Raw genomic sequence first — 47,853 nt, forward strand, 5'->3', positions numbered from 1 at the left:
GACATCCCGGTCCTGTCGGGCAACGGCGTCGGCAACCACTGACGTTCCGCCTGAGCACGACGACGTTCACACGTCAGGGGCCGCCCTCCGGGGCGGCCCCTTTCGTCTTCCCCGTTCCCCCTGCTACCAGGTCGGCCAGACCGGGGTCGCCATCAGACGCTCCCACTCCCGGTCGGGCATCCCCGGCACCGCCCGCCCCGCCTGCACCCACTGGGTGACCAGTGCGGAATAGAGGGGGATGGGATTGCAGTCCGCCGGGGGCGGGTCGCTCACATATCGGCTCTTCGGAATGAAGGCCATCCGTTCCCATTTTCCGGGATCCGGCGCCATTTTCGCTCCTTCCGCTGCGATTCCCGCATCATTACACAGGCGCAGCAGGAGAGTGATTCGTCCTGTTCATGTCGCGTCGCGTACCTGTGTGCGAGCGGGTCGAAATACGGTGCGGGCATGAAATTCCCGCGTCCACGGTCAGCCCGGCGTGCGCTGCTCGCCTCGGCCGCTCTCGCCGCCCTCGCCGCCCTCGCCCCCGGCGCCCTCGCCGTCGCCCCCACCGGTCTCCCCGCCCCCGAGAAGGGGCTGAACCTCCTGGTCGTCGGCGTCGACAGCCGCAAGGGGCTCACCGCGGAGGAGAAGGAGCGCTTCCACCTCGGCGGGAAGGAGTGCGACTGCACCGACGTGATGATGCTCGTGCACGTCTCGGCGGCGAACGACCGGGTCGACGTCGTGAGCATGCCGCGCGACTCCCTCGCCTCCTTCCCGGAGGGGCACCGCGACCGGCGCACCGGCAAGGTGCACGCCGCCCACCCGGCGAAGATCAACAACGCCTGGGCGGAGGGCGGTTCCGCATTCGCCGTGGAGACCGTCGAGTCCATGACCGGACTGCCCGTCCACCGCTACCTGGAGATCGACTTCCGGCGCTTCATGGACACCGTCGACCGCGTCGACGGCGGCGTCCCCATCTGTACGGAGCAGCCGCTCAAGGACCCGTCCACCGGCATCGACCTCCAGCCCGGGACCAAGCGGGTCGCGGGCGGCGAGGCGCTCCAGTACGTACGGTCCCGGAAGGCCGACGGTCAGATGGACTTCGGCCGCATCCGCAAGCAGCAGAAGTTCATCGTGAACACCCTGCGCCGGCTCCACGACGGGATCCTCGGCGACCCGGAGCTGCTCAGCGCCTTCGCGGCGACCCTGCGCGGGACGGCCGCGGCCGAGCGCGGGATCTCCACGGCGGAACTCCTGACGCTCGCCGCGCACCTGAAGGACCTGCCCCCGGAGCGCACGGAGTTCGCGACCGTGCCCATCCGGGGCTTCAACCCGGACATCGAGGGCGTCGGATCCACGGTCGGCTGGGACGAGGAAGGGGCCGCGGAGGTCTTCGGACGCCTCGCCCAGGACCGGCCGCTGCCCGCCGCCACCGCCGTCACGCCCAGCGCGATCCCGGCCGCCACGTACAAGCCGGACAAGGGGTCATCGCTCATCTGCCCGTAGTCCGTCCGATGGACTACCCGCAACCTCCGGTCCTCCGACCAGTTGATCAGCACGGCTCGGCACTCAGCGGGCCAGGATCCGAAAGGCCTGAACAATGAAGAAGCTCTTGGCGACGGCTGCTGTGGCCGCGTCCGTCCTCGGCGCGACGGCGGCGGGTGCCGGTCAGGCGCTCGCGATCGCCGACGACGGTGGCACCACCTCGCTGTCCGGCAACGGCGCGCACCAGGAGTTCGGCAACTCCACCACCCACGGCAACATGAGCCCGCAGTTCGCGCTCGTCCAGGGCTCCCTGAACAAGCCCTGCATCGGCCTGCCGGCCAAGGTCAACGCCGGTTCGATCCTCGGCGTCGTCCCGATCACCGTCCAGGACATCAACGTTCTGTCGTCCCCGCAGAACCAGCAGTGCACCGAGAACTCCACCCAGGCCAAGGGTGACGAGCCGCTGTCGCACATCCTCAGCGACATCCCGGTGCTCTCCGGCAACGGCGCCGGCAACAGCTGAGCGACGGCGCCAGGCCACGGCGCGGCCCCGCCGCCCCTCCTCGGAGGGGTCGCGGGGCCGTCCCCGTTCCGGGGTCAGAGCTTCCGGCGCAGCTCGGCCGGGTCGGTGACCGGCGCGTCGCAGGTGAAGTGACGGCACACGTACGCGGCGGGTGACCCGGCCACCAGCGGCCGGTCCTTCAGGAGCGGGAACTCCTCGCCGCCGGGGGCTCCGGTGGCGAGGACCGCTCCGGGAGTGGTCGCCGCCAGGGCCGTACGGCGCAGTTCCTGGAACGCCGGGTCGGCGGGGTCGCCGACGACGGCGATCTCGCGGGGCCCGTCGAGGAGGGCCTCGGCGACGGCCAGGCCCCAGCCGATGAAGCGGGGCGCGCGCGGGCCGAGGGCCTTGACCACGCCGAGGGCGCCCTCGGCGGCGGCGCGGTGGGCCTCGGAGCCGGTGTGCGCCGCGTACGAGAGGAGCGCTCCGGCGGCGGCGGTCCAGCCGGACGGGGCGGCGTTGTCCGTCGGGTCCTGGGGGCGCCGGATGAGGGCCTCGGCGTCGTGGGCCGTGTCGTAGAGCGCGCCTCCCTCGGCGGTGAAGCGGTCGAGGACGAGGTCCAGGAGGAAGCCGGCGAACTCCAGCCAGGTGCCCTCGCCGGTGACGGCGGCGAGGGCGAGGAAGCCCTCGGCGACGTCGGCGTAGTCCTCCAGGACGCCCGCGTTGGTGCCGGCCCGGCCGTCCTTGGAGGTCCGGGTGAGACGGGCGTTCTCGTCCATGTGGACGCGGACGAGGAGGTCGGCGGCCTCGGTCGCGCGCTCGATCAGGTCGGGGCGGTCGAAGAGGGCGCCCGTCTCGGCGAGGGCGGCGATCGCGAGGCCGTTCCAGGCGGCGACGACCTTGTCGTCACGGCCGGGGCGCTCGCGCTCCTCGCGGGCGGCGAGGAGCCGGGCCGCGATCGACGCGATCCGCTCGGCATCGGCCGGGCCCGCCTGCTGCGGGAGCTGGAGGACGGAGCTGCCGTGCTCGAAGGTGCCGTCCTCGGTGACGCCGTAGTGGGCGGCGGCGAGGGCGGCGTCCTCGGGCCCCAGGACGGCCGTCAGCTGCTCCGGCGTCCAGACGTAGTACGCGCCCTCGACGTGCTTGCCGGTGCCGTCGTCGCTGTCGGCGTCGAGCGCGGAGGCGAAGCCGCCCTCGGGGGTGCGGAGCTCACGGACCAGGAAGTCGGCGGTCTCCAGGGCGATCCTGCGGGCCAGGTCGCTGCCGGTGGCCTTCCACAGGTGGGCGTAGACGCGGCACAGCAGGGCGTTGTCGTACAGCATCTTCTCGAAGTGCGGGACGACCCAGGCGCGGTCCACGGCGTAGCGGGCGAAGCCGCCGCCGAGCTGGTCGTAGATGCCGCCGCGGGCCATCGCCTCGCAGGTGTCGGCGGCCATCTGGAGGGCGCCCTCGGAGCCCGTACGGGCGTGGTGGCGGAGCAGGAACTCCAGGGCCATCGACGGCGGGAACTTGGGGGCGCCGCCGAAGCCGCCGCGGGTCGCGTCGTACTCGCGGGTCAGCGCGAGGAGGGCGCCCGCGAGCTCCTCCTCGCCGGGGACGCCGTCGCCGCCGTAGGCCAGGGAGCGGCCCGCCAGGTCCTTCACGATCCGGTCCGCGACCTCGTCGACCTCGCCCCGGCGGTCGGCCCAGGCGGACCTCACGCCCTCCAGGACCTCCGGGAAGGACGGCATGCCGTGGCGGGGCTCGGGCGGGAAGTACGTACCGAAGTAGAAGGGCGCGGCGTCCGGGGTGAGGAAGACCGTCATCGGCCAGCCGCCCTGACCGGTCGCGGCCTGCACGGCCTCCATGTAGACGGCGTCGACGTCGGGGCGCTCCTCGCGGTCGACCTTGACGGGGACGAAGCCGTCGTTGACCAGTGCGGCGATGGTGTCGTCCTCGAAGGACTCGTGCGCCATGACGTGGCACCAGTGGCAGGAGCTGTACCCGACGCTGAGCAGCACGGGGACGTCGCGGCGCCGGGCCTCCTCGAAGGCCTCGGCCGACCACGGCCACCAGTCGACCGGGTTGTCGGCGTGCTGCAGGAGGTACGGGGAGGTCTCATGGGCCAGTCGGTTCGGCATGCCCCCATCCTGCCGCAGCGGTCTCCTCCTTTCTCCGCTCTCTCGCGCCGACGCGCGCGACGCAGGACACTGGGCCGGATTCGTCGGGCACGCGCGGAGGGGGAACGCAGATGCGGGAGAGTCACCGGGCCGAGGCCGAACGGCTGTTGGAACGGGCCGTGACGGAGGAGGTACGGGCCTCCGGCCTCGCCCCGGCCGCCGCGGAGGCGCTGCTCGCGCGGGGGCGGGCGGAGCTGGCCGGGATGGCGGCGGAGGAGTACGCGGCGTACGCGCGGGCGGTGGAGGGCGCGGGGCGTCCTGGACCTGTGCTCGGCGGGTCCGCCCTGGTGACGGGCGTCGCCGCGGCGGCGGCCTTCGGCGCGGACCTGGCGCTCGGTACGGCGGTGGGGACGGCGCTCGGCGCGGGCGCGGCGGTCGCCGCTGCCGGCGCGGCGGCGACGGTACTCCGCGCGACGGCGGGGCGCGGCGGGGCGGGTGGGGTGGAGCAGCTCCGGCTGGCGTGGCTCACGGCCCTGGAGACGCGGGGGATACGGGCGTTCCTGGAGCGGGAGCGCGGGGCGACGGCGGGGACTGCCGTGGAACGCGGGGCGGACGGGGGTCCGTCCGGGCGGTCCGACGAGGGCGCGGCCCTTGCTGGAGGCGGCGGGGCGGACGGGGGTCCGTCCGGGCGGTCCGACGCGGGCGCGGCCCTTGCTGGAGGCGGCGGAGCCCCCGAGGCGGGAAGCGCCCGGGTCGCGGCCGGAGCGGCGGCAGTCGGGGCACCGGGGACCGGAGCCCGGCGGGGCGGGGCCGGGGCCGGGGCTTCGGAAGCGGCGGACCGGGCGGGCGGGGCTTCGGACGGGGCGGTCGGGCGGGGCCGGGCCGAGGGCTGGGAAGCGGGTGCCGGAGCGGCGGAGGCCCGAGTGACCGGCGGCGGCGGGGGCGGAGGCCCCCGGGGCGAGGCCGGTGCGGGTAGGCGGGGCCTGCGCGGAGCGGACCGCAGCGCTGCCGCTCGGGCGCGGGCCGTGCTCGCGCGGTCCTTCGGGCATCTGCCCGATCCCGGTGGGGTGTTCGCCGGGCGGCGGGAAGAGCTGGCGTCCATCACCCGGTGGGTCCAGGCCGGGCGGGCCGCCGCCGTCACCCGGCCGACCGTGGTGCTGCTGCACGGCGCCCCCGGCTCCGGGCGTACCGCGCTCGCCGTGCGGGCCGCGCACGCGCTGCGCGACCAGTTCCGCGGGGCCTGCGTCGTCGACCTACGGGGCGCCGCGAGCGGCGAGCGGCCCGTGTCGACCCGGGAGGCGCTGCTGCACCTCCTCAACCGGCTCGGCGCCCCGCGCGACCGGCTGCTCTTCCGCGAGGGCGCCTCGGCCGAGCAACAGGTGCGGCGGCTCTCGGAGTTGTACCAGCGGCAGTTGAGTGGCGTGCCCGTGGTGCTGATCCTCGACGACGCCGCCGACGCCGGCCAGGTGCGGGCCCTGCTGCCCGAGCGCTCCGACAGTCTCGTACTCGTGACCTGCCGGGAGCCGCTGGACCTCGGCGAGGACGCACCGGCCGGAGTGCACGCGCTGCCCGTGGCCGCGCTCGACGCGGCGGGCACCGAGGAGCTGCTGCGGGCGGCGGCCGGCGCGCCCGACCCCGGTCCGTACGACGCCGAGGCCTTCGAGCGGATACGGGAGCTGTGCGGCGGCCTGCCGCTGGCGCTTCGGGTCGTGGGCTCCCTGCTCGGGCGCCGCTCCATGGACGAGGTCGGCCATGTGCTCGCCCGGCCGGGCTGGGGCGACGACCCCGTCGAACGCGCCCTGTCCGTACGGTACTTCCTCGACTTCGACGAGGACGCCCGGCAGCTGCTCCGGCGGCTCGCGCTGGCCGGGCGGGCCTCCCTCGGCGCCGCCGCGGCCGCCGCGCTGCTCGGCGGGGGCGGCGGGCCGGAGGCGGCCCGGCGGCTGCGGGAGCTCTCCGCGGCCGGGCTGCTCGACCACGTGCGCGGGGAGCGCTACCGGCTGCACGACGTGGTGCGCGGCTTCGCCTCCGTACGGCTCCTGGACGAGGAGGACACGGCCGAGATCGCGGCGGCGCAGGAACGGCTGATCCGGAACCACGCGGAGCTCGCCGACGCGGTGATCCGGATGGTCGACGGCAAGATGTCCACCCGGGCCGACCGGTTCGACGGGCACGGCTTCGGCTCCCTGGAGGCGGCGCTCGGCTGGCTCGACGAGGAGTCCAGCTTCATCACGGCGGCCCTGCGGCACGCGGAGGGCGTCGACCAGGAGACCGTCCTCGGGCTGCTCAGCGCGCTCTGCGACTACTGCCTGCTGCGTGGCGACCTGTACCGGCTCGGTGAGATCAACGAGCTGGCGGAGTCCGTCGGGCAGGGGCTGCTGACCCGTTCGGTGCGCTGGCGGACCGGCATCGCGGCCCGGCAGCTCGGCGAGCTCGACAAGGCGCACCAGACGCTGACCTCGGTCGTCTCCCTCTACCAGGAGGCCCACCAGGACGCCGGCGCCGCGCTCGCGCTCTGCTCGCTCGGGATCACCCTGCACCACCAGGGGCGGCTCACGGAGGCCGCGGCGCGGCTGCGCGAGGCGCTCGCGCTCCAGGAGCCGGAGTCCCTGGCCGCCGACCGCGGCTGGACGCTGCACGCGCTCGCCGCGGTGGAGCGGGACCGGGGCGATCTGGCCGAGGCGACGGCACTGCTCGACCGGTCCCTCGCCCTGCACCGGGAGCACGAGTCGCTGCACGGCGAGGCGTGGGCGCACTTCCAGCGCGGTCAGGTGCTGCTGCTCCGGGGCGACGTGCCGGGCGCGGACGGCGAACTGCGGCGGGCCCTGGAGACGTACGGGCGCGTCCGCGACGGGCGCGGTGAGGCCTGGGCGCTGACCCAGCTGGGCCGGACGCGGCTCGCCGGCGGGGAGGCCGAGGCGGCGGTGGAGGAGCTGCGCGGGGCGCTCGCGCGGCACCGTGAGCAGGAGGACGCGCGCGGCGAGGCCTGGACGCTGTACTACCTGGGGCAGGCCCTGGAGGAGCGGGGCGACCGGGACGAGGCGGTGCGGGAGCTGGGGCGGGCGCGGTCGATGTTCTCGCGGATGCGGGACCTGTACGGGCTGGCCTGCGCCCGGCACCAGCTGGGGCGGGTCACCCGGGACCAGCAGGGGGCGCGGGCCGGGAACCTGCGCAACTCGGGCTTCGCCCGGCAGCTGCTCGTGGACGCGCGGGCGGACTTCCGCCGGATCGGGGTCCCGCACGGGGAGGCGTGGGCCTGCCTGGAGCTGGCGGTCGTCGACGCCGGGAACGGGCGGGTCCCGCAGGCGCTCGCGCTGTGCGAGGAGGCGCGCTCGCTGTTCGAGGGGTACGGGGACCGGCGGGGTTCCGACTGGGCCCGGCTGCTGCGGTGCGGGCTGCTGCCGCACGCGGCGCCGGGCACGCCGGAGCCGGGGGCGGCGTCGGCGCGCGAGGAGCTGGCGGCGCTGGCCGCGGAGCGGCATCCGGCGCGTGACCCTCGGGTCGACGACTGCGCCGAGGCCCACGGGCTGCTCCTGGACCGGGGCATCGCCCCGACGACCCCCTGGCAGGCCTGGGACCTGGGCCTGGTCCCGTCCCGCCCGGCCCGCGAGGTCCTGGGGACGCCCTGAGCCGTTCCGTTGTGGGCGCGCGCCCGCCGCTCCGTTGTGGGCAGGCGTTCCGCAAGGGGCGGTGCCCACCCGCCCGGACGGCGCCCCGCCCGTTGTGGGCATGCGTTCCGCCGGGGCGGAACGGGTGGGCACAACGGACGGCGCCCTTGCCGGCGCCAGAGGCTTACGCGCCTGGACCCGCACCCACGGTGGCGGCGCCGTCGCGGTGCGGGTTCAGGCGCGGAACGCGGAGGCGCCGCGAGAGGGCGCCGTCCCGTGTGCCCACCCGTCCCGCCCTGCGGGACGATTGCCCACACGGGGGGGGGCACCGCGCGACGCGGGCCCCACCCGTCCCGCCCTGCGGGACGATTGCCCACACGGGGGGGGTGCGCCCCGCTACTTGCCCGGCGACGGCGCCGCCGTGTCCGAAGGCTTGGCCTTCGGGTCCGGGGCCTCCTCGAAGGTGATCTTCCCCATGTGGCGGTTCATCGACTTCATCAGCATCCAGACCGCAAGGGCCAGGACCGCGAAGACGACGAAGCCGAGGACGCCGGGGGTCACCTTGTTCTTGTCCAGCTCTTCGGCGGCGAAGGGGACAAGCTGGGTCAGTGCCAGGTGTGCGCTCATGTCAGGCATTGTCGCGGATGCCCGCGAAGAGATCTTCCTCGGGGAGGGAGGTCGGGACCAGCGCCTTGCTGAGCTCGTACTCCTCCGTCGGCCAGACCTCCTTCTGGATCTCCATCGGGACCCGGAACCAGCCGCCGTCGGGGTCGATCTGGGTGCGGTGGGCGATCAGGGCCTTGTCGCGGATCTCGAAGAAGTCCGCGCAGGGGACGTGCGTGGTGAGGTTGCGCGCCTTGCCGCCGAACTCGTCCCAGCGCTTCAGCCAGTCCCCGTACGGCGACTCGAGGCCGCGCGCGAGCAGGGCCTCGTGGAGGGCCTCGGTGCGGGGGCGGTTGAAGCCCTGGTTGTAGTAGAGCTTCAGCGGCTGCCAGACCGGGCCGAACTCGGCCTCCGGGTACTTCTCGGCGTCGGCCGCGCCGTCGAAGGCCACCATCGTGATCTTGTGGGTCATGATGTGGTCGGGGTGCGGGTACCCGCCGTTCTCGTCGTAGGTCGTGACGACCTGCGGACGGAAGGAGCGGATCTTGCGGACCAGGGCCCCGGCCGCCGTGTCCACGTCCTCCAGGGCGAAGCAGCCCTCGGGCAGCGGCGGCAGCGGGTCGCCCTCGGGCAGCCCCGAGTCGACGAAGCCGAGCCATTCCTGCGAGACGCCGAGGATCTCGCGGGCCTCGTCCATCTCCTTGCGGCGCACCTCGTGGATGTTCGCCTCGATGTAGGGGTCGCCCTGAAGCTTGGGGTTCAGGACCGAGCCGCGCTCGCCGCCCGTGCACGTCACGACCAGGACGTCCACCCCCTCGGACACGTACTTGGCCATCGTGGCCGCACCCTTGCTCGACTCGTCGTCGGGGTGGGCGTGAACGGCCATCAGTCGCAGCTGCTCAGTCAAGACTCGATCCTCAGTGATTCGACGCGGAGCGTGGTCTCTATAGTGACGGAATCGGGGGAGTGAAAATTCCGGCACCCCCGGCTTCGAGAGGATCCCCCCATGAGCGCGGTGCGAGAGCAGCTGCCCGAGGGGCGCTACGGGCGCTCCGCGGATGAGCGGGCCGACCGCAAGCTCAGGATCACCGGAGCGGTGCTCGGAGTCCTGTTCCTCGGGCTCCTGGGCTGGTTCGGCTGGTACTACGTCGTCGACAGCAAGATCAGCGCCGAGATGATCAAGTTCGACGTGGTGAGCGCCGAAGAGGTCCAGGTGCACCTGGAGATCCGCAAGGACGAGGGCGTCAAGGGCGTCTGCACGCTGCGCTCCCGCTCCGAGGACGGCGCCGAGGTGGCCCGCAAGGACGTCCGCGTCGACGACGCCGCCGGCCGGGTCGACCGCGTCTTCTCGCTCCGTACGACCGCCCGCGCGACGAGCGCCGAGCTCATCGGGTGTACGGCCCGGTAGCGGTGGGTAGGGACGGGGTGTCGAGTCCCGGCGAGTCACCACGGTGACCTGGGGTGACGCCATCTTTATGGTTTATGTCCTCCCGCTTTTCGCCACTCATTGTTAGGCTCGTGGTTTCGCCCGCCCGGGATTAGCACCGCTTTCCCGTGTAGGGCGATGCTTTGTATTCCCAGTACCTACGAGGAGCACCCGTGACCCAGACCAGCGACAACGTCACCTGGCTCACCCAGGAGGCGTACACCAAGCTCAAGGACGAGCTTGAGTACCTGACTGGTCCCGCGCGTACCGAGATCGCCGCCAAGATCGCCGCGGCGCGCGAAGAGGGCGACCTGCGCGAGAACGGCGGGTACCACGCGGCCAAGGAGGAGCAGGGCAAGCAGGAGCTCCGGGTCCGCCAGCTCACCCAGCTCCTGGAGCACGCCAAGGTCGGCGAGGCGCCGGCGGAGGAGGGCGTCGTCGCGCCCGGCATGGTGGTCACGATCGCCTTCGACGGCGACGAGGACGACACGATGACCTTCCTGCTCGCCTCCCGCGAGTACGCGAGCGAGGACATCGACACCTACTCTCCGCAGTCGCCGCTCGGCGTCGGCGTCAACGGCAAGAAGGTCGGCGAGGACGCCGAGTACGAGCTGCCGAACGGCAAGAAGGCCACGGTGAAGATCCTCAACGCGAAGCCGTACACCGGCTGAGACGCGCGTCCTTGAGCGAAGGGCCGGCCCCACGGGGGCCGGCCCTTCGTGTTGCATGCACATGCAATGATGCGGTTCTGACGTTGCGTCACCGGGGGAGGACCAAGTGCTGGGACCGTTGCGCGAGGGGGCGCCGCGCCGGATCGGGTCGTACGAGGTGCTCGCGCGGCTCGGCGCCGGTGGCATGGGCGAGGTGTTTCTCGCCCGGGACGCCGCGGGTGCCGAGGACGGCGGTTTCGTCGCGCTCAAGACCGTGCGGCGCGATGTCGTCGGGGATCCGGCCTTCCGGGACCGTTTCCGGCGGGAGATCCGCGTGGCCTCGCTCGTCGACAGCCGCTACGCCGCCGCGCCCGTCGGTGGTGACGCCGACGCCGAGGTGCCCTGGCTGGCCACCGCGTACGTCCCCGGGCCCAGCCTCTCGCAGGCCGTGCGTCGCGGCGGCCCGCTGCCCGTCGCCGCCGTCCGGGCGCTCGGCGCGGACGTCGCCAGGGCCCTGTCCGATCTGCACCGGGCCGGGGTCCTGCACCGGGACCTCAAGCCCGGCAACGTCATGCTCTCCGTCGACGGCCCCCGGCTGATCGACTTCGGCATCGCCCGCAGCAGCACCGCCACCACCATGACGGCGACCGGCCTGATGGTCGGCACCCCGTCGTTCATGTCCCCGGAGCACGTGGCCGGCGCCCGCCGGGTCACGGCCGCCTCCGACGTGTTCTGCCTGGGCTCGCTCCTCTGTTACGCGGCGACCGGCGAGGATCCCTTCGGCGACGGGCCCCTGGCCGCCGTCCTGTACCGCGTCTCGCAGGCCGAGGCCGACCTGTCCCGCGTCCCGGAGGAGCTGCGCGGGACCGTCGCCGCCTGCCTGGCCGTGGACCCGGCGGACCGGCCCACGCCGGAGGCGCTCGTCGGGCTGCTCGGCACGGGGGCCGCGAAGGTCTTCCCGTGGCCGGAGGGCGTACGGGACCACATCGGCGCGTACGGCAGGGAGCTCGCCCAGCTCGTCGCCTCCGGCGGGCCGCTCCTGGAGGCCGCGCCCGCTCCGTCCGGGCCCGTGGTGACCCCGACGGTCCCCGGGCTGCACTCCGTACCGACGCTCGCGCCCGTGGCGCCGCCCGCCGTTCCCGCCCCCGCGCCGTCCCGGAAGCGGCGGAGGCGGCTGCTCGCGGCCGTCCTCGCGCTCGCCGTCGCCGCCGGTGGCCTCGGCGCGTACGTCCTGTGGCCCGATCCGGAGCCGCCCCGGGCGCCCGCGAAGGCCGCCGGACCCCGTATCCCCGGCGTGAGCGACCGCGGGCCCGCCGACGCCTCGGGCTTCGTCGCGCAGAACCCGGCCCAGCGCCCGGCCGGCTGGCAGCCCTGGCGGGCGCGGCTGACCGCCCCCGCGTTCGGCTGCTCGGCCGGGGAGAAGGCGCTGGTGTGCCGGACGACGGACGGGCGGTACGAGGCCCTCGACCCGGCGAACGGGAAGCGGCTGTGGACCGCGGACCTGGTGGCGGACCCCCGTGACGACATGAGTTTCATCGGGCCCACCGGCGGATTCTTCATCGCGGGCGACACGGCCGTGCCCGCCGTCCACGACGGCTCCGTCGTCCTGCTCTCCGGTGAGCGCGTCCAGGTCCGGGAGGCCCGCGGCGGCGCGGTGCGCTGGGAGAAGAAGAGCACCGGCCGGGCCAAGATGCGCACGCGGCCGATCGTGGGCGACGGCACGGTCTTCGTCCCGACCGGTGACGAGACCAGCGGCCGGATGACGGCCTTCGCCCTGGCCGACGGCCGCGAGCTGTGGTCCAAGTCCCTCACCAACGCCGACCTGGCGCGCGGGTTCTTCCGCGACTTCGAGCCCGTCGCCTACGCGAACGGCCTCGTGTACGCGCTCAGCGACGCCGGTTTCGTGGCGTTCGACGCGAAGACCGGCCAGCAGCGCGGCCAGGTGCCGTCCGAGGCCAAGGGGTGCGACAGCCTCCACCTCCAGGGCCGGTACGCGTACTGCGCCCCCACCGAGGCGACGAACGCGGCCGAGCTCGTGCTGTACCGCCTGGACGCGGCGACGCTCGCCCCCGTGGGCGGCGGCCCGCTCGCGCTGCCGGCCGACGTCGCCGCGTCGGGTGCCTGGCCGACCGCCCTGTCCCCCCGCGCCGCCGTCGTCCTCGACCGGGGCCCGATGAGCTGGGCCGACTGGGGCAACACGAGCGCGCCCGAGGGCGTGTACGTCCTCGACCCGGTCAAGGGCAAGGCCCTCGGCCACTACCCGATTCCCCCGCTCACCGGCGCCGACGGGAAGCAGCAGCTCGTCTCCGATCCGCTGATCGCCGGGAACTCGGTCCTGTTCGCCGACTTCTCGGCCCTGCACGTGGTGCCGCTCGGCAGCGGCGGCACGCCCGGCAAGGAGCGCCTCGTGCCGGTGCCGGGCGCTCCCGGGCCCCGCGCCAAGGACCCGTACGACCGTGTGAACGGCACCTACCTGGACCGGGAGGTCCGGCCGCCGGTGGTCCTGCCGCTCGGCGGCGTCGCCCATGTCGTGTACGACACCGGGGTCGTCGCGTCCGTCGCCCTGCCCGAGGAGTAGTCCCTTGCTGGAAGCCCTGCCGCCGGGACAGGCCCCGCGCCTCCTCGGCCCCTACCGGCTGCTCGCCCGCCTCGGCGCCGGCGGCATGGGCGAGGTGCACCTCGCCTGCCGCGCGGACGCGCCGACGGCCGATCCGTACCGGATGGTCGCGGTGAAGACCGTACGGGACGACCTGGAGGTCGACGGGGACTTCAGGACCCGCTTCCGGCGCGAGATCTTGGCGGCGCGGACCGTGGACGGGCCGGGGGTCGCGCGGCTCGTGGACGCGGACGCCGACGCGCCCTCGCCGTGGCTGGCGACCGAGTACGTGCCCGGGCCCTCGCTCGCGGAGGCCGTCGTACGGTCCGGGGCGCTGCCGGTCGCGGCCGTCCGGGCCCTCGGGGCCGCCCTGGCGCGGGCGCTCGCGGGCGTGCACGCGGTGAAGGTGCTGCACCGGGATCTCAAGCCGGCGAACGTGCTGCTCGCCGCGGCCGGGCCGAAGCTGATCGACTTCGGGATCGCGCAGGCCTTCGAGGCGACGGCGCTGACCTCGACGGGTCTGGTGGTGGGCTCCCCCGGGTTCATGTCTCCGGAGCACCTGGTGGGGAGCCGGGCGGTGGTCCCCGCCTCGGACGTGTTCTGTCTGGGCGCGGTCCTCGCGTTCGCGGCGAGCGGCCGCGGGCCGTTCCACGACGACGAGATGGCGGCCGTGATCTACCGGATCAGCCGGGCCGAGGCCGAGCTCGACGGGGTCCCGGGGGAGCTGCGGCCGGTCGTGGAGCGGTGTCTGCGGCTCGACCCGGCCGAGCGGCCGTCGGCGGCGGAGCTCGCGGAGCTGCTGGGCGGCGGGGTGCCGGAGGTGTTCCCGTGGCCCGGCCCGGTGCTCTCGCTGCTCGCCGAGTACGGGGAGGCGGCCCGGAGCGCCGGGGAGGCGGCGGCCTCCGGCGCGGGCGTGGCCGAGCTGCCGACGCTCGGCCCGGTCGTGCCGTACTCCCCCACCGCGATGACCGCGCGGCCGGTGCCGCCCTCGGCGCCCGTCGAGCGGCGCCGTCCGTGGGGCGCGGTGGTCGCGGGCGCGGTGGCGGTGGCCCTGGTGGCGACGGTGGGCGTGGTGCTCCTGAACCGGACCGGCGGCGGGGGCGGCAGCGGGTCCACGGGCGGGGTCGCGGGGCCGTCGAGCGGCGCCACCACGCCGCCGGTCGCCTCGCTGAGCCAGGTGGTCCTGCCGTACGGGGGCGAGGGCCGCGACCGTGACTTCGGCGCGGCCGCCACGGACCGCGCCTACCGTCCGGCGGGCTGGTCGCCGTGGAACGCCCGGGTCGATCAGGGCGTCGGCAGCTGCGCGCTCTCGCCGAAGGTCCTCGTCTGTCCCGGGTCGGGCGGTGCGGTCACCGGCCTGGGCGCGGCGGACGGCAAGGAGCTGTGGAAGGTGCCGGGGCGGGGCGGCGAGGGGCTGAGCAGCGGGCCCCAGTATCCGGCGGTCGTCGGCGGCACGGCGTATGTGACGGGTCCGGGCGGGGTCGTGGCGTACGGGGTCGAGGACGGCCGGGAGCGGGGTCGGTTCCCGGGGCCCGGTGCCGACTGGGCCGTGAAGGGCACGGACCTGCGGGACGGCGTCCTCTACTCGACGTTCGTGAACATGCGCGACGAGCGGACGGGCCTGGTGACCGCCGTGCGGCTCGCCGACGGCGAGGAGCTGTGGCGGACGCCGCTCGACGCCCTGCCGGAGGAGCCGGTCGCGGCGGCGGGCCGGGTTCTGGTGCCGCTGGGTCTCGTGCCGGTGGCGCTGGACTCCCGTACCGGCAGGGAGGTGGCGCGCGGGGCGGAGGGCTGTCAGCGGTTCGTGGTGCACGGGAAGAGCGGCAGCGTGCTGTGCACGGGCTCGTCGGGGTCCGTGACGGTCCTGGACGGGGCGACGCTGCGGCGGAAGCGGTCCTTCGGTGTCGGCGTGACCGCGGGTCCCGCGGTGAGCGCGGACGGTCTGGTGGCGGTGGCGAGCGGCGCGGCCATCAGCGTCTACGACCTGGAGAGCGGCGAGCGGCGCTGGTCCCTGCTGCCCGTGGTGACCGAGGGCCTGCTGCGGGAGGTGTACTTCGCGGGGAACCGGGTGGTCGCCTTCGGCCGGAACGAGGCCGTGTCCGTCGCGGCGGCCGGCCCCTCGTCACGCGACGACTACCAGCGGTTCGAGGCGAGGCTCCCCGAGGGCTTCACGGTGCAGGCCGCCGGGGAGTCGCTGGCCGCCGGAGGGGCGGCCTTCGTCTCGTTCCCCGACGGCCTGGTGGTGTCCGCGCACCTGCCGTGAGGTCAGGCCGTCGCCGAGCGGTACTTGCGGACCGACAGCGTCCGGAAGACCACGATGATCAGGATCGACCAGAGCAGCGAGGCCCACACCGGGTGCTGCATCGGCCAGGCGTCGGAGGTGGAGACACCGGGGTTGCCGAAGAGGACCCGGCAGGCCTGGACGGTCGCGCTGAACGGGTTCCACTCGGCGATCGGCTGCAGCCAGGAGGCCAGGTTGCTGGAGTCCACGAACGCGATCGAGATGAACGTGACCGGGAAGAGCCAGATCAGCCCGCCCGAGGTCGCCGCCTCCGGGGTGCGGACCGAGAGGCCGATCAGGGCGCCGATCCAGGAGAAGGCGTACCCGAGGAGGAGCAGGAGGGCGAAGGCGCCGAGCGCCTTGGGGACGCCCTCGTGGATGCGCCAGCCGACGAGGAGGGCGACGATCGCCAGGACGACGAGGGTGAGCGTCGTCTGGACGAGGTCGGCGAGGGTGCGGCCGGTGAGGACCGCGCCGCGGGCCATCGGCAGCGAGCGGAAGCGGTCGATCAGGCCCTTGTGCATGTCGTCGGCGATGCCCGCGCCCGCTCCGGCGGTGGCGAAGGTGACGGTCTGGGCGAAGATGCCGGCCATCAGGAACTCGCGGTAGACGGCCGGCGAGGTGGAGTTCCCGATCTGCATCGAGCCGCCGAAGACGTAGCTGAACAGCACCACGAACATGATCGGCTGGATCAGCCCGAAGACGATCATCTCGGGGATGCGGGACATCCTGATCAGGTTGCGACGCGCGATGACGAGCGAGTCGTTGACGGACTGGACGATCCCCCCGCGCGGACGCGGGGTGGTCAGCCGGTCCTCCGACCCCAGGGCGGTGGTCACTTCACGGCCTCCTTCCGGCCTTTCCCGCTCCCGGCCTTCGACGCGTCCTGCCCCTCCTCCTCGCCCCGGTCGGCCACGTGGCCGGTGAGGGAGAGGAAGACGTCGTCGAGGGTCGGGCGGCGCAGGCCGATGTCGTCGATCTCGACGTCCACGGCGTCCAGGTCGCGGATGACCTCGGCGAGCAGCTTGGCGCCGCCGGTGACGGGGACGGTGAGCTTGCGGGTGTGCTCCTCGACGGAGACCTCGCCGTGGCCGATCCCCGCGAGGCCGTAGCGGGCGAGGACGTCCCGGGCGTCGGCGATCATCTCCGGGCCGTGCACGACGACCTCGACGCGCTCGCCGCCCGTCTGGGCCTTGAGCTGGTCGGAGGTGCCGCGGGCGATGACCCTGCCGTGGTCGACGACGCAGATGTCGTGGGCGAGGTGGTCGGCCTCCTCCAGGTACTGGGTGGTGAGCAGCAGGGTCGTACCGCCGGCGACGAGTTCCTTGATGACGTCCCACAGCTCCTGGCGGTTGCGCGGGTCGAGTCCGGTGGTCGGCTCGTCCATGAACATGACCGGCGGGGAGACGACGAGGGCGGCCGCGAGGTCGAGGCGGCGGCGCATGCCGCCGGAGTACGTCTTGGCGGGCCGGTCGGCGGCGTCGGCGAGGTGGAAGCGGTCGAGCAGCTCGCCGGCCCGCACCTTCGCGGCCTGCGCCTTCATCTGGTACAGCCGGCCGACCATCTGCAGGTTCTCGCGGCCGGTGAGGTACTCGTCCACCGCCGCGAACTGGCCGGAGAGGCCGATCGAGCGGCGGACCTCGTTGGGACGTCTGAGGACGTCGATCCCGGCGACGAGGGCCCGCCCGCTGTCGGGCTTGATCAGGGTCGTCAGGACCCGCACCGCGGTCGTCTTCCCCGCGCCGTTCGGGCCGAGCAGGCCCAGGACCGTGCCCTCCGGCACGTCGAGGTCGACTCCGTCCAGAGCTCGTACGTCGCCGAAGGTCTTCACCAGACCCTCGGCGTAGATCGCGCCTGGCATGTGGATTCTCCCAGGGAGATTTCGGGCTTTTCCTCCCGATCCTAGGATTTCGGACGGGCTCCCGCCCAGTGGATCGGAACGCGACGGGCTTCCGCGGGGTGGGCGGGCCGGCCCGTCCGGGTGTCCCGGGCGGGCTCCGGGACACCTGTTGGCGTGCTGTTGGCGGGCCGTTGGCCGCGGGGGTGAGGCTGGGGTCCACGCACGGAGTACGACGACGACGGGGAGCTTGAGATGGCGGTCGGCGCACACGGAACGGGCAGGATGGGCAGGACCGGCGGGACGGGCCGGACCGGCGGGGCGGGCAGGACCGGCGGGGCGGGGGTGGCCGGCGGGGCCGGAGCGACGGGCCGGCGGGGGTGCGCGGGATGCGCCGGCGGTGACACGACGACGCCCTGGGACGAGCTGGCCGCCGAGATGCGCCGCATCAAGAACGCCACCGACCTCAGCTACGGCCGGCTCGCGCAGCGCACCCACTACAGCCGCTCCTCCTGGGAACGGTTCCTGAACCGGAAGCAGTCGCCGACCCGGGTCGCCGTCGAGGAGTTCGCCACGGCCGCCGGGACGGACCCGCGCCCGCTGCTGCTCCTCCTGGAGCACGCCCTCGCGCACGAGACGGCCGCGCGCGTACGGGGCGGGGAGCCGGCCCTCGCCCCGGCGGTCCCGGCCCTCCGGCGGGAGTCCCGCCGCCCGGGCCTCGGCCGCTCGCTGGGCCTGGTCGCGGCGGGGGCCCTGGTCGGCGGCGGCCTGGTGGGCGTCCTCGGCCGGGCGGCGCGGGGCCGCGGGGGAAGGTGAGACGGAGGGAGGAGGCGGCTCAGCCGAGCACCGTGTACCCGGCGTCCCGCAGCGCCTCCTCCACCTCCCGGCAGTGCTCCGGGCCCTTCGTCTCCAGGTGCAGCTCGACCTCCGCCTCCGTCAGGCCGAGGCGCGGATCGGTCCGTACGTGGCTGACGTCCAGGACGTTCGCGTCGACCACCGTCAGGACCGCGAGCAGCGTCGCGAGCGCCCCCGGCCGGTCCGTGACGCGCAGCCGCAGGCTCAGATAGCGGCCCCCGGCGGCCATGCCGTGCCGCAGGATCCGCTGGAGCAGCAGCGGGTCGACGTTCCCGCCGGACAGGACCGCCACCACCGGGCCCCGGAAGGACGTGGGGTCGGCGAGGAGCGCGGCCACCGGGCTCGCGCCGGCCGGTTCGACCACGAGCTTCGCCCGCTCCAGGCAGAGCAGCAGCGCCGAGGAGAGCGCGTCCTCCGAGACGGTACGGACTTCGTCGACGTACTCCTGGATCAGGGCGAACGGCACGTCGCCCGGGCGTCCGACCTTGATCCCGTCGGCCATCGTCACCGGCGAGTCGATGACCACGGGGTGCCCGGCGGCCAGTGAGGGCGGGTAGGCGGCCGCGCCCTCCGCCTGGACGCCGATCACCTTCACGTCCGGGCGCAGCGACTTCACCGCGAGCCCGATGCCGGCCGCGAGCCCGCCGCCGCCGATGCCGACGAGGACCGTCCGCACCTCGGGGCACTGCTCCAGGATCTCCAGGCCGACCGTGCCCTGTCCGGCGATGATGTCGGGGTGGTCGAAGGGGTGGATGAAGACCGCGCCGGTCTCGTGGGCGTACTCCTCCGCCGCCGCGAGCGTCTCGTCGACGACGTGGCCGTGCATCCGGACGTCCGCGCCGTAGTCGCGGGTCGCCGCGACCTTCGGCAGCGGGGCGCCGACCGGCATGAAGACGGTGGCGTGCACGCCGAGGAGTTTCGAGGCGAGCGCGACCCCCTGCGCGTGGTTGCCGGCGGAGGCCGCGACCACCCCGGCCGCCCGCTCCTCGGGCCGCAGCCCGGCGATCCGTACGTACGCCCCGCGGAGTTTGAACGAACCGGTCCGCTGGAGGTTCTCGCACTTGAGGTGGACCGGGGCTCCCACCAGCGAGGACAGATGACGGCTGCCCTCCATCGCCGTCACCCTGGCGACCCCGGCCAGCATCTTCTGCGCCCCCCGCACGTCGTCGAGCATCAGCTGGTGCAAGGGGTGTGGCATACGGAAGCTCATGACAGCAAGTCTCGCAGCTCACGGCCCCCGTGGCCGCCCGGCGGGCAGCCCGCCGGACGGGTTTGCGCAGCCCCGGTACGGACCCCGGCGGGGCCGCGTACTCTGTCCCCCACCGACCGACCACCCCCGCACGAGAGAGACCCACAGCCATGCCCACATCTCAGGACATGACCGCTGCGCTCGACCCCGGTCTCCTCGATGCCCTCCAGCACCAGGTGGCCGTCTTCGCCCGCCGCGCCGAGCAGACCCGCCTCGGCGGCACCGGCCAGCTCCGCAACTCCATGGACCGCGCGGCCTACCTCCTCCTCAACCGCCTCGACCAGGAAGGCCCGATGGGGGTGAAGGCGCTCGCGGCGGGCATGGGGATCGACTCGTCCACGGTGACCCGTCAGGTCGCCCCGCTCGTCGACACCGGCCTGGTGAAGCGGACCTCGCACCCGGAGGACGGCCGCGCCGTCGTCCTCCAGCTGTCGCCGCGCGGCCTCGCCCGCCTGGAGGAGGTCCGTTCCTCGCGCCGCCAGCTGATGGTCGAGGTCACGGAGGGCTGGACTCCGGCCGAGCGGGAGTCCTTCTGCACCCTGCTCACCCGCTTCAACACCGCCCTGTCCGCACGGCAGTCGGCGCACACGGGCCACGCGCCGGCCGGAACGGACTCCGCGCAGACCTCTTGACCCCGCCCCCGCACTGTCCTCAGATGAGGAGGTGCGAGAGCAGCAGCGCGGACGGAGCGCCGAACACGCCCGCCGCACCAGGGAGTTCGAGGCGTTCGTGGCCGGGGCCGCGGGCCGGCTGCTGCACGCCGCGACCCTGCTGACCGCCGAGACCCGGGCCCGCAACCCGTACGCCCAGGACCTGCTGACCGCCGCCCTGGCCCACACGTACGCGGTGTGGGGCCGGCTGCGCGACGAGGACCCCTACGACCTCGCGCGGCGCGAGCTCGCCGCCCGCTTCGCCCGCACCGCCTGGCGGCACCACGGCGGCCGGGGCGGGGTGCTCGCCGTGCTCTCCCCGCAGGAGCGGCTCGTCGTCGTCCTGCGGCTGTACGAGGGGGTCGCGGAGGAGCAGGTCGCGGCGCTCCTCGGCCTGCCCGAGGCCCGCGTCCGCGCCGTCTGCGCCCGCTCGGTCGCCACGCTGAGGGCCGCGGCCCGGGGCGCCACGGGGGCCGCCGCGTGAGCCCCGCCGAGAAGGCCGGGGTGCGGTGGAGGGGCCGCCGCGTGAGCCCCGCCGAGGAGGCCCGGGTGCGACGGGAGGCCGCCGCGTGAGTCGGTACGAGGACAAGGAGGCGGCGGTCCGGCGGCTGCTCGACACCCCGCACCCGCCGGTCCCCCGCGACCTGGCGCTGCGGGCGGCCGAGCGCGGGGCCCGGCGGCGCGACCACGCCCGGCGGGTACGGCGCGTGCTGTGGGCCCTCGGCGCGCTCGCCGTGCTCGCCTTCGTGGTGTGGGCCTCGGCGGTCCACCCGTGGGAGGTCCCGCCGGCGGAGACGACACCGCCGCTCGAAGGCTGGTGACGGCGGCCGGAGCCCCGGCCGCCGTCACCGGCGGAAACTGCTAACCCAGCGCCTGGCGCAGGTCGGCGAGCAGGTCCTCGACGTTCTCGATGCCCACCGAGATCCGGACCAGGTCGGCCGGGACTTCAAGGGCGGAGCCCGCGACGGAGGCGTGGGTCATGCGGCCCGGGTGCTCGATGAGGGACTCGACGCCGCCCAGCGACTCACCGAGGGTGAAGAGCTGCGCCCGGTTGCAGACCTCGACGGCCGCGTCCTCGCCGCCCTGCACGCGGAAGGAGATCATGCCGCCGAAGGAACGCATCTGCTTGGCCGCGATCTCGTGCCCCGGGTGCTCCGGCAGACCCGGGTAGAGGACCTGGGTGACCTTCGGGTGCTGGGTGAGCATCTCGGCGATCTTCTCGGCGTTCTCGCTGTGCCGGTCCATGCGCACGGCGAGGGTCTTGATGCCGCGCAGCACGATCCACGAGTCGAAGGGACCGGCGACCGCGCCCATCGCGTTCTGGTGGTAGGCGAGTTCCTCGCCGAGCGCCTCGTCCGCGGTCACCAGGGCGCCGCCGACGACGTCGGAGTGGCCGCCCATGTACTTGGTGAGCGAGTGCACGACGACGTCCGCGCCGAGCGCCAGCGGCTGCTGGAGGTACGGCGAGGCGAAGGTGTTGTCGACGACGAGCTTCACGCCGGCCTGGCGGGCGACGCCGGCGACGGCCTCGATGTCGGTGATGCCGAGGAGCGGGTTCGAGGGGGTCTCGACCCAGATCAGCTTGGTGCGCTCGTTCACCGCGGCGCGCACGGAGTCGATGTCCGAGGTGTTCGCCACGGAGAAGTCGACGCCCCAGCGCTGCACGACCTTGGCGAAGAGCCGGAACGTGCCGCCGTAGGCGTCGTTCGGGATGACCACGTGGTCGCCGGGCACCAGGAGCGTGCGCAGCAGGCAGTCCTCGGCGGCGAGGCCCGACGCGAAGGCGAGACCGCGACGGCCGCCCTCCAGGGCCGCGAGGTTCTCCTCCAGGGCGGTACGGGTCGGGTTGGCGCTGCGGCTGTACTCGTAACCGCCGCGCAGCCCACCCACGCCGTCCTGCTTGTAGGTGGACACCTGGTAGATGGGCGGGACGACCGCGCCGGTCAGCGGGTCGGCCGTGTTGCCCGCGTGGATCGCGCGGGTCTCGAAGCTCTGATGGGAGTGCTGGTCGCTCATGGGTCAGGAGCGTAGTCCCGTACGCCCCTCGCCGCTTCGTTCGTCTCACGTCCCGTCTCACCGGGTGTCCTGGACAGTGACTCCTCCCCCTCCTGGAGGCGGGGGCTTCTCGCTATGGCGTTCGGGCTTCGCGACGGACCAGCCCGGCCCGTAGAACGTTGACGGCTCCCACCGTGTCGGCGTGCGAGCTGTGGCCGCAGCCGACGCAGTGGAACGTCTCTTGTGTAGGCCGGTTCTCCTTGGCCGTGTGCCCGCATTCCGGGCACCGCCTGGAGGTGTTGCGGGGGTTCACGGCGATCACTTCCCTACCGGCGCTCTCAGCCTTGCTGGTGAGGATCGTGAGAAACACCCCCCAACCGGCATCGTTGATCGATTTGTTGAGCCCTGCCTTGGCGTTCGCTCCGTTGGGCAGAAAAGCGCCCGGCCGCTCGGGGGCGGGCTTCGGCGCGGGGGCCCTGACCATGTTGCGGATCTTGAGGTCTTCGTGCGCGATGAAGTCGTGCGCGCGAACCAGGTCAAGGGCGGTTTTGTGCGCGTGGTCAAGGCGTCGGCGGCGAACCTTGCCGTGTAGATTCGCAACCCGCTCGACGGCGCGCTGATGATTCCTCGTGCGCGCCTTGGCCTTGCGGTGAGGAAACCTCGAAAGGGCTTCTTGCGCCGCCGCGAGCTTCGCGGCTGCTGCACGACCATGACGCGGATTCTCCACGAATCCGCCATCCGAGTCAGCGAGGAAGCTGGCGAGGCCCAGGTCGATACCGATCATGCTGCCCGTCGCGGGTAGCGGCTCGGGCCGCTCCTGCTCGACCGTGAGCACGACGAACCACTTACGGCCCTCACGCTTGACCGAGACCGTTTTGACCTTGCCGAGCACGGCACGGTGCTGGTTGACCTTGACACACCCGACGCCCTGGAAGCGCACGCGAGTCACTGGGTCGTGCGGCGTGGCGTTCCAACGGCATCCGTCCCCGTCCTTCGGGAACTCCACGGTGTCGAACCAGCTCACCCCTCGAAAGCGGGGGTATCCGGGTGCTTCCCCGGACTTGACCCGCCGGAAGAAGGCCGAGAACGCCTTGTCGAGACGGCGCAGCGTCGCCTGCTGCGAACTGAACGACCACCGCCCCTGCCGTTCCGGGTCGAATGTTCGGATCTCCTTGAGCTGCGCCGACTGTGTCCCGTACCTGACGCTCGTCTTCGACACATGCCGGTAGGCGTCGCGGCGTTCCTGCAGGGCCCCGTTGTACAGCGAGCAGTGATCCCGCAACATCTCGGCAAGCGCGGCCGCCTGGCCCACGGTGGGTCGCATGACGAACTTGTACGCACGCATCACTGGACCCACCCCCGTTTCGATCAAGTGTCGTGGATCACACGACCATTGGTGTATGTCACCACGATGGGAAGCAGAACCCGATATCAGGCGGGGAAACCACGTGACGCATCGCCTTCATGCTCACTTGGTATTTGTCACCAAACATCGGGGGGAGATCTTCGCCCCCGCGATGCTCACTCGCTGCGAGGCGATCATGCGGGACGTGTGCAGGAGCTTTGGTGTGGAGCTGAGAGAGTTCAGCGGCGAGGGCGATCACGTCCGCCTGCTCGTGCACTACCCCCCGAAGGTCACCCTGTCCAAGCTGGTCAACAGTCTCAAGGGAGTCAGCTCCCGGTATCTGCGCGCGGAGTACACGGACAAGGTCGACGCGGGCTCGGCGTTCTGGGCACCGTCCTACTTCGTCGGGTCTTGCGCGGGCCCGCCACTCAGCCTCGTCGAGGACTACATCGACAGCCAGAAGCGACCCGTCTGACCATCACCCCGACGGCAGCCACACATCCGACGCTCCGAACTCCGGGCTGAGGATCACATTCCGGCCCGACCCGAAGGCCCGGAATCCCTGCGAAAATCAAGACATGGAGATTCTCTGGTTCCTGATCGCGCTCGGCCTGCTCTTCGGCGTCCTCGGTCCCTTCATGCTGCGCCGCCGGGGCGGCGGCGGGATCCGGCAGGTCGCGCCGGGTGCCCCGGACGCGGCGGACCCCGAGGCGTACGGCTTCGTGCGGCAGGAGGACCAGGACGTGCGCCTGCCCGGCGCCGACGACGAGCTCCTGCACGTCCTCGACGTCGTCCAGGCCACCCAGGACTGGCGGCCGGCCTCGCGGCTGCTCGCCGCCACCGGCACCGACGGGGAGGTGCGCTGGCAGCGCGTCCAGGCCTTCGCGGGCGCGGCCTCCCTGGAGCTCCAGGAGCGGCCCGGCGCCGGCGGGGCGTGGCTGCGGACCTGGCGGGCGGAGGCGCCGAAGGACGCGGGCGGCGCGGCGGTGCACGGCGAGTTCCTGGTGCAGCAGGCCTGGCGGTCCTCTTCGGCCGGGACGGACGACTTCCGGATCATCCTGGAGGAGGCCCTGAAGGTCACCGAGGAGGCGGCGCTCCTCGCCCCCGGCGACCCCGTCCCGTACATCACGCGGCTGGCCGTGGCCCGTGGACTCGGTTACGGCCACGAGCAGTTCGACCAGGTGTGGGCGAAGGTCATCGACCGGGCCCCGGAGCACATGGGGGCGCATCTGGCGGCCCTGCACTACTGGTGCGAGAAGTGGCACGGCTCGCGCGAGGAGGCCGACCACTTCGCGACGACGGCCGCGGCGCGCGCCCCGCGGGGTTCGCTGCTCGCCGCGCTGCCGCTGTTCGCGGTGTTCGAGCACGTGCCGGACCTGGTGATCGTGCAGGACTTCTGGCGTACGGCGGTGGTGTCCAAGGCCATGGACGGCGCGCTGTACGCGGTGCATTCGGCCCGCCCCGACGACCCGATGCTGGCCCACGTCCGCCACCTCCTCGTCTGGTTCCTCGTCCGTTCCGAGCGCTGGGCGGAGGCCATGCACCAGCTGGTCCGGGTCGACGGGCACGTGGGCGCGGTCCCGTGGACGCTGAGCGGCGACCCGGCAGCCGAGTACACGGTCTTCCGGAACCTGGCGGTCGCGGGGTACGAGGCGAACGGCGGCAGCCCGGCGACCCTGCCCCGCTGAGCTCCTCGGGCCGGCCCCACTGAGCCCCCGGACCGGCCTCCACCTGCGTAAACCCAGGGAATCCGGGTGGACGGTGTCCGCCCGCGTGGGCCATAATCCGGGCGCCCCCCACCTGCTCGTACGATGATCGTCACGCCTTTCCCGTGGGGGGAATCTGCCCGATGGGCGCCACTCTGCGCGCGCTGCGCGCCCTCGTCCTGCTGGCCGGCTTCCATCTGCTCGGCCTCCTCCTGCTCGCCCTCCTCGGCGCGCTGGACTGGGTGGCCTGGCGGTGGGCTCCGGCCGTCTGGGCGCTCAAGATGTACGCCGTCAGCTTCCTGCTCGCCGTCCCCGTCGTCCGCGGCATGCTCATGCTCCGCACCCCCCGCGACGAGGGCGTCGGCGGCGTCCCCGTCACCGAGGCCGAGGAGCCCCGGCTCTGGGCGGCCGTACGGGAACTCGCCGCGCTCGTCGGGACCCGGGCGCCCGACGAGATCCGGCTCACCGCCGACATGAACGCCGCCGTCACCGAGGACGCCCGCCTCCTCGGCCTCCTCGGCGGCACCCGCCGGCTCTACCTCGGCCTCCCCCTCGTGGCCGGGCTCTCCGAGGCCCGGCTGCGCGCCGTACTCGCCCATGAGCTCGGCCACTACGCCCACTCCGACACCCGGCTCTCCGGCATCACCGAACGCAGCCGCCTCCACGTCGCCCGTACCGTCGAACGCTTCGAGGAGAAGGCCGGCCTCAAGGTCGCCAGGGAACGCGCCCGGCAGGAACGCAAGTCCGCCCGACGGGTCGCCAAGGGCAAGACGGCCAGGAAGGTCGACACGACCGGCGTCGGCCTCACGTACCGGGTGATGGCCCGGATCTACACGACGTACGGCCGCTTCTCCATGCGCGCCACCCTGAGCGACTCCCGCCGCCAGGAGCTCGCCGCCGACCTGGCCGCCGCCCGCATCGCCGGCCGCGACGCCACCGCCTCGGCGCTCCGCGCTCTCCCGGCGCTCGACGCGGCCCACGAGCTGTACCTGAACTCGTACGCCACCCTCGGCGTCGAGTTCGGGATGCTGCCGCCGCGCGGGGAGGTCTTCGGCGGGGTGCGCCACCTGCTCGAAGCCCGCGCGGAGGAACTGGCGGGGATGTGCCTCGAACTGCCCACGGAACCCGCCACGCCGTACGACTCGCACCCGCCGACCGCCGAGCGCGTGGCCACGATCGAGTCCCTGCCCGACGACGGCCGGGCCGCGGAGGGGGACCACCCGGCCTTCGCCCTGTTCGCCTCGCCCGAGGACGTCCTGCCCGAGGTCGAGGACGCCACCCTGGCCCCGGAGGCCCTGGAGATGCGCCGCCTCGACTGGCCGGACCTGGTCCACGCGTCGATGACGGCGAGGTACGTACGGGACACGGAGGAGCTGCGGGAGGCGATCGGCGCGCGGGCGGCCGGGACCGGCCGGGCCGAGGCGCTCGACGGAACCGACCGGGCCGAGCGGCTGCGGCGGGAGGTCGAGGCGTTCCTCGACGCCGTCGACGACGGGACGGTCTGGGGCCTCGTCGACCGGCTCCCCAAGACCGAGGAGGCCGCCGCCGCGACCGGCCGGGCGGCGCGCGAGTTCGCCCGCTCCTCGCTGCGGCGCGAACTCGCCCGCCTCCTGACGACCGTGCTCGCCGTGGACGGCCGGGCCCGCTGGCAGTTCTCCTGGTCGGCCCCCACGTCCCTGGTGCTGCCCGACGGCTACGCCGAGGAGCTCCCCGCCGCCCTGGACGCGGCCATCGCGGACCGCCCGGACACCGAGCGGCTGCGCACCCTGCTGCCCGCCGCCTGACCGCCCGACAACCCCGCGCTCCCCCGTACCGAGAAAGTCACCCGGTGACCGTACTGCTCTGGATCGTCCTGACCCCGCTCGCCCTCTGCGTGGCCGCCGTCGCCCTCGTCTTCCTGGTCGCGATCGTGCGCGGCCTGGCCAGGGACGTGGGCGCGGACCCCGTCGCCGAGGAGACCGCGTCCCGCGTCGCCGCGCTCGGGCTGCTGCCCGCCGAGCGGCAGCACACCGACCTCGCGGGCCCGCGGCCGCCGGACCTCACCGTGGCCCTGGCCGCCGCCCGGGCCGGGGACTGGACGCCGGCCGCCGGGCTCCTCGACGCGACCGCGGAGGCCCGCGACTGGGAGGGCCGCGCGGCGCTCTGCGAGCGGCTCGCGGACCTGGCCGCCGAGGAGGACGAGTGGCTGCGGGCCTGGGAGGAGGCGCGGCCGGCCGACCCGGGCGCGGCCCTGGTGCGGGCGCGGGGGACGGTGTTCCTGGCGTGGAACGTACGGGGCGGGCGGCGGGACGAGGACACCACCGCCGAACAGGAGGAGGGGTTCCGCCGGGTCCTGGCCCGCTCCCGGGCGGAGCACACGCGCGCGGTGGCCCTGGCACCCGCCGAGGACCCCACGCCGTACGTGGGCGAGATCTGGACGGCACTCGGCCTCGGCCTGCCCCACGAGGAGCTGCGGCGGCTCTGGGCCGAGGTCGCGGACCGGGCCCCGCACCACTACGAGGCGCACTTCGCGGCGCTGCAGTACTGGTGCGGCAAGTGGTGCGGCTCGGCGGAGCTCGCGCGGGCCTTCGCGGTACGGGCGGCGGCCGGCGCCCCGCCCGGCAGCCTGCTCACGGCGCTCCCGCTGATCGCCCACTTCGAGCACGACACCTCGGACACGACGGACGCCGACCGCACCCCGGAGATGTACGCGGCGGTGGACGCGCTCCTCGCGGACGTGACCGCCGCCGACCCGGCCCACCCGCGCCTCCCGGAGGCCCGGCACCTGCTGGCGTACTACCTGTGGCTCCAGGACCGGCACAGGGAGGCGATGGAGCAGTTCCGGCTGGTGGACGGCTTTGTCGGCGCGCTGCCCTGGCGGTACAAGACGGATCCGGCGGAGGAGTTCTGCCGGGCCCGCGACGACTGCGCGGGGCACGTACCGGACGGGGAATCGGGCCCGTCCCCGCGGCGTTGAGAGGACTGCCGAACGTCGAGGAGAGATGCAGCATGTTCCTGTCCCGCACCCCCGTCCTCCCCACCCCCGAGCAGGCTCTGCCCGGCCGGGCCGAGCCGGAGTTCTCCGTCCCGGAGCGCCACACCGTCCTTGGCAACCCGCTCCTCGGCCCGTACCCGGAGGGCCTTGAGGTCGCCGACTTCGCGCTGGGCTGTTTCTGGGGCGCCGAGCGCAAGTTCTGGCAGACCGAGGGCGTCTGGACGACCCTCGTCGGCTACCAGGGCGGCTTCACGCGGAATCCGGCGTACGAGGAGGTCTGCTCGGGCCTGACCGGGCACACCGAGGTCGTCCGCGTCGTCTTCGACCCGACGAAGGTCTCGTACGAGTCGCTCCTGAAGCTCTTCTGGGAGTCCCACGACCCGACCCAGGGCTTCCGCCAGGGCAATGACGTGGGCACGCAGTACCGCTCGGCGATCTACACCCACTCGCCCGAGCAGGCCGCCACGGCCGAGGCCTCCCGCGAGGCCTACCAGAAGGTCCTGACGGCCTCGGGCTACGGCGAGATCACCACCACGGTCCTCCCGGCCGACGAGACCCGCCCGTTCTTCCCGGCGGAGGGCTACCACCAGCAGTACCTGGACAAGAACCCGGCCGGTTACTGCGGCATCGGCGGCACGGGCGTCTCCTGCCCGATCGGGGTCGCCAAGGCCTGACAGGGCCGCGCGGTCAGGACCGGCCGCCGCCGCAGGTCGCCGTCGAGCACCAGCGGCGGCGGCCCGTCGTGTCCAGGAAGAGCCAGCCGCAGTCGTCGCTCGGGCAGGCGCGGAGGGTGAGGCGGCGGGGGTCGGCGAGGAGGTCGGCGGCCGCGCGGGCGGTGGCCAGGAGGGGAAGGCGCAGGCCCGCGGCGGGCGGGAGGCGCCAGTGGGCGAGTCCGTCCTCGTCCAGGTCGAGGACCGCCGCCCGGGCGGCGGCCTCGGCGCATCCGGCGACGGTGCGGAAGGCGCGGAGGTCGGCGGGGTCGGTGAGACAGGCGTAGAGGGCCGTGCGGAAGGTCTTCGCCTCCGCGAGGGCGTCGGCGGCCTCGGTCGGGCGGGCGGCCGCCTCGGTCAGGAGGCGTTCGACCGTGAGGTCGTCGGTGAGGGCCTGGTGGCCGGCCCAGACGGCCAGGGTGCGGTAGGTGCGGAGCCAATCGGAGCCCGGGACGGCGGGGGCGCGGTGCCAGCCCGCGTAGGTGTTGCAGAACTCCAGGGCCGGGTGGCCGCCGGTGGACCAAGGCAGCCACTCCTCGCGGACCCGGACCGCGTAGAGCGGGGCCGGCGGGCGGTCGAGGCGGGGGTCGGCGTTCAGGATGCGTTCGTGGAGCGTGGTGAGGGCCGGGCCCGGTTCGATGCCGAGTTCGGTGACCAGGTGGTCGCGGGTGGCGCGGTGGAGTTCCAGGGCCTCGGTCTGCCGGCCGGCCCGGTAGAGGGCGGTCATGTGGGCGGCCACCAGGCGTTCCCTGCCGGGGTGTGCGCCGGCGAGCGGGGTGAGGTCGGCGAGGACCCGTTCGTGCAGGCCCATGGTGAGCTGGGCCTCGGCGCGCTGTTCCAGTGCGGTCAGGCGGAGTTCGGCGAGCCGGCCGCCGAGCCGGTCCCGCTGGGTCGCGTCGAGGGTGTCGGCGAGGAGCGGGCCGCGCCAGAGCGCGAGGGCCCCGTCGTGGCAGCGGACCTGTTCGCCCGGGTCCGCGGCGAGGGCGGCCCGGCCGGCGAGGTCGAGGAACTCCCGTACGTCCACGGTGTGTTCGGTGACGTCGACGGCGTAGCCGTCGTGGCGGGTGTCGACGGCCACCCCGTACGGCCTGAGCGCGGCCCGCAGCCGGCCGACGTAGGTGTGGAGGGCGGCGCGGGCGCCCTCGGGCGGGGCGCCGTTCCACAGGAGGTCCGCGAGCCGGTCGGTGGGGACGGGGCGGCCCGCCTCCAGGAGGAGCATCCCGAGCAGGCACCGCTCCTGACGGCGGCTGCCGAGCCGCACGGGGCGCCCTTCGTGACGGGCCTCGAAGGGGCCGAGGAGGGTGAAGTCCATGGCCGGTCACCCTAGGGCGCGGGTGGTCAGGATGTGGTCAGGGGGTGGGGGGAGAGTCGGCTCCGTTCGCGTTCCTCCTCACCTGGGAGTTCCCTTTGAAGCGACGGATTGCCGTGCCCCTGGCCGCCGTTGGCGTGCTCGCCACCCTCACCGCTCCCGCCTCCGCCTCCGATTCCGGCGGCGGCTGGGAGCCCGCCCCCTCTCCCTCCTGGTCCTATCCGGCCGGTGCCCGCTGCGACTTCGCCGTTCAGGGTTCGCCCGTGGTCGACGAGGTCGTGCGCCGTACCCTCGCCACGTACGAGGACGGTACGAAGCTCTTCGAGTACAAGGGCGAGCTCGTGGTCCGGGTCGTCAACTCCGCGACCGGTGCGTCGTACGACGCGGACGCGAGCGGTCGGGCGGTGGTCGAGGTCCGGCCGGACCGCTCCCAGTCCTGGTACGTCGTCGGCCCGATCCTGGCGGGCTTCGGCGAGGGCGGCGGGAACGTGCCGCGCGGCCTGTACACGGTGGACGGGGCCTACACCCTGGAGGTCTCCCCCACCGGCTACAAGACGCTGAACCTGATCCACGGCTCGACGGATTCGCTCTGCGCCAAGGTCAGTTGACGGCCGCGCGCAGCCGGGCCGCGGTGGCCGCCGCCTCGTACCCCTCCGGGACGCCCTCGATCAGGAGGACGTCGCCGGCCATGTGGCGGGTGCGGAGCGGGACGAGGGCCTGGTAGGGCTCGGAGTCGTACCAGCCGCGGGCGTCCTCGTACGTCGGGAAGCCGATGATCACGAGGGCGCCGGGCCAGGTGCCCTCGCGGACCTCGCGGGCGGGGGCGCCGTGGACGAGGAAGCGGCCGCCGAAGGGGTCCAGGGTGTCCTGGATGCGCTCCATGTACGTGAAGACCTCCTCGTCGAGGACGGGCTTCGGGTGCAGGTTTCCGATGGCGTATGCGGTCATGGCGCAAGCGTGCCGGGGCATGCCGTACCGGGTCGATTACCCCGCACGTCATGCCCCGGCCCGCCGGACGCCCTGGGGCGTCAGATGGTCGCCGTGTCGATCACGAAGCGGTAGCGGACGTCGCTCTTCACGACCCGCTCGTAGGCCTCGTTGATCTGGTCCGCGCGGATCAGTTCGATCTCGGCGCCCAGGCCGTGCTCGGCGCAGAAGTCGAGCATCTCCTGGGTCTCGGCGATGCCGCCGATCATCGAGCCCGCGAGGGTCTTGCGGCCGCCGATGAGGGAGAAGAGGCCGACCTTGACGGGCTCCTCGGGGGCTCCGACGTTCACCAGGGCGCCGTCCGTCTTGACCAGGCTCAGGTAGGCGTCGAAGTCGAGCGACGCCGAGACCGTGGAGATGACCAGGTCGAAGGTGCCGGCGAGCTTCGTGAAGGTCTCCGGGTCGGAGGTCGCGTGGAAGTGGTCGGCGCCCAGCTTGAGGCCGTCCTCCTGCTTGCGCAGCGACTGGCTGAGGACGGTCACCTCGGCGCCGAGCGCGTGGGCGATCTTGACGCCCATGTGGCCGAGGCCGCCGAGGCCGACGATCGCGACCTTCTTGCCGGGGCCCGCCTGCCAGTGGGCGAGCGGCGAGTAGAGGGTGATGCCGGCGCAGAGCAGCGGGGCGGCCTCGTCGAGGCCGATGCCCTCGGGGATACGCAGGGTGTAGTTCTCGTCGACGACGATATGGGTGGAGTAGCCGCCGTAGGTCGGCTCGCCGTTCTTGTCGAGGGCGTTGTACGTGCCGGTCATGCCGTTCACGCAGTACTGCTCCAGGCCGCGCAGGCAGTACTCGCACTCTCGGCAGGAGTCGACGAAGCAGCCGACGCCGACGCGGTCGCCCACCTGGAACTTCGTGACGCCGGGGCCGACCTCGGCGACGATGCCGGCGATCTCGTGGCCGGGGACCATCGGGAAGATGCCCTCGCCCCAGCCGTTGGTGGCCTGGTGGATGTCGGAGTGGCAGATTCCGGCGTACTTGATCTCGATGAGGACGTCGTGCTCGCCGACGGGCCGGCGCGGCACGGTGGTGCGCTCCAGCGGGGCGTTGGCGGCGGGTGCGGCGTACGCGGGGACGGTGGTCACGTTCGTGGTCATGCGTCCAGCCTGCCGGGGCGCGGGGACCGTACCCAGCCACCTGTTCTGCCTACGACCGGTGTGCCTACCACTGGCAGGGTCAGGAACGTACGTCCGTCCGGGCGGCCCGGGGGCGATAATCGGGCGGTATGGACCTCAGTGCCGAACTCAGTGAATTCCTGCGCTCCCGGAGGGCCCGGCTGAAGCCGCAGGACGTGGGCCTGCCGGAGTTCGGCCGGCACCGGCGGGTGCCGGGGCTGCGCCGCGAGGAGCTGGCGCAGCTGGCGGGGGTGTCCGTGGCGTACTACACCCGGCTGGAGCAGGGCAACGGGCGGAACGTGTCCATGGAGGTCCTGGACTCGATCGCGCGGGCGCTGCGGCTGAGCGACACCGAGCGGGCACATCTGACGCATCTGGCGAAGCCGACGGTGAAGAAGCGGCAGCGGGCGGCGATCGCGCGTCCGCAGCGGGTGCGGCCGGGGCTCCAGCACCTCCTGGACGCCATGGACGGGGTGCCTGCGTTCGTGCTGGGCCGCCGGGGCGACATCCTGGCCTGGAACCGGATGGCGCGGGCCCTGATGGGCGATTTCGAGGCCTGGGAGCCGGGCGACCGGAACATCGCCCGGATGATCTTCCTGGAACCGAACGCGCGCGATCTCTACGCCGACTGGGAGTGCAAGGCGGTCGAGGTGGTCAGCGCGCTGCGGCTGTACGCGGGCTGCTACCCGGACGACAAGGAGCTGCTCGCGCTGGTCGGCGAGCTGTCGGTGCGCAGTGAGGAGTTCCGCTCGCTGTGGGCGGCGCACACGGTGGCCGACAAGGGGCACGGGCAGAAGCGGCTGCGGCATCCGCTGGTGGGCGAGATGACGCTGTCGTACGAGTCGCTGAAGGTGGCCGGGGACGATCCGGACCTGATGCTCGTGACGTACCACGCGGAGCCGGGGACGCCCTCGGCGGACGCGCTGCGGCTGCTCGCGCAGTGGGGTGTGGACGAGGCCGTGGACGTACGGAAGTGACAGGAGAAGGGCCCCCTCCCGCTGCGGGAGGGGGCCCTTCTCACGTACGGCTTCGGATCAGACCGCGGAGCCGGCCTTCCACTCCGACCAGCTCATGTTCCAGCCGTTGAGGCCGTTGTCGGGCTTGATCGTCTTGTCGTTGGAGTTCTTGACGATGACGACGTCGCCGATGAGCGAGTGGTCGAAGAGCCAGGCGGCCGTCTGGTTGGGGTCGCCGGCGCCCTTGACGTCGGCGAGGCCGACGCAGCCGTGGCTGGTGTTCACGCTGCCGAAGATCGACCGCGCGCCCCAGTAGTTGCCGTGGATGAAGGTGCCGGAGGTGGACAGGCGCATGGCGTGCGGCACGTCCTTGATGTCGTACTCGCCCTTGCCGTCGTCGTCGGTGAAGCCGACGGTGGCGCCGTTCATCCGGGTCTCCTTGAACTTCTCGGAGATCACCATCTGACCGTTGTAGGTGGTGTTCTCCGGGGAGCCGGCGGAGATCGGGATGGTCTTGATCGTCTTGCCGTCCTGCTTGACCGTCATGGTCTTGGTGGCGACGTCGACGGTCGAGACCTGGTTGCGGCCGATCTTGAAGGTGACGGTCTTCTGCTGGACGCCGAAGACGCCGTCAGCGCCCTCGACGCCGTCGAGGTTCAGCTTCAGCGTGACGGTCGAGCCCTCGGTCCAGTACGCGTCGGGGCGGAAGTCCAGGCGCGTCGAGCTGAACCAGTGGCCCACGACCTCCTGGCCGGAGCTGGACGTGACGGTGATGCCGCCCTGGACGGCCTTCTTGTCGGTGATCGCCTTGTTGAAGTTGATCGAGACCGGCATGCCGACGCCGACGGTCGAGCCGTCCTCGGGCGTGAAGTTGCCGATGAAGCTGTTGGCCTGCGAGACGGTGGTGAACGAGGAGTTCTCGTGGGCCTCCAGGCCCTCCGCGTCGGTGGCGGTGGCGGCGATCTTGTAGACCGTGGCCCGCTTGAGCGGCCCGCTCGGCTTCCAGCTGAGCCCGTCGGCCGCTATGTCGCCCTTGACCTCGGCGCCCTCGGCGGAGGTCATGGTGACCTCGGTGAGCTTGCCCTCGGTCACGGTGACCTTGGCGTCGTTGTTGATGGAGGCGTTCTGCGCGCCGTTCTTCGGCGAGATGGTGATCTGCGCCTTGGAGGTCTTCTGTGCGGCCGCCTCGTCGACCTGAGCCTGTGACTGCGGCGTCGCGGAACCGGAGGCGCTGCCGTCCTTGTCCCCGTCGTTGCACGCCGAGAGCACGAGTACGCCGCTGAGCACCGCGGCCGCGGCCGCCAGGCTCCTGCGGCGCTTGCCGACCGTCATCACACGCTTCTCCATCGTCGCCGGTTCCCTGCCAACATCTTCTATGAACGCCCATGACACCCCGTCCGGTTCCGTGACCGGAGGGTTTGTGGGGAACACCACTGATCCACACGCGCGGGCGGAGCATCCGGTTCCCCAGGCCGCGGAAAGGCCCCGGGACGGCGTCCCGGGGCCCGCGAACAGGGCGGATACCGGCCCTACGGCTGGTCGTCGTCTTCCTCGGCACCATCTTCCTCGCCGAGGTCCCACTCCAGCGCATCGGGGTCGTAATCGATCTCCTCGCTGGACCAGGAGGCCTGGACCATCTCGATGCCGGGGACGTCGCGGATCAGATCGAAGGGCTCGACGAGATAGGCGAGCGCCTCGGCGCTGTCCTCGCGGGCGGCCTCGCGCGCGTGCACCCGCTCCTCCTCGGGCATGAACTCGTCGGCGTCGATCCGGGCCTCGGCGGCCTCGGTCAGTTCGGCCGGTCCGTCGATCTCCAGGACGACATCGACGCGAAGGCGGACATAGCGTGCGTTCTCAGATGTGCTCATGGGTCGGAGCGTAGGGGTCCGGAGGGGCTCGGCTTTCCCGCGACCCGCTGTGTTCCGTAGCATCGGCGCACCGACCAATTCGCGGTTTCCGCAAGGGGGATCGAAATTTCCGTGTCCGCCGCCCGACGCCCACTGCTGACCGCCACCGCCGCGGGGACGCTGCTGTGCGCCCTGTGGTTCGTGCCGTCCGCGAACGCCACCGACGAGCAGGGCGGAGCGCGGGTCGGGGTGACGCGGGACGCCGGCCTCGGGGACGACGGACGGCTGGCCGAGACGGGGGGCGGGGACACCACGCCGTATCTCCTCGGCGGGACCGGTTTCCTGGGGGTCGGGGCGGGTTTCGTGGCGCTCGCGATGCGGCGCCGGGGCCGCGCCTACTGAGCTCCGCACGCATGCGGGAAGGGCCGCCCCCGGATGCCGGGGGCGGCCCTTTCGTACAGCTCGTGGTTACGCCAGCGGGCCGGTGACCGGCTCCACGGCCGCGACCAGCTTCCCCTCGCGTACGAAGGCGTCGGCGGCGGCCAGGTCGGGGGCGAGGAACCGGTCCGGGCCCGGGCCCTCGACGCCGGCCGCGCGCAGGGCGTCGATGACGGCCTGCGAGGCGGGCGCCGGGGTCAGGCCGGCGCGGAGCTCGACGCCGCGGGTGGCGGCATACAGCTCGACCGCGATGATCCGGTTGAGGTTGCCGATCGCGGTGCGCAGCTTGCGGGCGGCGGACCAGCCCATGGAGACGTGGTCCTCCTGCATCGCGGAGGACGGGATGGAGTCGGCGGAGGCCGGGACGGCGAGCCGCTTCATCTCGCTGACCAGGGCGGCCTGCGTGTACTGGGCGATCATCAGGCCCGAGTCGACGCCGGCGTCGTCCGCGAGGAACGGCGGGAGGCCGTGCGAGCGGTTCTTGTCGAGGAGCCGGTCGGTGCGGCGCTCGGCGATGGAGCCGAGGTCGGCGGCGGCGATCGCGAGGAAGTCGAGGACGTACGCGACGGGGGCGCCGTGGAAGTTGCCGTTGGAGCGGACCTCGCCGCTGGTCAGGACGACCGGGTTGTCGACGGCGGCGGCGAGCTCGCGCTCGGCGACGAGCCGGGCGTGGGCCATGGTGTCGCGGCCGGCGCCGGCGACCTGCGGGGCGCAGCGCACCGAGTAGGCGTCCTGGACGCGGGGGGCCTCGCCGGCCTGGGCGTGGCCGGTGAGGCCGGAGCCCTTGAGGACGGCCAGCATGTTGGCGGCGGAGGCGGCCTGGCCGGGGTGCGGGCGGATGGCGTGCAGCTCGGGCTCGAGGACCCTCTCGGTGCCGAGGAGGGCTTCGAGGGAGAGCGCGGCGGTGACGTCGGCCGACTTGAAGAGCGTGTCGAGGTCGGCGAGGGCCATGATCAGCATGCCGAGCATGCCGTCCGTGCCGTTGAGGAGGGCGAGGCCCTCCTTCTCCTTGAGCTCGACGGGCGCGATGCCGGCGGCGGCGAGGAGCTCGCCGGCGGGCTTGACCACGCCGTCGGGGCCTTCGGCGTCGCCCTCGCCCATGAGCGCGAGGGCGCAGTGGGAGAGCGGGGCGAGGTCGCCGGAGCAGCCGAGGGAGCCGTACTCGTGGACGACCGGGGTGATGCCGGCGTTGAGGACGTCGGCCATGGTCTGGGCGACCTCGGGGCGGACGCCGGTGTGCCCGGAGGCGACGGTCTTCAGGCGGAGGAACATCAGGGCGCGCACGACCTCGCGCTCGACGCGCGGGCCCATGCCGGCGGCGTGCGAGCGGACGATGTTGCGCTGGAGCTGGGCGCGGAGCTCGTGGCTGATGTGACGGGTGGCGAGCGCGCCGAAGCCGGTGGAGACCCCGTAGACGGGCTCGGGCTTGGCGGCGAGCGCGTCGACGATGTCACGGGCGGCGGCGAGGGCGTTCACGGCCTCGGTCGACAGCTCGACGCGGGCGCCGTGGCGGGCGACGTCGATGACGTCCTGCGGGGTCGTGCCGGACGTGCCGAGGACGACTGTCTGCATATCCATATTCAGCACCCTACGGATTGAAGACGTGCATGTCACTAGTCGATTTCGTCACCGTCCCTCCAGGGGACGGACCCTTACCGAACCGATCCTCTCCGACGGGCCTCCGGTCCGCCGCCCGGCGTCCCCGCCACCACCGCCCGTCTCGGGACGTCCCAGCGCGCGGTGGGACCCGTGCGGGGCGCCCGGCACGGCTAGTTTCCCCCTGACCGCCACCCACAGCACCAGCAACCTCCAGGGGGACTCCATGCGCACCCGCACCGCCGCCTTCGCGATGGCCACGCTCGCCGCGGCCGCCCTCGGCTCCTTCGCGACCGCCGCTCCGGCCCAGGCCGCCGACCGGTACAACATCGAGATCGACCTCGCCGACGGCAAGTGCCTCGACGTGCCCGAATCCAACTTCAGCAACGGCGTGGACGTCCAGGAGTGGAGCTGCAACGGCACCAACGCCCAGCGCTGGGACGTCGTGTACGTCAGCGGCCAGTACTTCCAGGTGCGGGTGCACGCCAAGCCCGGTCTGTGCCTGAACAACTGGAACAGCGGCGGCGCCAAGAGCGACCCCATCAAGCTCTACCCCTGCAACAGCAGCACCGACTCCTGGTTCAACCAGGTCGGTTCGGGCTGGAACAACTACTTCCAGTTCCAGCCCAAGAACGCCGCCTCCACCTGCGTCACCGCCTGGGGCGGCACCGCCCAGGGCGCCAGGATGAAACTCGACACCTGCTCCAACAACAGCTACGGCTCCTACTTCGACCTGTGGAACATCGTCCACTCGGAGAACTGAGCCCTCACGGGCCGCGCCCCTCCGAGGCGTCCGGATCCGCCGGCAGCGGGCGCGCCGTGACCGGCCCCGTCGGCGGCGCGTCGCGGAAGCGGCGGCGGTCACGGGCTCCCGGAGGGGCGTCGGCGAGGCGGATGACCGTGCCGTCACGGCCCGCGACGACGGGCTTCGAGGAACGGTCGGCCTTGGCCTGGTACTGGGCGGCGTCGGCGAGCCGGAAGAGGCGCCGGGCCGACCTGAGCGGCCCGATGGGGTCGCCGGTGGACGCCACCCCGCAGGCCACGCCCTCGCCGAGCTCCAGCTCCGCCGCCCGTACGCACAGCTCCTCGGCGACCGCGACGACCTCGTCCGCCGTCGGGCCGACGGTGAGCAGACAGAACTCGTCGCCGCCGAGGCGGGCCGCGAGGGCGCCGGGGAGCATGGCGCCGCAGCGGGAGAGCACCGAGCCGAAGCGCTCCAGGAGCCGGTCGCCGACGGCGTGGCCGTGGGTGTCGTTGACCCGCTTGAGGCCGTTCAGATCGCAGACCATCAGGCTCACCACGGAGCCGTCCGCCCGGTAGCGCTCGATGGCCTCGTCGAGGCGGGTGTCGACGGCCCGGCGGTTGGCGAGACCGGTCAGCGGATCGGTGAAGGCCAGCTTGCGGACCTCCTCCAGGCGCTCGGCCTGGGCGATGCCGGCGGCGACGACGGCCGCCAGGACGGTCGCGAAATCGGCGTCCGCGCGGCTGAAAGGTTTCTCCTGCGGCGGCCGGGCCACGTACAGCTCACCCCACGCGCGCCCGTGCAGCACGATCGGGGCGACCACGCAGCAGCCGCGCCCCCGCCGCCGCAGACCCGTCACCCGGCCGGTGGCGACGGGGTCGGCGGCGGTCTCCACCCAGGCGTCCGGCTCCCCGCCGCCCGCCCACTGCTCGTGCAGGAACTCGGTGATCTCGGGGAACTGGTGCACCGGATACGTCTCCGAGTCCGGGAACTCCTCCTCGCCCACGGCCCGGTCCCCGGCGTTCACCAGGACCTTCAGCCGGCCGTGGTCCCGCTCCCAGACGGACAGCGCGGCGAAGCTCCCGTCGAGCCCTTCGCAGGCCCCGAGCGCCGCCGCCCGCCAGAACTCACGCGGAGTGTGCGCCGCCGCCATCCCCTGCGCCAGCGCCACCACGGCCCGCAGCCGCACGTCCTCACCCATTCCTCCAGCTTAGGGAGGTTTGATCCGTTTTCCCTTCCGAGACGTCACCGTAAGTCACATTTGGTACAAAACGGTAAGAATCGGGATGGGAATCCGGGATCGGATCACTCGCCCGGCCAGTTCGGCTTCCGCTTCTCGTTGAACGCCGCCACGCCCTCCGCCCGGTCGCCCGAGAAGGCCACCGAACGCCAGGCCGCGTCCTCGACCTCCAGGCCCGCCCGCAGGTCCAGGCCCTGACCGAGCCGCATCGCCCGCTTCGCGGCGCGCAGACCGACCGGCGAGTTCGCCGCGATCCGCCCGGCGAGCTCCAGGGCCGCCGTCCGGGCGTCGTCCTCCAGGAGGTCGACGAGACCGAGCTCGCGGGCCTCCGCCGCCTCCACCCGGCGGGCCGTGAAGACCAGCTCGGCGGCGCGCGCCGCACCCACCCGGCGCGGGAGCAGCTGCGTACCGCCGCCGCCGGGGATGACGCCCACGGAGACCTCGGGGAGGCCGACGACGGCGGTCGCGTCGGCGACGATGACGTCGCAGGCCAGCGCCAGCTCGAAGCCGCCGCCGAGGGCGAAGCCGTGCACGGCGGCGACGGTCGGCATCGGCAGCTCCAGGACGCCCGTGTAGCAGGCGCGGGCGGTGGGCCGCTGGCGGACGAGCTCGGCGTCGGTGAAGGAGTTGCGCTCCTTCAGGTCGGCGCCGACGCAGAAGGCGCGGTCGTTCGAGGAGGTCAGGACGGTGACGCGGACCTCGGGGTCGGCGGCGAGGGCCTCGCAGGCCGCGCCGATGGAGCGGGCCATCTCGGAGGAGACGGCGTTCATGGCCTTGGGCCGGTCGAGGACCAGCTCCGCCACGTGACCGTCCTTCCGGACCACCACGAACTCACCAAAGCGCTGCTCGGACATGACCCCACACCCTCCCGGTTCAGACCTGTTAACGGCTGTTAACAGGCGTTCACCGGGAGATCCTAAGTCGGTCGGCGGCTCAGGAGCCAGGGTTCCACGACACCGAGGCCACGGACCGGGCGCTGCCACATGGGCTGGAGCGCGAAGCGGTACGTGGCGGGCTTGCGGCCCTCCTTCTCGGCGCGGGCCGCCTCCTCGGCCGCCTCCGCCTCCGAGGCGGGCGCCTCGCCCGTGCGGGTCAGCTCCTCCGCGAGGGCGCCGTCGACAAGGACGGCGTCCTTCGGGGCTATCGAGGTGAGACGGCTGGCCAGGTTCACCGTGGTGCCGAAGACATCGCCCATCCGGGTCGTCACGGTGCCGAACGCGATGCCGACCCGCAGCGCGGGCATCGTCTCGTCGTGGCCGAGGGTCTCGATGAGCCGCAGCGCGATCTCGGCGGCCGTGCCGGGGTCGTCGGCGCAGTACAGCACCTCGTCGCCGAGGGTCTTGATCAGCCGGCCGCCGTGCGCGGCGACCAGGTCGGCGCAGGTCGTCTCGAAGGCCTCGACGAGCTCGCCGAGCTCCTCCTCCTCCAGGCGGCGGGTGAGCCGGGTGAAGCCGACGAGGTCCGCGAAGCCGACGGCGAGCCTCCGGTCGACCATCTCCTCGTCGTCGGCGGCCTGCACGACCCGGCCGGTGGCGGCGGCGAGCTGCCGGCGCCACACGTAGATGAGGAACTCCTCCAGCTCGGGCAGGAGCAGCTCGACCAGCGGATACGTGACCTCGGTACGGGTCATGCCGGGCTCGGGCGGCTCGGTGAGGCCCTCCAGGAACGAGTCGATCTGCCACTCGGCGAGCCGGGCGGTGGTCTGTCCGGTGGACCGGGCGACCTGCACGGCCATCGGCTCGCTGAGCAGCCCCGCCTCGACGAGGCCGGCGAGCCGCCGCAGGGCGAGGACGTCGGCCTCGGTGAGCGCCTTGGCCTGGCCGATGTCGGCGAAGCCCATGGCACGCCAGAAGCGGGAGGCCAGCTCCATGGAGACGCCGGCGGTGCGGGCGGCCTGGAACGGGGTGTAGCGGCGGTCGGCGCCGAGGATGAGCTGTTCGAGGCGGATGGCGAGCGGGTCGTGGCTCGGCTCGGCCGTGTGGTCGACCTCGTGGTGGGGCGTGGGGTACGTCGGCGGTTCGGCTCCGCCGCCCGCGTTCGCGTCGTCGACGGTCACCGGCCGCCTCCTGCCCGTTCCCTGCCCACTTGCCCTGCCGATCTGTCGCCTGGATCGCGCTCCACGATACGACAGGTGTGTGCTGGCTCACCCCCGAACGGTGCGCGGGCCCTCCGGGTGGACGGCCTGGAGGGCGCGGCGCGCGGCATCCGGTCAGGTCCGCAGGTGGACGATGTCGCCCGCTCCCACGGCCTCCGTGCCGCCGCCCTCCGTCTCGACGACCAGGCGGCCGTCTCCGTCGAGGGCCACGGCCTCCCCCTCCAGCATGCGCTCGCCGGGGAGCTCGGCGCGGACACGGCGGCCGAGGGTGGCGCAGCCGGCCGCGTAGGCGACCTGGAGGCCGGAGGCCTCGGGGTCCCCGTCGGCCCGCACCCAGTCGCCGTACCACTGGGCGAGGGAGCGCAGGACGGCCCGCAGGAGGGTGTCGCGGTCGGTGGAGACCGCGCCGGCGAGGAGCAGGGAGCCGGCCGCCGGGACGGGCAGTTCCTCCTCACGGAGGGTGACGTTGATGCCGAGGCCGACGACGATGGCGTCGGCTCCGGCCCGCTCGGCGAGGATGCCGCCGGTCTTGCGCTCCTCGCCGCCGACGGAAACCAGGACGTCGTTGGGCCACTTGAGGGAGGTGTCGACGCCGGCGGCCTTCGAGAGGCCGGTGGCGGCCGCCACGCCGGTCAGCAGCGGGAGCCAGCCCCAGCGGTGGACGGGCACGGCCGGCTTGAGCAGGACGGAGAGGAAGAGCCCGGAGCGGGCGGGCGCGCTCCAGGTCCGGTCGAGCCGACCGCGCCCCGAGGTCTGCTCCTCGGCGACGAGCACGGCCCCTTCGGGCAGTTCGTCGGCGCGGGCGGCGAGGTCACTGTTGGTGGATCCGGTGCTGGTGACCACGTCGAGCGAGGTCCACAGCCCCTCGGGAAGGACGAGCGCACGGCGCAGCGCGGGGGCGTTCAGCGGGGGCCGGTCGAGGTCGGACCAGGGTCCGCCTGAGCCTTGAGAGGTCGTCATGCAAGCCAGACTAGGTGTGGCAAAGACCGCAGTGCCGAACCGTATCGCCGTCGATACGCTACGGGTCAGTAGGCCAGCAGTAGCCCATTCGTAGTCAACGAACCCCCCGTGACCAGGCAGGGAGCCGCATCCCGATGTCCGAGCCGGCAGAGCAGTACGAGATCGACATTCACACGACCGCGGGCAAGATCGCGGACCTCAAGCGCCGTATCGACGAGGCCACGCACGCCGGCTCGGAGCGCGCGGTGGAGAAGCAGCACGCCAAGGGCAAGCTGACGGCGCGCGAGCGGATCGACCTTCTCCTGGACGAGGGTTCGTTCGTGGAGCTGGACGAGTTGGCCCGGCACCGGTCCACCAACTTCGGTCTTGAGAAGAACCGGCCGTACGGGGACGGTGTCGTCACCGGGTACGGGACCGTGGACGGCCGTCCGGTCGCCGTGTTCTCGCAGGACTTCACGGTCTTCGGCGGCGCGCTCGGCGAGACGTACGGTCAGAAGATCATCAAGGTGATGGACTTCGCGCTGAAGACCGGCTGCCCGGTCATCGGCATCAACGACTCCGGCGGCGCCCGCATCCAGGAGGGCGTGAGCGCGCTCGGCATGTACGGCGAGATCTTCCGGCGGAACACGCACGCGTCGGGCGTGATCCCGCAGATCTCGCTGATCGTGGGTCCCTGCGCGGGCGGTGCGGTGTACTCCCCCGCGATCACCGACTTCACGGTGATGGTCGACCAGACCTCGCACATGTTCATCACCGGTCCTGACGTCATCAAGACGGTCACCGGCGAGGACGTGGGCTTCGAGGAGCTGGGCGGCGCCCGGACGCACAACTCGACCTCGGGCGTGGCGCACCACATGGCCGGGGACGAGAAGGACGCGATCGAGTACGTGAAGTCGCTGCTCTCGTACCTGCCGTCGAACAACCTCTCCGAGGCGCCCGCCTTCCCCGAGGTCGCGGAGACCGGGGTGACGGACGAGGACCGCGAGCTCGACACGCTGATCCCGGACTCGGCGAACCAGCCGTACGACATGCACAAGGTCATCGAGCACGTCCTGGACGACGGGGAGTTCCTGGAGACCCAGGCCTTGTTCGCGCCGAACATCGTGACCGGTTTCGGCCGCGTCGAGGGCTTCCCGGTCGGCGTGGTCGCGAACCAGCCGATGCAGTTCGCGGGCTGCCTGGACATCAACGCCTCCGAGAAGGCCGCGCGGTTCGTCCGGACGTGCGACGCCTTCAACATCCCGGTGCTGACGTTCGTGGACGTGCCGGGCTTCCTGCCGGGTGTGGACCAGGAGTACGGCGGCATCATCCGGCGCGGCGCGAAGCTGATCTACGCGTACGCGGAGGCGACGGTCCCGCTGATCACGGTCATCACGCGGAAGGCCTTCGGCGGCGCGTACGACGTCATGGGCTCCAAGCACCTGGGCGCCGACCTGAACCTGGCGTGGCCGACGGCGCAGATCGCGGTCATGGGCGCGCAGGGCGCCGTCAACATCCTGCACCGCCGCACCATCGCCGATGCGGAGGACCAGGAGGCCGAGCGGGCGCGGCTGATGCAGGAGTACGAGGACGCCCTGCTCAACCCGTACATCGCGGCCGAGCGCGGCTACATCGACGGTGTGATCCTGCCGTCGGACACGCGCCCGCAGATCGTGAAGGGCCTGCGTCAGCTCCGTACGAAGCGGGAATCCCTGCCTCCGAAGAAGCACGGCAACATCCCGCTCTAGCCCCTCCCGGACCGTCAAGGAGCCGACATGATCAAGGTCGTACGAGGCAACCCGACTCCGGAGGAGTTGGCCGCCGCACTGGCGGTGGTTCAAGCCCGGGCCGCGGCCACGGCGGCGGCGTCCGCCGAGGCGGGCGGCCCGGCGGTACCGGAGGGGTGGTCGGATCCCTCCCGTATCGCACGGGCGGTACGGCACCGGCCGGGCCCCCGGGCCTGGGCGCGGTCGTACTGGCCCGTGTAGTCGTCGCGGTACGTCGTCGCGGTACGTCGTCGCGGTACGTCGTCGCGGAACGTGGAAAGGCCGGATCCCTTGTGCGGGGGGTCCGGCCTTTCGCATGCCCGTCTCTTCGACGCTCACGTGCGGCGGAGGAAGACGCCCGCCAGTACGGCTCCGGCGGCGACGATCGCGGCGTTGACGAGGACCGCGAGGCCGATGCCGTCGAGGAGGACGGGCGCGGTGACGACGACGGCGCTCATGATCGGGGTGCCCATGGTGATGCCGACCTGCTGGGTCATGGTCGCGAGCCCGGTCGCCATGCCCTGCTCGCTGTCGGGGAGCCCCGAGGTGGCGGTGACCATGAAGCCGACGATCGCGAGCATGTTGCCGACGCCGCCGGCGAAGGTGGCGGTGAGCAGCAGCGCGAGGCCGGAGCGGTCGTCGCCGAGTCCGTAGAGGGCGAGGGTGGCGAGGGCCTGGAGGAGTCCGCCGGAGACGAGGGCGGAGCGGGCGCCGAAGCGGCCGATGAAGCGGGAGGCGGCGACGCCGCCGAGGATCGTGCCGGCGCCGAGGACGCCGAAGGAGAGTCCGGCGGCGAGCGGGGAGAAGCCCAGGACGTCCTGGAGGTAGAGGGTCATCAGGAAGACCAGCGAGGTCTCGGTGACGAAGGCGACGAGCCCGGCGAGGTTGCCCCAGACGACCGTGCGGCGCTTCAGGACGTGGATCGGGACGAGGGGCGAGGCGGCCCGCCGTTCGACGAGGACGAAGGTGGCGAGGAGCGCGGCGCCCGCGGCGAGGGCGACGAGCGCGGCGGGGTCGGTCCAGCCGTGCTCGCCGGTGAGGGTGAGGCCGTAGACGAGGGCGAGGAGTCCGCCGGTGACGGTGATCGCGCCGGGTACGTCGAGGCGGGGGCGGAGGGGCGGGCGGCTCTCCTGGAGGACGGCGGGGGCGACGAGGAGGACGGCGAGGGCCACCGGCACGTTGAGGAAGAAGGCCCAGCGCCAGGAGAGCAGGTCGGTGAGGACGCCGCCGAGGATCGCGCCGGTGGTGAAGCCCGCGGACATCAGGGCGCCGTTCAGGCCGAGCGCCTTGGCGCGCAGCGGGCCCTCGGGGAAGGACGACGTGAGCAGGGAGAGCCCGGCGGGGGTCACGGCGGCCGTGGCGAGGCCCTGGGCGACGCGGGCGGCCATGAGGACCTCGGGGCCGGTGGCGAGTCCGCCGGCGAGGGAGGAGACGCCGAGGAGGGCCATGCCGCCGAGGAAGAGGCGGCGGCGGCCGACCAGGTCGGCGACGCGCCCGAAAAGGAGGGTGAATCCGGCGGCGGCGAGGGCGAAGGCGGTGGCGATCCACTGGAGGCCGCCGAGGGTGAAGCCGAGTCCCTGGCCGATGACGGGCAGGGCGACGTTCAGGATCGAGAAGTCGACGGCCAGCATGAACTGGGCGAGGAGGAGGACGACGAGGACGAGCCGCATCCGGCCGGTCATGCGGTCGGGGTGGGCGGTGGAGGGGGCGGGGAGATCGACGGCAACCATGCAGGAACCCCTTAATGGGAAGCTCGTTCCGTTAAGATGTCCCGTACCGTAGCAGAGTCGAAGGCGTTAATGGAACAGGAGACCCGTTTGACTGAGAGCCGACCGGCCTCGCCCGGCACCATGCGCCCCGGCGGCCGCACCGCGAAGGTCCGCAGAGCGGTCCTCGACGCCACCCTGGACGCGCTCGCCGACACCGGCTTCCACGCGCTGAACATGGACCGGATCGCCGCGAGCGCCGGCGTCGGGAAGACCACCGTCTACCGCCGCTGGGGCTCCCCCGCCGGCCTGGTCACCGACCTCCTGCACGACATGGCCGAGCAGTCGCTGCCCGCCTCCGACACCGGCAGCCTCCCGGGCGACCTGCGGGCCAACGCCGAACTCGTCCGGGCCACCCTCGTGGACCCCCGCATGGGCGCCGTCTTCCGCGCGGTCATCGCCGCGGCGGCCTGCGACGAGGAGTGCGCCCGCGCCCTCGCCGGCTTCTACCGGACCCGGCTCGCCGAATGGGCCCCCGTCGTCGTCCGCGGCACGGCGCGCGGTGAGATCCCGACGGGGACGGACCCCCTCGAACTCCTCCGCGCCGTCTCCGCGCCGCTCTACTACCGCTTCACGGTCACCCGCGAGGAACTCGACGGGGCCGTCGCGGAACGGGCCGTGACGGCGGCGCTCGCGGCGGCGCGGGACGGGGTGTTCGTACGGGACGGGGTCCCCGAATAGTCCTTCCGCACCGGGGCGCCTGAGTATCCGTACTCAGGCGTTCCGCCCGCCCCACCCGCAGGATCGGAGGCATGCTGTGGTCCGACCCGAAGAACCAGCCGCCGAAGTTCCTGCGCGACATGCAGGCGATGCTGCGCCGCACCGGCGTGCTCCTTGCGCTCGCGATGGTGGTGGCGATGTTCGTGGCGAGCGCACGCTGACCATACGCGCGCGTACCCCAGGCCACGCCCTCGTCCGACGGACCACGCGCGCGCGTGCGCACGCCCGTACTGGCTACGCTGCCCCCATGACTGCTGATCCGCGCCGTGTCGTGCTCGCCTCCGCCTCCCCCGCCCGGCTCGGTCTGCTCCGGCAGGCCGGACTCGCCCCCGAGGTGATCGTGAGCGGCGTCGACGAGGACAAGGTCCACGCCCCGACCCCGGCGGAACTCGCGCTCGCCCTCGCGGAGGCGAAGGCCGCCCATGTGGCCGCCAAGCCCGAGGCGTTCGGCGCGCTCGTCATCGGCTGCGACTCGGTCCTGGAGCTCGACAAGCAGGCCCTCGGCAAGCCGGCCGACGCCGAGGAGGCCACCGCCCGCTGGAAGGCGATGCGCGGCCGCGTCGGCATCCTGCAGACCGGCCACTGCGTGTACGACACGGCCGCCAAGCGCTACGAGTCGGCGACGGCCTCCACCGTGGTCCGGTTCGGCGAGCCGACGGACGAGGAGATCGCCGCGTACGTGGCGAGCGGCGAACCGCTCCACGTGGCGGGCGCGTTCACCCTGGACGGCCGCTCGGCCCCGTTCATCGACGGCATCGACGGCGACCCGGGCAACGTGATCGGCCTGTCCCTCCCGCTCCTGCGCCGCCTCCTGCGCAAGCTGGACGTCGAGATCACCGACCTCTGGGCCTGAGGTCCCGGCCTCCGGGCCCGGGTCAGCCGGCGGCCGGCGCCCCTTCGGGGGCGTCGGCCTTCTGCGCGGGCTCCTTCTCGTACGCCACCAGGGTGAGGACGACGAGTCCGAGGACGGTCACCAGGAAGGCGAACTCGGGCCAGCCGAGCAGGGCGACGGCGACCGCGCCGAGGATGCCGTGGACGACCGCGCAGCCGATGAGGAGGCCGCGGCCGAAGCGGCCGGGGCGGCGGTCGCGGACGCCCGCGACGAGGGCGACGAGGGCGCAGACGGCGAGGGCGACGCCGGAGGCGATGCCGAGTCCCCAGGTGCCGGCGACCATCGCGTCGGGGTCCATGCCGTCGAGGGACATCGACTGGGCCTCCAGGAAGCCGGCCATGACGGCGTTGATCGCGACGATGCCGGGCGCTTCGAGGAAGAGCACCGCGGCCGTCACGAGGGCTATCGGTCTGCGGGCCACCTCGGCCACCCCCTGAAATCGCCTGTTACCGACAGTACGGTCGACAGCGCGAAGGCTACTGGCCGGTAAACCCTCGGACAAGAGTTCGCGCACGGCGGGCGGCGGCGGACGGCGCGACGGCTACGGGGCAAAGAATCGTTGAGCCATTCGTAGGGACTCCACAAAGAAACCCGAATGGCCCCTGGCTCCACGAACAGAGACCTGCGCCACACCTCGGAGCTACTGTGCCGTAAAGGAACCCTGCGTACCGTGGTGCGACAAGGGAAATCACGACCCGAGCGGGCCCGGGGTCACGCTCCGTGTGGGCAAGCTCACCACTGGGGACGGGTCGAAAGGCCGTGTCGGCAGTCCCTAAACTCAGCTTGTTTCAAGGAGGGAGCCATCGTGCGCAAGGTGCTCATCGCCAACCGTGGCGAAATCGCTGTCCGTGTGGCCCGGGCGTGCCGGGACGCGGGTATCGGCAGCGTGGCCGTGTAC

Annotated in this window: 47 protein-coding genes; 26 read left to right on the forward strand and 21 right to left on the reverse strand. The window is 73.1% G+C overall.

Annotated features, from left to right (window positions below; translation table 11 throughout):
- Positions 1-123 precede the first annotated feature (123 nt).
- Entirely contained in the window at positions 124-273 is a 150-nt protein-coding gene (locus ACWGN5_RS31395) for a hypothetical protein (RefSeq protein ID WP_453521470.1), read from the reverse strand.
- Positions 274-447: 174 nt separating this feature from the next.
- Here ACWGN5_RS31395 and ACWGN5_RS31400 point away from each other — a divergent pair, with 174 nt between their 5' ends.
- Both ACWGN5_RS31400 and ACWGN5_RS31405 read left to right on the forward strand, forming a co-directional pair.
- On the forward strand, positions 448-1,488 hold the full coding sequence (locus ACWGN5_RS31400) for an LCP family protein (protein ID WP_453521472.1): 1,041 nt from the start codon (positions 448-450) through the stop codon (positions 1,486-1,488).
- A gap of 94 nt (positions 1,489-1,582) precedes the next feature.
- Complete coding sequence (locus tag ACWGN5_RS31405) at positions 1,583-1,990, forward strand: rodlin (RefSeq protein ID WP_453521474.1); 408 nt, start codon at positions 1,583-1,585, stop codon at positions 1,988-1,990.
- Between the two features lie 74 nt (positions 1,991-2,064).
- On the opposite strand, the gene ACWGN5_RS31410 is transcribed toward ACWGN5_RS31405, so the two are convergent.
- Entirely contained in the window at positions 2,065-4,086 is a 2,022-nt protein-coding gene (locus tag ACWGN5_RS31410; RefSeq protein ID WP_453521477.1) for a thioredoxin domain-containing protein, read from the reverse strand.
- 110 nt (positions 4,087-4,196) lie between these two features.
- On the opposite strand from ACWGN5_RS31410, the gene ACWGN5_RS31415 reads away from it, so the two are divergent.
- Positions 4,197-7,694: a tetratricopeptide repeat protein gene (locus ACWGN5_RS31415; RefSeq protein WP_453521480.1), complete on the forward strand. Its 3,498-nt coding sequence runs from the start codon at positions 4,197-4,199 to the stop codon at positions 7,692-7,694.
- Between the two features lie 375 nt (positions 7,695-8,069).
- Here ACWGN5_RS31415 and ACWGN5_RS31420 read toward each other — a convergent pair whose 3' ends face one another.
- Together ACWGN5_RS31420 and mca are read right to left on the reverse strand one after the other, a co-directional pair.
- Positions 8,070-8,309: a hypothetical protein gene (locus ACWGN5_RS31420; RefSeq protein WP_453521483.1), complete on the reverse strand. Its 240-nt coding sequence runs from the start codon at positions 8,307-8,309 to the stop codon at positions 8,070-8,072.
- Positions 8,302-9,183 carry a mycothiol conjugate amidase Mca gene (mca, locus tag ACWGN5_RS31425; RefSeq protein WP_453521486.1) on the reverse strand — a complete coding sequence of 294 codons (882 nt, stop codon included), beginning with the start codon at positions 9,181-9,183 and terminating at the stop codon, positions 8,302-8,304. The genes ACWGN5_RS31420 and mca overlap by 8 nt, the downstream gene beginning before the upstream one ends.
- Before the next feature lie 99 nt (positions 9,184-9,282).
- On the opposite strand from mca, the gene ACWGN5_RS31430 reads away from it, so the two are divergent.
- The 4 genes from ACWGN5_RS31430 to ACWGN5_RS31445 all read left to right on the forward strand — a co-directional run bounded on the left by ACWGN5_RS31430 (position 9,283) and on the right by ACWGN5_RS31445 (position 15,211).
- Positions 9,283-9,684 carry a DUF4307 domain-containing protein gene (locus ACWGN5_RS31430; protein ID WP_453521489.1) on the forward strand — a complete coding sequence of 134 codons (402 nt, stop codon included), beginning with the start codon at positions 9,283-9,285 and terminating at the stop codon, positions 9,682-9,684.
- A gap of 191 nt (positions 9,685-9,875) precedes the next feature.
- The gene (gene greA, locus ACWGN5_RS31435) at positions 9,876-10,373 is read left to right on the forward strand and encodes a transcription elongation factor GreA (protein ID WP_453521491.1); all 498 of its coding nucleotides are present in this window, start codon (positions 9,876-9,878) and stop codon (positions 10,371-10,373) included.
- 106 nt (positions 10,374-10,479) lie between these two features.
- Positions 10,480-12,930 (forward strand): protein kinase domain-containing protein, encoded by a 2,451-nt coding sequence (locus tag ACWGN5_RS31440; protein ID WP_453521493.1) that lies wholly within the window; start codon positions 10,480-10,482, stop codon positions 12,928-12,930.
- Positions 12,931-12,934: 4 nt separating this feature from the next.
- A complete protein-coding gene (locus ACWGN5_RS31445) occupies positions 12,935-15,211 on the forward strand; it encodes a protein kinase domain-containing protein (protein WP_453521495.1) in 2,277 nt (758 codons plus the stop codon).
- Positions 15,212-15,213: 2 nt separating this feature from the next.
- Here ACWGN5_RS31445 and ACWGN5_RS31450 read toward each other — a convergent pair whose 3' ends face one another.
- Positions 15,214-16,068: an ABC transporter permease gene (locus ACWGN5_RS31450; RefSeq protein WP_453521498.1), complete on the reverse strand. Its 855-nt coding sequence runs from the start codon at positions 16,066-16,068 to the stop codon at positions 15,214-15,216.
- On the reverse strand, positions 16,065-17,090 hold the full coding sequence (locus ACWGN5_RS31455; protein ID WP_453521499.1) for an ATP-binding cassette domain-containing protein: 1,026 nt from the start codon (positions 17,088-17,090) through the stop codon (positions 16,065-16,067). Before ACWGN5_RS31455 ends, ACWGN5_RS31450 begins: the two co-directional genes overlap by 4 nt.
- A gap of 231 nt (positions 17,091-17,321) precedes the next feature.
- On the opposite strand from ACWGN5_RS31455, the gene ACWGN5_RS31460 reads away from it, so the two are divergent.
- On the forward strand, positions 17,322-17,882 hold the full coding sequence (locus tag ACWGN5_RS31460) for a helix-turn-helix domain-containing protein (protein WP_453521501.1): 561 nt from the start codon (positions 17,322-17,324) through the stop codon (positions 17,880-17,882).
- Positions 17,883-17,901: 19 nt separating this feature from the next.
- Here ACWGN5_RS31460 and ilvA read toward each other — a convergent pair whose 3' ends face one another.
- A complete protein-coding gene (ilvA, locus tag ACWGN5_RS31465) occupies positions 17,902-19,131 on the reverse strand; it encodes a threonine ammonia-lyase (RefSeq protein ID WP_453521503.1) in 1,230 nt (409 codons plus the stop codon).
- A gap of 149 nt (positions 19,132-19,280) precedes the next feature.
- On the opposite strand from ilvA, the gene ACWGN5_RS31470 reads away from it, so the two are divergent.
- The 3 genes from ACWGN5_RS31470 (at position 19,281) to ACWGN5_RS31480 (ending at position 20,641) form a co-directional block, all read left to right on the forward strand.
- A complete protein-coding gene (locus tag ACWGN5_RS31470; protein WP_453521505.1) occupies positions 19,281-19,802 on the forward strand; it encodes a MarR family winged helix-turn-helix transcriptional regulator in 522 nt (173 codons plus the stop codon).
- A 31-nt stretch (positions 19,803-19,833) separates the two neighbouring features.
- Positions 19,834-20,304 carry a sigma factor-like helix-turn-helix DNA-binding protein gene (locus ACWGN5_RS31475; protein WP_453521507.1) on the forward strand — a complete coding sequence of 157 codons (471 nt, stop codon included), beginning with the start codon at positions 19,834-19,836 and terminating at the stop codon, positions 20,302-20,304.
- An 85-nt stretch (positions 20,305-20,389) separates the two neighbouring features.
- On the forward strand, positions 20,390-20,641 hold the full coding sequence (locus ACWGN5_RS31480) for a hypothetical protein (protein ID WP_453521509.1): 252 nt from the start codon (positions 20,390-20,392) through the stop codon (positions 20,639-20,641).
- A 40-nt stretch (positions 20,642-20,681) separates the two neighbouring features.
- On the opposite strand, the gene ACWGN5_RS31485 is transcribed toward ACWGN5_RS31480, so the two are convergent.
- A complete protein-coding gene (locus tag ACWGN5_RS31485) occupies positions 20,682-21,836 on the reverse strand; it encodes a cystathionine gamma-synthase (RefSeq protein ID WP_453521512.1) in 1,155 nt (384 codons plus the stop codon).
- Between the two features lie 112 nt (positions 21,837-21,948).
- Entirely contained in the window at positions 21,949-23,163 is a 1,215-nt protein-coding gene (locus tag ACWGN5_RS31490) for an RNA-guided endonuclease InsQ/TnpB family protein (RefSeq protein ID WP_453521515.1), read from the reverse strand.
- A gap of 52 nt (positions 23,164-23,215) precedes the next feature.
- Between ACWGN5_RS31490 and tnpA the strand changes: the two genes are divergently transcribed.
- The 5 genes from tnpA (at position 23,216) to msrA (ending at position 28,514) form a co-directional block, all read left to right on the forward strand.
- Entirely contained in the window at positions 23,216-23,635 is a 420-nt protein-coding gene (tnpA, locus tag ACWGN5_RS31495) for an IS200/IS605 family transposase (protein WP_453521518.1), read from the forward strand.
- A gap of 103 nt (positions 23,636-23,738) precedes the next feature.
- Positions 23,739-24,848, forward strand: a complete 1,110-nt coding sequence (locus ACWGN5_RS31500) for a hypothetical protein (RefSeq protein WP_453521521.1) — start codon at positions 23,739-23,741, stop codon at positions 24,846-24,848.
- Positions 24,849-25,009: 161 nt separating this feature from the next.
- Entirely contained in the window at positions 25,010-26,650 is a 1,641-nt protein-coding gene (locus tag ACWGN5_RS31505) for a M48 family metallopeptidase (protein WP_453521524.1), read from the forward strand.
- A gap of 44 nt (positions 26,651-26,694) precedes the next feature.
- On the forward strand, positions 26,695-27,822 hold the full coding sequence (locus tag ACWGN5_RS31510; RefSeq protein WP_453521527.1) for a hypothetical protein: 1,128 nt from the start codon (positions 26,695-26,697) through the stop codon (positions 27,820-27,822).
- A gap of 32 nt (positions 27,823-27,854) precedes the next feature.
- Positions 27,855-28,514, forward strand: coding sequence for a peptide-methionine (S)-S-oxide reductase MsrA (msrA, locus tag ACWGN5_RS31515; RefSeq protein ID WP_453521530.1), 660 nt, complete (start codon positions 27,855-27,857; stop codon positions 28,512-28,514).
- Between the two features lie 13 nt (positions 28,515-28,527).
- On the opposite strand, the gene ACWGN5_RS31520 is transcribed toward msrA, so the two are convergent.
- Positions 28,528-29,862: a BTAD domain-containing putative transcriptional regulator gene (locus tag ACWGN5_RS31520; RefSeq protein ID WP_453521533.1), complete on the reverse strand. Its 1,335-nt coding sequence runs from the start codon at positions 29,860-29,862 to the stop codon at positions 28,528-28,530.
- Positions 29,863-29,957: 95 nt separating this feature from the next.
- Here ACWGN5_RS31520 and ACWGN5_RS31525 point away from each other — a divergent pair, with 95 nt between their 5' ends.
- Positions 29,958-30,467: a hypothetical protein gene (locus tag ACWGN5_RS31525; protein WP_453521535.1), complete on the forward strand. Its 510-nt coding sequence runs from the start codon at positions 29,958-29,960 to the stop codon at positions 30,465-30,467.
- Here ACWGN5_RS31525 and ACWGN5_RS31530 read toward each other — a convergent pair.
- Both ACWGN5_RS31530 and ACWGN5_RS31535 read right to left on the reverse strand, forming a co-directional pair.
- Positions 30,460-30,807, reverse strand: coding sequence for a DUF1330 domain-containing protein (locus ACWGN5_RS31530; RefSeq protein ID WP_453521538.1), 348 nt, complete (start codon positions 30,805-30,807; stop codon positions 30,460-30,462). The two genes, ACWGN5_RS31525 and ACWGN5_RS31530, sit on opposite strands and share 8 nt — an antisense overlap.
- Positions 30,808-30,887: 80 nt before the next feature.
- Positions 30,888-31,940 (reverse strand): NAD(P)-dependent alcohol dehydrogenase, encoded by a 1,053-nt coding sequence (locus ACWGN5_RS31535; RefSeq protein ID WP_453521540.1) that lies wholly within the window; start codon positions 31,938-31,940, stop codon positions 30,888-30,890.
- A gap of 128 nt (positions 31,941-32,068) precedes the next feature.
- On the opposite strand from ACWGN5_RS31535, the gene ACWGN5_RS31540 reads away from it, so the two are divergent.
- Positions 32,069-32,935 (forward strand): helix-turn-helix domain-containing protein, encoded by an 867-nt coding sequence (locus ACWGN5_RS31540; RefSeq protein ID WP_453521542.1) that lies wholly within the window; start codon positions 32,069-32,071, stop codon positions 32,933-32,935.
- A gap of 57 nt (positions 32,936-32,992) precedes the next feature.
- On the opposite strand, the gene ACWGN5_RS31545 is transcribed toward ACWGN5_RS31540, so the two are convergent.
- The gene (locus ACWGN5_RS31545) at positions 32,993-34,261 is read right to left on the reverse strand and encodes a L,D-transpeptidase (protein WP_453521545.1); all 1,269 of its coding nucleotides are present in this window, start codon (positions 34,259-34,261) and stop codon (positions 32,993-32,995) included.
- Positions 34,262-34,443: 182 nt separating this feature from the next.
- On the reverse strand, positions 34,444-34,782 hold the full coding sequence (locus ACWGN5_RS31550; protein WP_369146147.1) for a hypothetical protein: 339 nt from the start codon (positions 34,780-34,782) through the stop codon (positions 34,444-34,446).
- Between the two features lie 111 nt (positions 34,783-34,893).
- Between ACWGN5_RS31550 and ACWGN5_RS31555 the strand changes: the two genes are divergently transcribed.
- Positions 34,894-35,163: a hypothetical protein gene (locus ACWGN5_RS31555; RefSeq protein ID WP_453521548.1), complete on the forward strand. Its 270-nt coding sequence runs from the start codon at positions 34,894-34,896 to the stop codon at positions 35,161-35,163.
- Between the two features lie 66 nt (positions 35,164-35,229).
- Here the strand turns inward: ACWGN5_RS31555 and hutH are convergent, their stop codons facing one another.
- Positions 35,230-36,771, reverse strand: a complete 1,542-nt coding sequence (gene hutH, locus ACWGN5_RS31560) for a histidine ammonia-lyase (RefSeq protein ID WP_453521572.1) — start codon at positions 36,769-36,771, stop codon at positions 35,230-35,232.
- Between the two features lie 250 nt (positions 36,772-37,021).
- On the opposite strand from hutH, the gene ACWGN5_RS31565 reads away from it, so the two are divergent.
- Positions 37,022-37,558: an RICIN domain-containing protein gene (locus ACWGN5_RS31565; RefSeq protein WP_453521550.1), complete on the forward strand. Its 537-nt coding sequence runs from the start codon at positions 37,022-37,024 to the stop codon at positions 37,556-37,558.
- Between the two features lie 4 nt (positions 37,559-37,562).
- Here ACWGN5_RS31565 and ACWGN5_RS31570 read toward each other — a convergent pair whose 3' ends face one another.
- The 4 genes from ACWGN5_RS31570 to ACWGN5_RS31585 form a co-directional block, all read right to left on the reverse strand.
- Positions 37,563-38,738: a diguanylate cyclase domain-containing protein gene (locus ACWGN5_RS31570; protein WP_453521553.1), complete on the reverse strand. Its 1,176-nt coding sequence runs from the start codon at positions 38,736-38,738 to the stop codon at positions 37,563-37,565.
- Positions 38,739-38,842: 104 nt separating this feature from the next.
- A complete protein-coding gene (locus ACWGN5_RS31575) occupies positions 38,843-39,631 on the reverse strand; it encodes an enoyl-CoA hydratase/isomerase family protein (RefSeq protein ID WP_453521555.1) in 789 nt (262 codons plus the stop codon).
- A 62-nt stretch (positions 39,632-39,693) separates the two neighbouring features.
- Positions 39,694-40,833: an adenylate/guanylate cyclase domain-containing protein gene (locus ACWGN5_RS31580; RefSeq protein WP_453521556.1), complete on the reverse strand. Its 1,140-nt coding sequence runs from the start codon at positions 40,831-40,833 to the stop codon at positions 39,694-39,696.
- A 153-nt stretch (positions 40,834-40,986) separates the two neighbouring features.
- A complete protein-coding gene (locus ACWGN5_RS31585) occupies positions 40,987-41,832 on the reverse strand; it encodes a biotin--[acetyl-CoA-carboxylase] ligase (RefSeq protein WP_453521557.1) in 846 nt (281 codons plus the stop codon).
- A 134-nt stretch (positions 41,833-41,966) separates the two neighbouring features.
- Between ACWGN5_RS31585 and ACWGN5_RS31590 the strand changes: the two genes are divergently transcribed.
- Both ACWGN5_RS31590 and ACWGN5_RS31595 read left to right on the forward strand, forming a co-directional pair.
- Positions 41,967-43,559 (forward strand): acyl-CoA carboxylase subunit beta, encoded by a 1,593-nt coding sequence (locus tag ACWGN5_RS31590; RefSeq protein ID WP_453521559.1) that lies wholly within the window; start codon positions 41,967-41,969, stop codon positions 43,557-43,559.
- Between the two features lie 27 nt (positions 43,560-43,586).
- On the forward strand, positions 43,587-43,799 hold the full coding sequence (locus tag ACWGN5_RS31595) for an acyl-CoA carboxylase epsilon subunit (protein WP_453521561.1): 213 nt from the start codon (positions 43,587-43,589) through the stop codon (positions 43,797-43,799).
- Positions 43,800-43,912: 113 nt separating this feature from the next.
- Here ACWGN5_RS31595 and ACWGN5_RS31600 read toward each other — a convergent pair whose 3' ends face one another.
- Positions 43,913-45,307 carry an MFS transporter gene (locus ACWGN5_RS31600; protein ID WP_453521563.1) on the reverse strand — a complete coding sequence of 465 codons (1,395 nt, stop codon included), beginning with the start codon at positions 45,305-45,307 and terminating at the stop codon, positions 43,913-43,915.
- A 69-nt stretch (positions 45,308-45,376) separates the two neighbouring features.
- On the opposite strand from ACWGN5_RS31600, the gene ACWGN5_RS31605 reads away from it, so the two are divergent.
- From ACWGN5_RS31605 to ACWGN5_RS31615, 3 genes are all read left to right on the forward strand, one after another.
- Positions 45,377-46,024, forward strand: coding sequence for a TetR/AcrR family transcriptional regulator (locus tag ACWGN5_RS31605; RefSeq protein ID WP_453521565.1), 648 nt, complete (start codon positions 45,377-45,379; stop codon positions 46,022-46,024).
- Between the two features lie 71 nt (positions 46,025-46,095).
- Complete coding sequence (mmpB, locus tag ACWGN5_RS31610; RefSeq protein ID WP_093874383.1) at positions 46,096-46,224, forward strand: morphogenic membrane protein MmpB; 129 nt, start codon at positions 46,096-46,098, stop codon at positions 46,222-46,224.
- 86 nt (positions 46,225-46,310) lie between these two features.
- A complete protein-coding gene (locus tag ACWGN5_RS31615; RefSeq protein WP_453521567.1) occupies positions 46,311-46,916 on the forward strand; it encodes a Maf family protein in 606 nt (201 codons plus the stop codon).
- 22 nt (positions 46,917-46,938) lie between these two features.
- On the opposite strand, the gene ACWGN5_RS31620 is transcribed toward ACWGN5_RS31615, so the two are convergent.
- Positions 46,939-47,376 carry a hypothetical protein gene (locus tag ACWGN5_RS31620; protein WP_453521570.1) on the reverse strand — a complete coding sequence of 146 codons (438 nt, stop codon included), beginning with the start codon at positions 47,374-47,376 and terminating at the stop codon, positions 46,939-46,941.
- A gap of 384 nt (positions 47,377-47,760) precedes the next feature.
- On the opposite strand from ACWGN5_RS31620, the gene ACWGN5_RS31625 reads away from it, so the two are divergent.
- A partial coding sequence (locus ACWGN5_RS31625; RefSeq protein WP_351219746.1) for a biotin carboxylase N-terminal domain-containing protein occupies positions 47,761-47,853 on the forward strand: 93 nt, incomplete at its 3' end.

The sequence above is a fragment of the Streptomyces sp. NPDC055815 genome (assembly GCF_053616475.1).

Excerpts from the sequence above, each read along its gene's own strand:
- ACWGN5_RS31530 (WP_453521538.1), bottom strand. The coding sequence starts at position 30,807 with ATGACCGCATACGCCATCGGAAACCTGCACCCGAAGCCCGTCCTCGAC.
- ACWGN5_RS31545 (WP_453521545.1), bottom strand. The coding sequence starts at position 34,261 with ATGGAGAAGCGTGTGATGACGGTCGGCAAGCGCCGCAGGAGCCTGGCG.
- ilvA (WP_453521503.1), bottom strand. The coding sequence starts at position 19,131 with ATGAGCTTCCGTATGCCACACCCCTTGCACCAGCTGATGCTCGACGAC.
- tnpA (WP_453521518.1), top strand. The coding sequence starts at position 23,216 with ATGTCACCACGATGGGAAGCAGAACCCGATATCAGGCGGGGAAACCAC.
- ACWGN5_RS31430 (WP_453521489.1), top strand. The coding sequence starts at position 9,283 with ATGAGCGCGGTGCGAGAGCAGCTGCCCGAGGGGCGCTACGGGCGCTCC.
- ACWGN5_RS31405 (WP_453521474.1), top strand. The coding sequence starts at position 1,583 with ATGAAGAAGCTCTTGGCGACGGCTGCTGTGGCCGCGTCCGTCCTCGGC.
- ACWGN5_RS31500 (WP_453521521.1), top strand. The coding sequence starts at position 23,739 with ATGGAGATTCTCTGGTTCCTGATCGCGCTCGGCCTGCTCTTCGGCGTC.
- ACWGN5_RS31540 (WP_453521542.1), top strand. The coding sequence starts at position 32,069 with ATGGACCTCAGTGCCGAACTCAGTGAATTCCTGCGCTCCCGGAGGGCC.
- ACWGN5_RS31570 (WP_453521553.1), bottom strand. The coding sequence starts at position 38,738 with ATGGGTGAGGACGTGCGGCTGCGGGCCGTGGTGGCGCTGGCGCAGGGG.
- ACWGN5_RS31505 (WP_453521524.1), top strand. The coding sequence starts at position 25,010 with ATGGGCGCCACTCTGCGCGCGCTGCGCGCCCTCGTCCTGCTGGCCGGC.
- ACWGN5_RS31520 (WP_453521533.1), bottom strand. The coding sequence starts at position 29,862 with ATGGACTTCACCCTCCTCGGCCCCTTCGAGGCCCGTCACGAAGGGCGC.
- ACWGN5_RS31420 (WP_453521483.1), bottom strand. The coding sequence starts at position 8,309 with ATGCCTGACATGAGCGCACACCTGGCACTGACCCAGCTTGTCCCCTTC.
- ACWGN5_RS31485 (WP_453521512.1), bottom strand. The coding sequence starts at position 21,836 with ATGAGCGACCAGCACTCCCATCAGAGCTTCGAGACCCGCGCGATCCAC.
- ACWGN5_RS31565 (WP_453521550.1), top strand. The coding sequence starts at position 37,022 with ATGCGCACCCGCACCGCCGCCTTCGCGATGGCCACGCTCGCCGCGGCC.
- ACWGN5_RS31460 (WP_453521501.1), top strand. The coding sequence starts at position 17,322 with ATGGCGGTCGGCGCACACGGAACGGGCAGGATGGGCAGGACCGGCGGG.
- ACWGN5_RS31575 (WP_453521555.1), bottom strand. The coding sequence starts at position 39,631 with ATGTCCGAGCAGCGCTTTGGTGAGTTCGTGGTGGTCCGGAAGGACGGT.
- ACWGN5_RS31590 (WP_453521559.1), top strand. The coding sequence starts at position 41,967 with ATGTCCGAGCCGGCAGAGCAGTACGAGATCGACATTCACACGACCGCG.
- ACWGN5_RS31400 (WP_453521472.1), top strand. The coding sequence starts at position 448 with ATGAAATTCCCGCGTCCACGGTCAGCCCGGCGTGCGCTGCTCGCCTCG.
- ACWGN5_RS31470 (WP_453521505.1), top strand. The coding sequence starts at position 19,281 with ATGCCCACATCTCAGGACATGACCGCTGCGCTCGACCCCGGTCTCCTC.
- msrA (WP_453521530.1), top strand. The coding sequence starts at position 27,855 with ATGTTCCTGTCCCGCACCCCCGTCCTCCCCACCCCCGAGCAGGCTCTG.
- ACWGN5_RS31605 (WP_453521565.1), top strand. The coding sequence starts at position 45,377 with ATGGAACAGGAGACCCGTTTGACTGAGAGCCGACCGGCCTCGCCCGGC.
- ACWGN5_RS31410 (WP_453521477.1), bottom strand. The coding sequence starts at position 4,086 with ATGCCGAACCGACTGGCCCATGAGACCTCCCCGTACCTCCTGCAGCAC.
- hutH (WP_453521572.1), bottom strand. The coding sequence starts at position 36,771 with ATGCAGACAGTCGTCCTCGGCACGTCCGGCACGACCCCGCAGGACGTC.
- ACWGN5_RS31615 (WP_453521567.1), top strand. The coding sequence starts at position 46,311 with ATGACTGCTGATCCGCGCCGTGTCGTGCTCGCCTCCGCCTCCCCCGCC.
- ACWGN5_RS31455 (WP_453521499.1), bottom strand. The coding sequence starts at position 17,090 with ATGCCAGGCGCGATCTACGCCGAGGGTCTGGTGAAGACCTTCGGCGAC.
- ACWGN5_RS31535 (WP_453521540.1), bottom strand. The coding sequence starts at position 31,940 with ATGACCACGAACGTGACCACCGTCCCCGCGTACGCCGCACCCGCCGCC.
- ACWGN5_RS31550 (WP_369146147.1), bottom strand. The coding sequence starts at position 34,782 with ATGAGCACATCTGAGAACGCACGCTATGTCCGCCTTCGCGTCGATGTC.
- ACWGN5_RS31595 (WP_453521561.1), top strand. The coding sequence starts at position 43,587 with ATGATCAAGGTCGTACGAGGCAACCCGACTCCGGAGGAGTTGGCCGCC.
- ACWGN5_RS31585 (WP_453521557.1), bottom strand. The coding sequence starts at position 41,832 with ATGACGACCTCTCAAGGCTCAGGCGGACCCTGGTCCGACCTCGACCGG.
- ACWGN5_RS31600 (WP_453521563.1), bottom strand. The coding sequence starts at position 45,307 with ATGGTTGCCGTCGATCTCCCCGCCCCCTCCACCGCCCACCCCGACCGC.
- mmpB (WP_093874383.1), top strand. The coding sequence starts at position 46,096 with ATGCTGTGGTCCGACCCGAAGAACCAGCCGCCGAAGTTCCTGCGCGAC.
- ACWGN5_RS31415 (WP_453521480.1), top strand. The coding sequence starts at position 4,197 with ATGCGGGAGAGTCACCGGGCCGAGGCCGAACGGCTGTTGGAACGGGCC.